Raw genomic sequence first — 57,671 nt, 5'->3', positions numbered from 1 at the left:
ATATGGATCAGTTTACCTATGCCGAGCGCGCCACCGACTGGCGCGGTAATAACAACATTGCGGATAGCATTTTTCGCCAGATGAAAAACGAGCCGCATCCGGTGCCGGACTATATCGTCATGAGCGCAGGTACGGGCGGCACATCGGCCACTATCGGGCGTTACATTCGCTGTCAGGGCTACAGCACCGAACTGATGGTCGTGGATCCGGAAAACTCGGTGTTTCTCGATTTCTGGCAGACCCGAGACGCCAGGCTGCGTTCCTCGGTGGGTAGCAAAATTGAAGGCATTGGCCGACCACGCGTCGAACCGTCATTTATTCCTGACGTGGTGGACGAGATGTTGCGAGTGCCGGATGCCGCCAGTGTGGCAACGGCGCAATGGCTGGAGACACAATTAGGGCGTCGGGTTGGCGCATCGACCGGCACCAATATGTGGGGAGCCTTACAACTGGCGGCGCGTATGCGCGACGAGGGGCGGAGTGGCTCTATCGTGACCCTGTTGTGCGACAGCGGTGAACGTTATCTTGATACCTACTACAACCCGCAGTGGGTCGAAGCCAATATCGGCGATATTCGCCCGTGGCGGGAAGAAATTAACTCGCTGATAAAATAAAAAAGCCAGGCATTCACACCTGGCCGCTGGAAAAGATCTCATCATTCGGGGGAATAAGGAAGATTAGGTGTATCCAGCCAATGCGTTAAGAAGTGCGACACGGCCTGATCGCGGCAGTGTCCGATAACCGGCAAGTGTGGAAGCGCGGCGCGCAACTGTGGCATGGCATTTCCCATGATCATGCCGCGCCCTACGCTTGCCAGCATCTCTCTATCATTCATGGCGTCGCCGAACGCCATGCAATCCTGCATCGGCACGCCCAGCAGCGAGCTGAGCATGGTCAATGCCGAACCTTTGTTGCAGCCGAGCGGTAATACCTCCAGACAGTAAGAGGCGGAAAAGCATAAATTGGCGCGTCCGCCTAACACTTCATTCATCTGGATCCGCAGACGGCACAGGTCGTCATGTTCACCCACAAAACAGATTTTGGTCACGTCATGGGCAGGCAGTCGCTTGAGATCCACCAACTGGTAAGTGAATCCACTGTAGATATGTTCGTCCAACGCCTCCGGGACAGGTTTATCCGTCATCCAGCCGTCATCGTTAAACGCATGGATGCTGGCCTGCGTATCCCATTTGCTGTGCAGTACGAGTTCAGCCACTTCGGGATCAAGGTCCTGGCGATGTAAAAGCTCCCCCTCCAAAGAGTGGACGCGCGTACCGTTACCGGTTATCAAAAAAGCGTCCAGCGCGAGGATGTCGATGAGCTTGCGCATCTCCAGCGCATGCCTGCCGGTCGCAAAAGTGAGGGTAATGTCGCGTTCACGCAGACGGCGCAGCGTTGCTACAGTTTGCTCACCAAAGCGGTGATCGGGCATCAACAAAGTACCGTCCATATCAAAAGCAGCCAGCCGGGCCATATTTCATCTCCAGATGTGATCGCCGTGTATTGCGCAGAAGTATTGCCTGATATATACGGAAGTAATAGTGAGCAGATAGAGAGAATTGTTCCGGGTTTATGCGACTCCTTAACAGACTCAATCAATACCAGCGCCTCTGGCAGGTCTCATCAGGAGAAGCGCAACAGGTCAGCGTGGCCGAACTTGCCGCACGCTGTTTTTGCAGCGAACGCCATATGCGTACGCTATTACGCCAGATGCAGGAAGCCGGCTGGCTGAACTGGGATTCCCGCTCCGGGCGGGGTAAGCGTGCAGCGTTGCAGTTTTTGCGGACGCCGGAATCCCTGCGCCAGGAGATGATGGAGCAGGCGCTGAATGAGGGCCAGCAGCAAAACGCGCTGGCGCTGGCGCAACTCGCGCCGGAAGATTTGCGCATTTTACTGAACCCCTTCCTTGGCGGGCTCTGGCAAAACGATACCCCGACGTTACGCATTCCTTACTACCGCCCTCTGGAGCCGCTACGGCAGGGTTTTTTACCCGGTCGGGCGGAACAGCATCTTGCCGGGCAAATCTTCTCTGGCCTGACGCGTTTCGTTGACGATAGCTTTTTACCGCAGGGGGATTTAGCGCATCACTGGGATATTAGCGAGGACAAGCTGACCTGGCGGTTTCATATCCGCACGACGTTGCACTGGCATAACGGCGATGTCGTGAATGTTCGCCAGTTACAAACACGTTTCATGCTACTCCTTGAACTGCCCGCCTTACGGACGCTGTTCGCCAGCGTCAAAAGCGTGGAGGCGACCCATTCCCACTGTCTGACATTTACATTGCACCATCCGGATTTCTGGCTGGCGCACCGGCTTGCCAGCTATGCTACCACGCTGGCGCATCCGCAAATGCCACTAATCGGTACCGGGCCGTTCCGTCTGGCCTCATTCAGTAAGGAACTGGTCAGACTGGAAAGTCATGAGCAGTACCACCTCACTCATCCATTATTGAAAGCGGTGGAGTTCTGGATTACACCGCAGCTTTTTGAGCAGAATCTCGGGACCAGTTGTCGCCACCCGGTGCAGATTGCGATTGGCGAGCCTGATGAACTCGTGCATTTGCAGCAAGTGAGTAACAGTGTCAGCCTTGGGTTTTGTTATCTGACACAGCGTATTGGCGCGAATCTCACCCCGGCACAGTCACGACGCCTTGTGCAAATCATCCATCAGACGTCGCTGCTGGAGACACTGCCGCTGGATGAAAACCTCATTACCCCCAGTAAAGAACTTCTCCCTGGCTGGACGATTCCGCAGTGGCCACCGGAAGAGAGCGTTGAGTTACCGCCCACGTTAACTTTGCTTTACCATCTGCCGGTGGAATTACACACTATGGCGCAACAGTTCAAACGTTATCTGGCCGAACTGGGTTGCGATGTCACGCTGATTTTTCATGATGCGAAAACCTGGGATGGGTGCAGTGCGCTGGCGCAGGCAGACTTACTGATGGGCGACAGGCTGATTGGCGAAGCCCCGGAATATGCGCTGGAACAGTGGTTGCGCTGCGACCCGGTCTGGCCCAATGTACTCAACCGTGCGCAATTCTCTCATTTGCAGGCTACGCTCGATGCCGTGCAAAGCGTGGCGGACGAAACTGCGCGTAGCGAGGCGTTGCAGGCGGTATTCAGCCATCTGATGGATGAGGCAATACTGACACCGCTGTTTAATTATCAGTATCGGATTAGCGCGCCACCAGGCGTAGAAGGCATTCGCCTGAACACCCGTGGCTGGTTTGATTTTACCCAGGCCTGGCTACCGGCACCGGCGCGGTGAAGAAGCTGGTCGGGGCAATCCGCACGCGCTACCATATCGCCTTTATGAATGAATACCGGGAATAATTATGAAACGTGCCGTAGTCGTGTTTAGTGGCGGGCAGGATTCCACAACCTGTCTGGTTCAGGCGTTGCAACAATACGATGAAGTGCATTGTGTCACCTTCGATTATGGTCAGCGTCATCGTGCGGAAATCGATGTGGCGCGTGAACTGGCATTACAGTTAGGCGCACGTGCGCACAAAGTGTTGGACGTAACGTTACTGAATGAACTGGCCGTCAGCAGCCTGACGCGCGACAGCATCCCGGTACCGGATTATCAGCCTGATGCCAGTGGTATCCCGAATACGTTCGTACCCGGGCGCAATATTCTGTTTTTGACCCTGGCGGCCATTTACGCATATCAGGTGCAGGCCGAAGCGGTGATCACCGGCGTTTGCGAAACCGATTTTTCCGGTTATCCGGACTGCCGAGACGAGTTTGTCAAAGCCCTGAACCATGCGGTTACTCTGGGCATGGCGAAAGACATTCGCTTTGAAACGCCATTGATGTGGATAGACAAAGCCGAAACCTGGGCGCTGGCAGATTACTGGGGCAAACTGGAACTGGTGCGCAATGAGACGTTAACCTGCTATAACGGCATCAAAGGCGATGGCTGCGGACAGTGCGCCGCCTGTAACCTGCGGGCGAATGGCCTGAGCCATTACCTGGCCGATAAGACCGCGGTGATGGCTGCCATGAAAAAGAAAACCGGGTTGAAGTAACGTACCCTTCTGGGTTCCCGGGTGCGCTGCGGTATGAACCGGGAACATGGCTTCCCCGGGCTACAATTTGTATCCACTGCGATAATCGTGTAGATACTGTGAACGTCTTCAACCTTGTTAACCATGGCTGACTCGTTTTCCCGCATGACAACCACAGCGACATCTTTGTGTCCCCCTGGCGCAGGGCGTGCAGCGAGGGGGTTGAGTCCCCGCTGAAATCGGTGAGACGAAGACCCGATGGCAAGGTCAGGCCGCCAGGGATGGCGGACTGAGGTTTGTCGAGACAGGAGGTCGAGTCAAACCGACCGCAGGCAGCGGGGCGGGAGGCGAACGCAGTGCGAAGCACCGATTTTTTGCGGGGCCGCGGGGATTGTAAAGGGGAACGCGGTGTTCCCCTTTACCCGTTCACGTGTCCGGAGGTGACATTTCGCCATGAACATAAGGTGAACGGAACCCACCTCCCGGGCCGCATATTCCCCTCACCCCAACCCTCTCCCGGGGGGAGAGGGAGAAAACCGGTGGTAGCCCGGATAAGGCATTTATGCCGCATCCGGGAGATTTTTGCGACTGTCACGCCTCTTCGCGGATCATCTCTTCCAGCCTTTCACGTAACTCCCCTTCCAGCGCCAGCGCCTTTTGCGTTTTAAGATCAATACACACAAAGGTCACTAACGCATCGGCCACCACTTCACCTCCCGGTTCCAGCGTCACGACCTGGCTGAGCACGCCGCTTCGTCCGTTAATCTGTTTAACGTGGCTGGTCACCGTCAGGCGGTCGCCCAGCACGGCAGGACGACGGTAATTGATATTGATGTTGACGACCACGAATGCGATGTTATTCGTCGTCATCCACTTAAAGTTTTCATTGTTTTCCAGCCCATCCCAACGCGCTTCTTCCAGGAATTCCAGATAACGGGCATTGTTCACATGCTGATAGACATCGAGGTGATAACCACGAACTTTGATCTGAGTCTGCATAGCGCTTTAACCTTTACTTTTGTTATAGGAACAGAGGTCATAACTGGTATGACCTCTTTAGTCTGGCAAAATTTCGCCACTACGCAAGCATCATCTTTTATAGGGTCAGATTTCCGAGGTTGCGTTCAACAAGCGCGCTCCCCATACCAGGCACCTGTTTCAGATCGTCCAGAGTCTTAAAGGGACCGTACTCTTGCCGGTAGCTCACAATCGCCTGCGCTTTTTTCATGCCCACGCCATTCATCACCCGCGCCAGATCCTCAGCGCTGGCGGTATTAATGCTAACCCTTGTACCGTCATCATCAGTGCTTTTTGCCGTGTCGGGGGTTTTAGCACCCGGCGTCGCACCGTTATCGGCTTTGGTTTGTACCGCTGGCGCTTTCGCACCACCACCATTGGGGGCTGCCAGCGTACTATGGCTGATGCCAGCACAGGCAAAAGAAAGGGTCAGTAAAAGTACTTTGATTCCATGTTTCATGCTGTTTCTCCTTGGTGTTTAACAACGAGGCTACGATAAACAACCGGGAAAAACGGGACAAATGGCGAAGTGCAAATGTGGAAAAGGCCGCGAAAGCGGCCTTTTGAATTGCAAAGCGTTGCAATATTTGTGGGAAGCGTCTCGCTATTCCTGCTGTTCCATAATCGCGCCAAGTTTGATTTTGGCCTCTTTACGCAGGTTGGTCATCAGCGCCTCGAAAGCGATCTGTGCATTGTTCTGGGTAATACCCTGAACCATCGCTTTCTTCTGGTCGTCCGGCATGGTGCCAGCTTTCACTTCATCTAACGCCAGAATCGCGACATTGCCCTGGGCATCGTTCGCTACGCCATAACCCGGTTTGTCTTTCTCCGGCAACGGCAGGCTGAATGCCGCCTGGCTAATCGGATCCTGACCGGTACGAGTCAAGGTTTTCGCCGCGCCAAAGCTTAACCCTGCGGCTTTCAGCGCATCATCGCCTTTACCCGCTTTCAGTTCAGCGATCAGCTTGTCAGCATCCAGTTTGGCCTGCTGCTCCGCTTTGTTATGTTTAACGATCTCACTGACCTGAGCTTTAACCTCTTCCAGTGGCTTAACCGCCTCTGCTTTATGCTCACTCACACGCAACACGAAGGCGCGGTCGCCATCGACAGTAATAATGTCAGAGTTACTGCCCGGCGCACCGTTCACACCCACCAGACCACCGTCAAAAATAGCATTGGCAACCGGTTTAAAATTAAGTTCTTGCGGCAGGCTGTCACGGCTAAACCAGCCCGTTTCAACGGCTTTTGTCCCGGCGACTTGCTCAGCACCCGCCAGAGATTCATTATCGTTACTTGCGGCTTCGCTCACCTTCTGTTGCAGGGCATACCAGGCATCCAGTGCCTTATCCTGCTTCACTTTCGCGGCGATCTCGTCATGAACGTCGCTCAGCGGTTTAGCTTTTGCAGGCTGAATGTCATCAAGACGAACAACCAGGAAGCCAACGGAAGATTTGATCACGCCTGACAGTTGGCCTTTGTCTTTCAGACCTGAATTTTTCAGTTCGTCAGGTGTGGTGGCCGGCTCCAGCCACCCCATATCACCGCCGTTACGGGCAGAGATAATGTCGGTGGATTTTTCTTTCGCCAGTGCGGCAAAATCTGCCCCTTTGCTTAGTGCGTCCAGCACGGCTTTCGCGTCATCTTCTGTTTTGGTCTGAATAACGCTATAGCGATTACGCTGCGGCTGCGTGAACTGATCCATGTGCTGATCATAGTAAGACTGAATATCCGCATCGCTGACGTCCTGCTGCATGTTGGCCGCATCCAACTTGATATAGCTGACACGGAACTGCTCCGGGGAGACAAAGCGGGTTTTATTCTGCTCATAGAAGCCGGCGATCTCCTGATCGCTTACGGTCTGTTTTGCCGCCAGCGCATTCACGTCGATCAGCGCCTGACGCACAACGCGCTGCTGGGAAACCAGCGCCGCCAGTTCATCCGTCTCACCTTTGAGCATGAAGTCCGTACCCGCAATCGCGTTGATCAGTTGCTGAGAGGTCAGTTGGTTGCGCAGCGCCTGTGCATACTGATCTGCATTCATACCCATCTGGTTGACGATGCCGTTGAAACGGTCGTTATCGAATTTACCGTTGGTCTGGAAAGCCTGGGTGGAGAAAATCGCTTTCTTAACCTGCTCATCGCTGATGCCCAGGTGCAGGTTATGTGCGTACTGGTCCAGCAGTGCTTCGTCGATAAGGCGGTTCAGCACCTGCTGACGCATGGATTTGATATAGTTTTCATTCGCGGCCAGCTCTGAGAACTGATCACCCAGTTGCTGCTGCATACGATTACGTTCACTGGCAACCGCATTTTCGAATTGTGCGCGACCAATCTCCTGGTCATTTACCTTTGCGGCATAATTATTGTTACCGCCAATAAGGTAGCTACTGACGCCGGTCAAAATGAACGACACGATAATGACGCCGAAAATGATCTTGAGCACGATGCTGTTTGCTGCCGTGCGTAAATTGTCCATCATGGTGTAACAACACTCCGCTGTAGGTGACTGTAGACCTCTCGCAGTCACTCAGTTTCCCGACGCTGCGTATAGGGTCGTATTTTGACAAGAAAAGGGGGCAATTGTCAGCCCACAACTCGCAGAAACTCAGATAAGAGTGACTGAATAAATAAAAAAGGCACATCTCTCGATGCGCCCTTGTACTTTTCACCTCCCACAGGGAAGCGATCAGTTAACCGCGTCTTTCAGTGCCTTGCCAGCGCGGAAGCCCGGAACCTTAGCTGCGGCGATAGTGATTTCTTTGCCGGTCTGAGGGTTGCGACCTGTACGCGCAGCACGCTCTTTAACAGCAAAAGTACCAAAACCTACCAGCGCTACATCGTCCCCTTCTTTCAGAGATTCAGTAACAGAAGCAATTAAAGCATCTAACGCACGTCCAGCAGCCGCTTTAGAGATGTCAGCCCCCGCGGCAATCTTGTCTATCAGTTGAGATTTATTCACTCTTCTCTTCCTCTCTTTATAATTTATATCGCGCCTGAGTCCTTCACAGCGCGACCGCGCAGCAGTTATATCAGGCCTGTCATGCCCTTACAACACCAGTTGATGATGACACACCCAACCAGCAATCTAAATTAGCTATACAAAAAAAGGCTGGCAAGTCCGAAATGCCTTACCAGCCTTGTTTTTATCAACGCTCTTTGCGCGCGGTCACTATTTTGCGGTCGCGACCTGCATACCAAACGGTTCGTTTTGCAATGCCAGCGCCAGAACCTCGTCAATGCGCTTAACCGGATGGATGTCCAGGTCGGCAATGACGTTTTCCGGAATTTCCTCAAGATCGCGTTTGTTCTCGTAAGGAATTAGCACGGTTTTGATCCCGCCACGGTGCGCCGCCAGCAGTTTTTCTTTCAGGCCACCAATCGGCAGAACCTGACCACGCAGGGTAATTTCACCCGTCATCGCCACATCAGCACGTACCGGGTTGCCAGTCAGGCAAGAAACCAGCGCGGTACACATCGCGATACCGGCGCTCGGGCCGTCTTTCGGCGTAGCCCCTTCCGGTACGTGAACGTGAATATCGCGTTTTTCGTAGAAATCCCCGTTAATACCGAGTTTTTCCGCCCGTGCACGCACCACGGTCAGCGCAGCCTGGATAGATTCCTGCATAACTTCACCGAGCGAACCGGTATAAGTCAGCTTGCCTTTGCCCGGTACGCACGCGGTTTCGATGGTCAGCAGGTCGCCGCCGACTTCGGTCCACGCCAGCCCGGTTACCTGACCTACACGGTTTTCGTCATCCGCGCGGCCATAGTCAAAGCGCTGAACGCCCAGGTAATCGTGCAGATTGTCCCCGTTAATCTCGATGTGTTTCAGTGTCGGATCCATCAGTAGCTGTTTCACCGCTTTACGGCACAATTTCGAGATTTCACGCTCAAGGCTACGCACGCCCGCTTCACGGGTATAATAACGGATGATGCCGACAATGGCGCTGTCATCCACGGTCAGTTCCGTCGGTTTGAGCGCATTACGTTCGATCTGTTTCGTCAGCAGATGCTGTTTAGCAATATTCAGCTTCTCATCTTCCGTGTAACCGGAAAGACGGATGACTTCCATACGATCGAGCAGCGGTGCCGGAATGTTCATGGAGTTAGACGTCGCGACAAACATGACATCGCTGAGATCGTAATCCACTTCCAGATAGTGATCGCTAAATGCAACGTTCTGTTCCGGATCAAGCACTTCCAGCAGAGCAGATGCTGGATCGCCACGCATGTCCGAAGACATTTTGTCGATCTCATCGAGCAGGAACAGCGGGTTTTTCACGCCCACTTTGGCCATCTTCTGGATCAGTTTGCCTGGCATGGAGCCAATGTAGGTACGACGGTGACCGCGAATTTCCGCTTCGTCACGCACGCCGCCCAGCGCCATACGGATGTACTTACGTCCTGTCGCTTTGGCGATGGACTGACCCAGAGAGGTTTTACCCACCCCCGGCGGTCCAACCAGACACAGGATTGGGCCTTTGAGTTTGTTCATACGGCTTTGTACCGCGAGATACTCAAGGATGCGGTCTTTGACACGCTCAAGGCCATAGTGGTCGGTATCGAGCACTTCCTGCGCCTGACGCAGATCTTTTTTCACTTTGCTGCGCGCATACCACGGAACCTGAATCATCCACTCGATATAACCGCGGACCACGGTGGCTTCCGCAGACATCGGGGACATCATTTTTAGTTTCTGCAGTTCGGCTTCGGCCTTCTCTTTTGCCTCTTTTGGCATTTTGGCCGCGTCGATTTTGCGTTTCAGCGCTTCGTTCTCATCCGGCGCGTCATCCATCTCGCCGAGTTCTTTCTGAATAGCCTTCATCTGCTCGTTCAGGTAGTACTCGCGCTGAGATTTCTCCATCTGTTTTTTGACGCGATTACGGATGCGCTTCTCGACCTGCAGCAGGTCGATTTCCGATTCCATCATCGCCATCAGATATTCCAGACGTTCATTAACGTCGGACATCTCCAGAACGGACTGTTTGTCGGCCAGTTTCAATGGCATATGCGCGGCAATGGTATCGGCCAGACGCGCAGGGTCGTCAATGCTGTTCAGCGAAGTCAGCACTTCCGGTGGGATTTTTTTGTTGAGCTTGATATAGCCTTCAAACTGGCTGATGGCAGTGCGTACCAGCACTTCCTGCTCGCGCTCATCAATGGCCGGGGAATCGAGATATTCCGCTTTAGCCGTGAAATGTTCGCCATTATCCGACAGCGTGGTAATGCGCGCGCGCTGCAGACCTTCCACCAGCACTTTGACAGTGCCGTCAGGCAGTTTCAGCATCTGCAGAATAGAGGCCACGGTCCCGACGGTGAAAAGATCGTTTACACCCGGCTCATCCGTTGAGGCTTCTTTCTGTGCAACCAACATGATTTTTTTATCATGGTCCATGGCCGCTTCAAGACAACGGATAGATTTTTCCCGCCCTACAAACAGGGGTATGACCATGTGCGGATAAACCACCACATCGCGCAACGGCAATACGGGGATTTCAATGCGTTCAGAACGCTCAGGATTCATAGAGCTCTCTCTTAGTTTAATGTCCGCCAGGTAATCCGGTGACGTGACTGTGCAACACGCACCATTAACATGTAAAGCAGTATATGGGGATGTTTCCCACACATTCAACGGCGAGAATCAGGAAAAATAAAAGGGGAGATAAAATCCCCCCTTTTTCATTAACTGTATGTATGGATTGGTGAATTATTCACCAGATGCCTGTTGCGCTTCGTGCTTACCGTAGATCAACAGCGGTTTGCTTTGCCCGGCGATGACGGACTCATCAATAACCACTTTGTCGACCTCTTCCAGAGACGGCAGATCATACATGGTGTCCAGTAACGCCGCTTCGACGATGGAACGCAGACCACGCGCACCCGTTTTACGCACCATCGCTTTCTTCGCGATAGCGGTCAAGGCTTCGTCACGGAACTCCAAATCCACACCTTCAAGATTGAACAGCGCCTGATACTGTTTAGTCAGGGCATTTTTCGGCTCTTTCAGGATCTGAATCAGCGCTTCTTCGCTCAGCTCGTTGAGGGTTGCCACCACCGGCAGACGACCAATAAATTCCGGGATCAGACCAAATTTGATCAGATCTTCCGGCTCAACCTGGGCCAGCAGTTCGCCTTCATTCGCTTTTTCGGATTTCGCTTTTACCGTCGCGCCAAAGCCGATACCAGAACCGGTTTCAACACGATGGGAAATCACTTTATCCAGACCGGCGAATGCGCCACCACAAATGAACAGGATCTTGGAGGTATCAACCTGTAAGAATTCCTGTTGCGGGTGTTTACGACCACCCTGCGGCGGCACGGCTGCCACGGTACCTTCGATCAGTTTCAGCAACGCCTGCTGTACGCCTTCACCGGATACGTCACGGGTGATAGACGGATTATCAGACTTACGCGAGATCTTATCGATCTCATCAATGTAGACGATGCCGCGCTGCGCTTTTTGTACGTCGTAATCGCACTTCTGCAACAGTTTCTGGATGATGTTTTCAACGTCTTCACCCACATAACCCGCTTCGGTCAGTGTGGTGGCATCCGCCATGGTAAACGGAACATCCAGCAGGCGCGCCAGTGTTTCAGCCAGCAGCGTTTTACCGGAACCGGTTGGCCCGATCAGCAGAATGTTACTTTTGCCCAGCTCAACACCATTGCTGGTGTCGCCGTTGCGCAGACGTTTGTAGTGGTTGTATACCGCGACGGCCAACACTTTTTTCGCCTGTTCCTGACCGATAACATAATCGTCCAGGTGATGGCGAATCTCGTGCGGGGTCGGCAGTGCACTGCGCTCGCGATGCGGCGCAACTTCTTTAATCTCTTCGCGAATAATGTCGTTACACAGATCAACACATTCGTCGCAGATATACACGGACGGCCCGGCAATGAGCTTGCGCACTTCATGCTGGCTTTTGCCGCAAAAAGAGCAGTACAACAGTTTGCCCGAACCATCTTTGCGTTTATCTGTCATGAGTCAAAACCTCTTTTCTGTTCTTTGTGCCGCACATGACGACGCAAATGCCATTCCAGGCGCAAAACGCTTGCCAGCGTAGTGCCGCTCGATATTCATTATAGCGGCACTACTCCGGCCTGAGCATTAATTACGATGGGTCAAAATTGAATCAACCAGACCGTATTCGACGGCTTCGTTCGCAGAGAGGAAACGGTCACGTTCTGTATCTCGTTCAATTTGCTCTAAAGATTGACCCGTATGGTGCGCCATGAGTTCGTTCATACGCCCTTTCACTTTCAGGATTTCACGGGCGTGGATCTCAATATCCGTCGCCTGCCCCTGGTAACCACCCAGCGGCTGGTGAATCATCACGCGTGAGTTTGGCAGGCAGAAACGCTTGCCTTTTGCTCCCGCCGTCAGCAGGAATGCGCCCATGGACGCGGCCTGGCCCATACAAATGGTGCTGACGTCAGGCTTAATAAATTGCATGGTGTCGTAAATTGACATTCCGGCGGTGATAACGCCACCCGGAGAGTTAATATACAGGTAAATATCTTTTTCCGGATTCTCCGCTTCCAGGAACAACATCTGCGCCACGATCAGGTTTGCCATGTGGTCTTCAACCTGACCCGTCATGAAAATGACACGTTCCTTAAGAAGACGGGAGTAGATATCAAAAGAGCGCTCACCGCGTGAGGTCTGTTCAATAACCATTGGCACCAGGGCCATATGGGGTGCAAAGGTATCTCGTTCGCCGCTGTATGACATGTCCGTCTCCTGGATCTAAAAATAAATAACCTGCTGTACTGATTGTACTTGAGTGAGCCAGGTCTGACTACGACCCCTCACGGACGGATTATCAGCCAGAGTGTTCACAGTCGATAGTCCCTTAATGGGGATGACCACACCTTATTTCAAGCATAACAACCTTTTGCTGTTACGCTAACACTGAAACGCCCTTTTAGCACACTTCTGATAACATCAATGCGATAAAAAAAGCCCGTCACCAGAAGGTGACGGGCTTATTGTTTACTCTTTATACCGGATGAGTAAATTAAGCCTGCTGGTTCATCAGTTCCTGGAAGCTGGTTGCTTTCTCAGTCACTTTTGCTTTTGCCAGTACAGCTTCAACAGCCTGTTCTTCCAGAGCGACGTTACGCATGTTATCGGTCAGCTCTTTGTTTTTGCTGTAGAATTGGATAACTTCGGTCGGATCTTCGTAAGCAGAAGCCATCTCTTCGATCAGACCTTTCACGCGTTCTTCGTCAGCTTTCAGCTCGTTGGTGCGAATCACTTCGCCCAGCAGCAGACCAACGATCACGCGGCGTTTAGCCTGCTCTTCAAACAGCTCACGCGGCAGTTCCAGCGCTTGTTTCTCGTTACCACCGAAGCGCTGAGCAGCCTGACGACGCAGAACGTCGATTTCGCTGTCGATCAGGGCTGACGGGATTTCGATCTCGTTCGCTTTCACCAGACCTTCGATTGCCTGAGACTTGATGCGGTTACGCACAGCGCCTTTCAGCTCACGGTCCATGTTCTTACGTACTTCTGCACGCAGACCAGCAACAGAACCATCTTCAACGCCGAAACGTTTGATGAACTCTTCGGTCAGTTCCGGCAGCTCACGTTCTTCAACTTTTTTCAGGTTGATAACGAATTTCGCCGCTTTACCTTTCAGGTTTTCAGCGTGGTAGTCTTCCGGGAAGGTCACGTCGATGGTGAACTCGTCACCCGCTTTGTGGCCTTTAATGCCGTCTTCAAAGCCTGGGATCATACGACCCTGGCCCATCGCCAGCACGAAATCAGTGGCTTTGCCGCCTTCGAACTCTTCACCGTCTACAGAGCCAGTGAAATCAACAGTCACACGGTCTTCCGCGTCAACAGCACCATCTTTATCTTTCCAGGTTGCTTGTTGTTTACGCAGGGTGTCCAGCATAGTGTCGACGTCAGCGTCGGTCACTTCTACAACCGGTTTTTCAACTTCGATAGTTTCCAGGCCTTTCAGCTCAACTTCCGGATAAACTTCAAATTCTACGGAGTAGGTAAAGTCTTCGCCCAGTTTGTATTCGCCCGGAACATAGTTCGGTGCGCCAGCCGGGTTGATTTTTTCCTGAATGATCGCGTCAATAAAGTTGCGGCTCATCAGTTCGCCCAGTACGTCCTGACGTACGGAGGCGCCATAACGCTGAGCAACGACATTCATCGGTACTTTGCCTTTACGGAAGCCGTCAATACGTACTTTCTTCGCTACGTTAACCAGCTCGCTCTTCACAGCGGTCTCGATGCTGTCAGCAGCGATAGTAATCGTTACACGGCGCCCAAGGCCCTGAGTGGTTTCAACTGAAACTTGCATCTTGTTACCTCAAAAAATCACAGTGCTCGGTCAACTCTACTCTGGAAGCTGTCATAGGGCTTCGCAGAACCGGGATGCTCTCTCAAATCAGATATACATTCCCTGTCACCAGAATCATCCCGAAGACGTTCATATATAAAGACGCGGCATTATAGCGGCATCACTTTAGTGAGTCGAGAACGGGAACGCCGCATTGTTGCGCCATTTTTCACAATTCCGAGGTAATTTTGACCTAAAAATTGCGCTTCTCGCTCAAAACTCAGACAAAACAAAACGGCCCGCAGGCCGTTTTTACTTAAACTGTACGCAACATACTGGAAAAGCTCAGGCAGTTGCAAATGCGTTTTACGCGATGCTGCCTGCTCCCCTGCATGGCGGCGAGGCGAAAACGGTGTCCTGCAGACCTTCCCACTCCTTAATCGTGTAGGTATGCAGAGCCAGTGCATGAACGGTGGACGAGAGTTCCGCCGCAAGGGTGCCGTAGATCATACGGTGACGGTTGAGGAAACGCTCCCCGGAAAAGCGGTCACTGACCAGCACAACTTTGAAATGGCTTTCGGAACCGGCCGGTACATTGTGACGATAGCTTTCATCAACAACTTCGAGGAACACGGGTTCAAACGCTGCCCTTAATTTATCTTCTATCTGCTCACGTATCATCATGAAAGGACTCCTCCGACAACGCTGAGATGCGACCCATCCCTTTAAATGTTAGCCGCTTTTATCGTGTTCATAACAAGAAAACAACAAAAATTTAGCTTTCGTCCTATTTTCTCAGTCAAAGGTATGAACTCTACTGAAAAGGTCAAAAATGACGTCATGTTCGACAGAGCAAATCGTTCGTGCGGTTAAAAAAAGCACAAGGCGATGAATTTACATGCATTGAGGACTTCCCCTTGTTGACGGCGATGTTATGATGGCAAGAATTTTCCCTATCTAAGCTTAAGATCCACTGAGAGCCTGAACATGTTAAAAAAACTTCTCTTCCCATTGGTCGCTTTATTTATGCTGGCCGGGTGCGCCACCCCGCCAACCACTCTTGAAGTGTCACCGAAGATTACGCTGCCACAGCAGGATCCTAGCCTGATGGGCGTTACAGTGAGCATCACTGGCGCAGACCAGCGTCCTGACCAGGCACTGGCAAAAGTCACCCGCGATAACCAACTGGTTACCCTAACGGCATCCCGCGACCTGCGCTTCTTGCTACAAGAAGTGTTGGAAAAACAAATGACTGCACGCGGTTATATGATCGGCCCAAGCGGTGCGGCTAACCTGCAAATCATTGTTAACCAGCTGTATGCCGATGTTTCTCAGGGCAACCTGCGTTACAGCATTGCCACGAAAGCGGATATTGCGATCATCGCAACCGCAGCTAACGGCAATAAAATGACGAAAAACTACCGCGCCAGCTATAACGTTGAAGGCGCACTCCAGGCGACTAACGACAAGATCACGAATGCCGTTAACAGCGTGTTGACCGACACCATCGCGGATATGTCTCAGGACACCACAATTCATCAGTTCATCAAGCAGAACACGCGTTAAGTTCCGCACGCTGGCCCGGTTCGCCGGGCCAGTACTCAACCATGTCCAGTCATTACCTTCGTATATTTCAGCAACCCAAATCAGCCATTCTGCTGATGCTGGGCTTCGCCTCAGGTTTACCACTGGCGCTGACATCCGGTACGCTCCAGGCGTGGATGACAGTAGCTAACGTCGATCTGAAAACCATCGGTTTCTTCTCGCTTGTCGGCCAGGCCTATGTTTTTAAATTTCTCTGGTCGCCAATGATGGACCGCTATACCCCGCCCTTCCTTGGCCGACGCCGCGGTTGGCTACTCCTGACACAACTGGGTTTACTTGTCGCGGTCGCTGCGATGGGCTTTCTTGAGCCAGGCAGTCATTTGCGATGGATGGCAGGTCTGGCCGTCGTTATCGCTTTTTGTTCTGCTTCACAGGACATTGTTTTCGATGCGTGGAAAACGGATGTGCTACCAGCAGAGGAGCGCGGAACCGGAGCGGCAATCAGCGTTCTGGGTTATCGCTTAGGCATGTTAGTGTCTGGCGGTCTGGCGCTGTGGCTGGCGGACCGCTGGCTCGGCTGGCAAGGCATGTACTGGCTGATGGCCGGACTGTTGATCCCGTGTATTATCGCAACGTTGCTGGCCCCTGAACCGACCGACGCTATCCCGGCACCGCGTTCACTGGAACAAGCCGTTGTCGAACCGCTGCGTGATTTCTTCGGTCGCAATAATGCCTGGCTTATCTTGCTATTGATTGTCCTTTATAAGCTTGGTGACGCGTTCGCGATGAGCCTGACCACCACCTTTCTGATTCGCGGCGTCGGGTTTGATGCCGGTGAAGTGGGCGTAGTCAACAAAACCCTTGGGCTTATCGCCACTATTATTGGCGCACTCTGGGGCGGTGTATTAATGCAACGCTTATCGCTGTTTCGCGCGTTGCTGATTTTCGGTCTGCTGCAAGGCATTTCGAATGCGGGATACTGGCTGCTTGCCGTGACGCCGAAAGATATGATCAGCATGGCTTCAGCGGTTTTTCTGGAAAATCTCTGCGGCGGTATGGGCACGTCTGCCTTCGTTGCGCTGCTGATGACACTGTGCAACAAGTCCTTTTCTGCCACCCAGTTTGCCCTGCTTTCCGCGTTATCTGCTGTTGGTCGGGTTTACGTTGGGCCGCTGGCAGGCTGGTTTGTTGAAGCCCATGGCTGGTCGATGTTTTACCTGTTCTCTATCGCGGCTGCCCTGCCAGGTCTGTTGATGCTGCTGCTCTGTAAAGAGACGCTTGAATTCACGCAGCGCACAGAACGTTTTATGCCACGCACTGAGTTTGCCAAAGCCTACCGCCTGGCATTACGTCTGCTTTCTACTGGCTGTCTGTTACTGGGTTTCTGGCTGGTCATCCTGATAGTGAACGCCAGCGGATGGGTCCATATCGACATTGGCAGTACGTTGCTGGAATTCGGCGCATTACTGGCGCTGGTGGGTATTGTCTATGGCGGATTATTAGATTTTCTGGCGCTACGCAAAACACGTGTTTTCTGAAAGCGCCAGTATCGCTGGCGCTCGCACAGTGATTAATTGAAAAAATAGAGCCACTTAATCACGTAACTGTATAACGGTGGCAGGATGATAAGCCCGACGACATTGACCATCGGCGGCAACTGCTTGAGAAACAAGATAGGCAACATGATCAGTTTCACGACGCCATTAAAGGGTATTGCGTACCACTGATGTAAATTACTGCGCACCAGCCACCAGACAGGGTAAGCAATCACCGCAGTAAACATACAGACCCGCGCAACGCCCGCACTCGCTGGCGGATAGTGATACAGTAGCCCGTAGATGTGGAACAACGGGACCGCCATAATGGCCCATGAAAGTAGCCAGAAGAAAATATGGCTTATGCGTGCGAGAAGTGCCTTACGTTCGTAGCCCGCCAGCAACACAGGCGCCCCCCATAAGTACAGGATCACAATCCCCACCATGGTTACCGCCTGCCAGACCAAATGTTCATCAGCCCGCACCTGGATATAAAGAGCGAATCCCCAGAACCAGATAGCGATCAGCGCCCCCCAGGAGACGGCTGGCGTGGGAGTCGAAAGGAGCCGGAGCAGCGCCGGGTTAACCCGTTCCAGCAACTGTGGATAAGCATTTTTGATCTCAGCCACCTGATTCAACAACCCCTGAACAAAATCCGGAATGAGTCGCGCCCACCAGGGTAAATGTGCTATTTCGCCACTGAGGATTCGCCAGGCCAGACGGCTCTGTCGATCCAGGCTAGCCTGTCGGCGTAAATAGTCCCAATGATGGTCCGCAGCAGTCGCCTCAATTTGCGTTTCCAGGGCGTGAACGATCCAATAAGGCAGTTGGGAATCGCGATACCCACCCAGATCCCATCCCATAATGTCCGACACATTGTTCACCAGACTCCGGGAAATGCCCGGTCGTTGACTCAACGCCTGGGCCAGCTCAAGGCTAAACACCCGTCGGGCTTCCAGGGCATCAGGCAGGTGGTGATCAAGATAGAATCGCAGCGCATTTAGCGCGTCACTTTCATCAGCAAGGAACTGAACGGAAAAGCGCTCGGCATCCTCCTCAAGGGTTTCTCGCTGCCAGTCAGGCTGCGGTGGGAGCGCTGGCTGCACGGCCTCTTGCGATTCAGCTTGCGGTAACTCAGACAACGCCCGGTCCAGATTGATGACCGCTTTCACATTGTCCTCGTCCAGCCAGTTTATTTCGCCTTTTGCGAATGCTTTCGCCGCATCGAACGCTTCACGCAGTAGCTGGTAGCCTTGCGGATCCTGATCGGGACGATGCATCTTAAGCTCTCGCGCGTATGCCCGGCGAATGGTGGATTCATCGGTTGTTGGTTCGATGCCCAGTGTTTCCCACATTGTCGACATCACTTACATCCCATCATCAAATTGGTTGAGCACCTGACGCAATTCATCCCGCGCGGCGGCAATCATACGTACATCCTGGCGATCAAGTGACTGTTCAAACAGGCTGGTATAGTGATCGATAATTTGTCGCCGCTCCCCAAGATGCCGTTCGTAACAACGAGAAGCCTCTGCCAGTAAATGACGATTTTCTGGCACATCACGGGGATGCATTTTCAGGCCATCAAGCTGACGAAGACGTTCACGTATCTCCTCTTCGCTGAGCTGGCCGGGCACTTTTTCAATGACCAGGGTTGATGCGGTCTCTTCACCCTGAACTTTACATTCAACCTCAAGAATGCCGTCCAGCGTATAGGTGAAGCGGATGTCAGCGCTCACGTCACCGGCTTTACGACGCGGGACGTTAATCTTCATTTTGTCCAGCAACAGATTGTCGCTGACCCGACGGGCTTCCCCCTGGTAAACTTCTATCTCCAGATACTGTTGATTATCAAACAGCGTGCTCACGGTTTTCATCACGCTCACCGGTACAAAGGCGTTGCGTTCAATAATCGGCAGGAAATGGCCGGTATCGATTTTGTCGCCAGTTCTGCGTGAAACCTCGATCCCCAGGGAATAGGGCATGACATCGGTCAGGACAATATCATCCAGCGCGCATGCCTGGGCAATCAGTCCGGCCTGAACACCAGCACCAAGGGCCACCACTTCATCGGGGTTTAATTCGCTACGCGGGAAGCGTCCGAACATGCGGGTCGCCATCTGACGAACAATCGGCATCCGGGTGGCGCCCCCCACCAGAATGACATGGTCGAGGTGTTCGGGGTCGAAATGCGCATCCTGCAAAGCCTGTACAACCGGTTTTTTTAGCCGCGTGAGAAGTGAGGCGGCACAACCAGCAAAGGTCTCAGCCGTTAATGTCCAACAGTACTCTTCACCGTTATAACTCAGCGTCGCGCTGGTCTCATCCTGCTGGCTCAGTGCGCATTTGAACGCTTCGGCAATCCGGGTTAACTCCGCCGCACACTCTGTATTCGGATGAGCTAGCGCAGGGTAACGCTCCTGCATCCATTGACGAATAGCCTGGGTAAAATCATCGCCACCAAGCCAGGCATCGCCGCTGCTGGCGCGAACTTCAATCACCCCTTCAAACATATCGACGATGGAGACATCGAAGGTGCCGCCGCCGAGATCGAAAATCAGGAATTTTTGCTCGCGATTATCCGCAAGCCCATATGCCAACGATGCCGCGGTGGGTTCATTCAGCAAGCGCTCAACCTCAAGCCCGGCCAGTCTTCCAGCCGCTTTAACCGCTTTACGCTGAACGTCATTAAAATAAGCCGGTACGGTGATGACGGCGCGAGAAACAGTGCCACCCAGCGCAACTTCCGCGTCAGTCTTCAGTTTACGTAGCACCAATGCCGACAGCTCTTCTGCCCGGAACCGGCGTGACCCCAGACTCCACGTCTTATCTGTTCCCATGTAGCGTTTGAAACTGGCAATGGTCAGGTGAGGATGACTGACCAGTCGCGCTTTCGCCGCTTCACCCACCAGCAGACTACCGTCATCGTCCAGTCCAACCACTGAGGGGGTCAATCGTTCGCCCAGCGCGCCCGTGAGCAACTGTGGGTTTTCACCGTCAAACCACGCGACTGCACTGTTCGATGTTCCCAGATCTATCCCAATAATTGGCGAGTCGTTTCCTGTTATGGCCATTTCCATCCCTTAGTCACTGATAAAAAAGCAAAAACGAATCGCAATATAATAATCAGCAAGTTATGCGGATTCGCTTTAGATATTACCTTTCAGTTATTATTTCGTTCAATAAACGAGCAAGAATAAAATATTCAACATACGAATATTTATCGAGAGGGTAAGAAAATTTCTTTAATTATTTTGTGCGGTATTAATTAAGGGTTACTCTTGAACGATTCAGCACGGTTATTAATTATATGTTTCCAGTAATGTTCAATAAATGCTGAAATATTGTTAAGCAATTGTTTATGATTTTGATTGGTTATACCAATTTACCCGCCCCCTTATTGTATTCCTGGGATTTCGTTATAACCTTAATGGCAGGCTGTGCGAACACCCGATTTTACAGGTTGTTGCATTTTGTGTGACATAATCGGCAGAACCCAGTAACACCATACTGACACTACGCCATTCATGTTTACAGTAATGTAACCTTCCCGTAAAATGCCCGCACACTTTAAACGCCACCAGATCCCCGTGGAATTGAGGTCGGTAAATGAGACTCAGGAAATACAATAAAAGTTTGGGATGGTTGTCATTATTTGCAGGCACGATTTTACTCAGTGGCTGTGATTCTGCACTACTTGACCCCAAAGGACAGATTGGACTGGAGCAACGTTCGCTGATACTGACGGCATTTGGCCTGATGTTGATTGTCGTTATTCCCGCCATCTTGATGGCCGTTGGTTTCGCCTGGAAGTACCGTGCGAGCAATAAAGATGCGAAGTATAGCCCTAACTGGTCACACTCCAACAAAGTTGAAGCTGTGGTTTGGACGGTGCCGATTCTGATCATCCTGTTCCTTGCTGTACTCACCTGGAAAACTACCCACTCGCTCGAACCGAGCAAACCGCTGGCGCATGACGAAACACCTGTCACCATTGAAGTTGTCGCCATGGACTGGAAATGGTTCTTCATCTACCCGGAACAAGGCATTGCTACTGTGAATGAAATCGCCTTCCCGGCGAACACTCCGGTGGAATTCAAGGTGACCTCCAACTCCGTGATGAACTCGTTCTTTATCCCGCGTCTGGGCAGCCAGATCTACGCGATGGCGGGTATGCAGACCAAACTGCATCTTATCGCCAATGAAGCCGGTACCTACGACGGTATCTCCGCCAGCTATAGCGGACCAGGCTTCTCCGGTATGAAGTTCAAAGCTATCGCCACGCCGGACCGCGCAGCGTTCGACCAATGGGTCGCTAAAGTGAAACAATCTCAGAACACCATGGCTGACATGGATGCTTACGAGAAAGTTGCCGCACCAAGCGAATACAATAAGGTTGAATACTTCTCCAGCGTGAAACCCGATTTGTTTAAAGACGTTATCAACAAATTTATGGGCCACGGCAAGAGCATGGACATGACCCAGCCAGAAGGTGAGCACGCCTCGCATGAAGGTATGGAAGGCATGGACATGAGCCACGCGGAAGCCTCTCACTAAAGGGGTCGAGGAAGAATACGATGTTCGGAAAACTTACACTGGATGCAGTGCCGTACCATGAACCCATTATTATGGTCACGGTTGCTGCGATTATCGTCGGGGGACTGGCGGTAGTCGGTCTGCTCACTTACTTCAAAAAGTGGGCATGGCTGTGGAATGAATGGTTTACCTCTGTAGACCACAAACGTCTTGGCATTATGTATGTTGCGGTTGCAGTCGTTATGCTGCTGCGTGGCTTTGCAGACGCCGTGATGATGCGTAGTCAGCAGGCGCTGGCTTCTGCCGGGGAAGCAGGTTTCCTGCCACCTCACCACTACGATCAGATTTTCACCGCTCACGGTGTGATCATGATCTTCTTCGTGGCGATGCCATTCGTTATCGGTCTGATGAACCTCGTGGTTCCGCTACAGATCGGCGCGCGTGACGTGGCGTTCCCGTTCCTGAACAACCTGAGCTTCTGGTTCACGGTTGTCGGTGTGATTCTGGTTAACATCTCTCTGGGCGTCGGTGAGTTCGCGCAGACGGGTTGGCTGGCTTATCCGCCGCTGTCGGGAATTGAATACAGCCCTGGTGTCGGGGTCGATTACTGGATCTGGGCACTCCAGCTCTCTGGTATCGGTACGACGCTGACCGGTATCAACTTCTTCGTAACGATTCTGAAGATGCGTGCGCCGGGCATGGGTATGTTCAAGATGCCAGTCTTTACTTGGGCATCTCTGTGCGCCAACGTACTGATTATCGTCTCGTTCCCCATTCTGACCGTGACCATCGCGCTGTTGACCCTCGACCGTTATATCGGTACCCATTTCTTTACCAACGATATGGGCGGCAACATGATGATGTACATCAACCTGATTTGGGCCTGGGGCCATCCGGAAGTGTACATCCTGGTTCTGCCGGTATTCGGGGTATTCTCCGAAATCGCAGCGACCTTCTCGCGTAAACGTCTGTTTGGTTACACTTCGCTGGTATGGGCGACCATCTGTATTACCATCCTGTCGTTCATCGTCTGGCTGCACCACTTCTTTACGATGGGTGCAGGCGCGAACGTAAACGCCTTCTTTGGTATTACGACGATGATCATCGCTATCCCGACCGGGGTGAAGATCTTCAACTGGCTGTTCACCATGTACCAGGGTCGCATCGTGTTCCACTCTGCGATGCTGTGGACCATCGGCTTTATCGTCACCTTCTCGGTGGGCGGTATGACCGGCGTTCTGCTGGCGGTGCCGGGTGCGGACTTCGTCCTGCACAACAGTCTGTTCCTGATTGCCCACTTCCATAACGTGATTATCGGCGGTGTGGTGTTCGGTTGCTTCGCAGGCCTGACCTACTGGTGGCCGAAGGCATTTGGCTTCACGCTGAATGAAACCTGGGGCAAACGCGCATTCTGGTTCTGGATCATTGGCTTCTTCGTGGCATTTATGCCGCTGTACGTGCTGGGCTTTATGGGTATGACCCGTCGCCTGAGCCAGCAGATTGATCCGCAGTTCCACTCTATGCTGGTGATTGCAGCCTGCGGTGCGGCACTGATTGCTATTGGTATCCTCTGCCTGCTGATTCAGATTTACGTGTCTATTCGCGACCGCGACCAGAACCGTGACCTGACCGGTGACCCGTGGGGTGGCCGTACGCTGGAATGGGCGACTTCTTCTCCGCCGCCGTTCTATAACTTCGCTGTGGTTCCTGAGATTCACGAACGTGATTCCTTCTGGGAAATGAAAGAAAAAGGCGAAGCGTACAAGCAACCGGCGCATTATGAAGAAATTCATATGCCGAAAAACAGCGGTGCGGGCGTTGTGATTGCCGCCTTCGCAACGGTGTTTGGTTTCGCGATGATCTGGCACATCTGGTGGATGGCGATTGTTGGCTTCGCCGGCATGATCATTACCTGGATTGTGAAAAGCTTCGACGAGGACGTGGATTACTACGTACCGGTTGCAGAAATCGAAAAACTGGAAAAACAGCATTTCGATGAGATTTCTAAGGCAGGGCTGAAAAATGGCAACTGATACTTTAACGCATGCGAATGCCCACGCGCACGAACATGGGCACCACGATGCAGGCCCGACTAAGGTATTTGGGTTCTGGATCTACCTGATGAGCGACTGCATTTTGTTCTCATGCCTGTTTGCTACCTATGCCGTTCTGGTGAACGGCACGGCGGGTGGCCCGACTGGCAAGGACATCTTCGAGCTGCCGTTCGTCCTGGTAGAAACCGCACTGCTGTTATTCAGCTCCATCACCTACGGCATGGCGGCGATCGCCATGTACAAAAACAACAAAAGCCAGGTTATTTCCTGGCTGGCACTGACCTTCTTGTTCGGTGCCGGGTTCGTAGGCATGGAGATTTATGAATTCCATCACCTGATCGCAGAAGGTATGGGTCCGGACCGCAGTGGCTTCCTCTCCGCGTTCTTCGCGCTGGTCGGCACCCACGGTCTGCACGTAACCTCGGGTCTGGTATGGATGGCAGTGCTGATGTTCCAGGTTTCGCGTCGCGGCCTGACCAGCACTAACCGTACCCGTATCATGTGCCTGAGCCTGTTCTGGCACTTCCTGGACGTGGTGTGGATCTGTGTGTTCTCTGTAGTCTATCTGATGGGGGCGATGTAATGAGTCATTCAACGGAACATGGCGCTTCCCACGGTAGCGTAAAAACCTACATGACAGGTTTTATCCTGTCGGTCATCCTGACGGTTATTCCGTTCTGGATGGTGATGAGCGGCACGGCATCTCATGCTGCGATTCTGGGCACCGTACTGGTTACCGCGGTTGTGCAGATTCTGGTGCATCTGGTTTGCTTCCTGCACATGAACACGAAGTCCGATGAAGGCTGGAATATGACAGCTTTCGTCTTTACCGTGATTATCATAGCAATCCTGGTAGTCGGCTCCATCTGGATCATGTGGAACCTCAACTACAACATGATGGTTCACTAAGAGCGGCGAGTATGTTGAAGCAATACCTGCAAGTAACGAAACCTGGCATTATTTTTGGCAACCTGATCTCGGTGATCGGTGGGTTCCTGCTGGCCTCTAAAGGCCATATTGATTACCCGCTGTTCGTCTACACGCTGGTTGGCGTGTCGCTGGTTGTCGCCTCCGGTTGTGTATTTAACAACTACATTGACCGTGACATCGATAAGAAGATGGAGCGGACGAAAAACCGCGTGCTGGTCCGGGGCCTGATTTCGCCGAAAGTCTCGCTGGTTTACGCTGCCTTGTTGGGTATTGCTGGCTTCATGCTGCTGTGGTTTGGCGCGAATCCTCTGGCCTGCTGGCTGGGGGTGATGGGCTTTGTGGTGTATGTGGGCGTCTATAGCCTGTATATGAAACGCCACTCGGTCTACGGCACGCTGATCGGCTCGCTTTCCGGCGCAGCGCCTCCGGTGATTGGCTACTGTGCCGTCACCGGCGGGTTTGACAGCGGTGCGGCTATTCTGCTGGCGATTTTCAGCCTCTGGCAAATGCCTCATTCGTACGCCATCGCCATTTTCCGCTTTAAAGATTACCAGGCGGCAAACATCCCGGTACTGCCGGTGGTGAAAGGCATTTCGGTCGCCAAAAACCATATCACGCTCTATATCATCGCTTTTGCGGTCGCAACACTGATGCTCTCCCTTGGCGGTTACGCCGGGTACAAATATCTGGTGGTTGCCGCGGCCGTAAGCGTATGGTGGCTGGGTATGGCGCTGCGTGGCTACAAAGTGGAAGATGACAAAGTCTGGGCGCGTAAGTTGTTCGGCTTTTCCATCATCGCGATTACCGCGTTAAGCGTGATGATGTCAGTGGATTTTATGGTCCCTGACTCTCACAATCTGCTCGCGGCTGTCTGGTAACGGATAACACCTTTTAAAAGCCGGGGATAACCCGGCTTTTTTATGTCTGTCAGTTGGCTACAGCGTTCCACCTCCCCATAGCCCCCTCCCCTCGTCTCTTTACCGCGATATGGCCTTTATAATTCTTTCGCGGCACGTTTCCAGAGTCGGTCCGTTTCGGCTGGGTAGTTAATGTGTGCTGGCAGCGAAATAAATACCGTTCACAGCCTCGTAATATCTATTAAACAATCACCTATTTACCGCGCCTGGCGCCCCGCCTAAACTATGGCCTGTTTTTCGATTGAGGTGGTAATGAACGATTATAAAATGACGCCAGGCGAGTTGCGCGCAACCTGGGGTTTAGGGACTGTTTTTTCCCTGCGCATGCTTGGCATGTTTATGGTCCTGCCCGTTCTGACCACGTATGGCATGGCATTACAGGGTGCCAGCGAGGCGCTGATTGGTCTGGCGATTGGCATTTACGGCCTGGCACAGGCGGTGTTTCAAATTCCTTTTGGTCTGCTTTCAGACCGCGTTGGTCGCAAACCGCTTATCGTCGGTGGCCTCGCCATCTTTGTGATCGGCAGCATTATTGCGGCCCTCTCAGATTCCATCTGGGGCATTATTCTTGGGCGCGCGCTCCAGGGCTCCGGCGCCATTGCCGCCGCGGTGATGGCTCTGCTTTCTGATTTAACCCGTGAACAAAATCGCACGAAAGCCATGGCGTTTATTGGCGTCAGTTTCGGCGTGACCTTTGCTATCGCGATGGTGCTTGGCCCGATCATCACCCACACACTGGGTCTGCACGCCCTCTTCTGGCTGATTGCCGCGCTGGCGACCCTGGGTATTGCGTTAACATTGTGGGTGGTGCCAAACAGCCACAACCACGTGCTTAACCGGGACTCCGGGATGGTAAAAGGCTGCTTTAGTCAGGTCATCGCCAGTCCGAAACTGCTGAAACTGAACTTCGGCATTATGTGTCTGCATATCCTGCTAATGTCCACCTTCGTCGCCCTGCCGGGCATGCTTGAAGCCGCCGGATTTGCCGCCCGCGATCACTGGAAAATCTATCTTGTTACGATGCTGGTGTCGTTTGTTTCCGTGGTGCCTTTTATTATTTATGCGGAAGTGAAGCGCCGCATGAAGCGCGTGTTTGTATTTTGCGTCGCGCTGCTGCTTATTGCGGAGATCGTGCTCTGGGGGGCGGGTCCCCATTTCTGGGAACTGGTGCTGGGGGTTCAGATTTTCTTCCTCGCCTTTAACCTGATGGAAGCCTTGCTACCGTCGCTTATTAGCAAAGAAGCCCCTGCCGGATACAAAGGCACAGCGATGGGGATTTACTCCACCAGCCAGTTCCTTGGGGTGGCGATTGGCGGCGCGCTCGGTGGCTGGGTCGACGGCCTGTTCGACTCACAGACGGTCTTTCTGGCAGGCGCGCTGCTGTCCATGATCTGGCTGCTGGTCGCCGGAAGTATGCAGGAGCCGCCCTATGTCAGTAGCCTGCGCATTGCGATACCGGAAGGTGTCACGCCAGATGCCTCACTGCAGGCGCGGCTGCTGGCAACTAGCGGGGTAAGCGAAGTGCTGGTCGTCGCGGAGGAACGCAGCGCCTACGTCAAAATAGACAGCAAAGTCACCAACCGTTTCGAGGTTGAGCAAGCCATCAAAGGGGCATAAAAAAAGCGGGGAAATCCCGCTTTTTTATTAATCGCGGAAGTTTTTGAACTGGAAAGGCTGTCCCAGATTACCGCCGCGTACCAGCGCCATTGTCGACTGCAGATCGTCGCGGGATTTCCCGGTGACACGAATCTCTTCGCCCTGAATTTGCGTCTGCACTTTCAGTTTGCTGTCTTTAATCAGCTTAACGATTTTTTTGGCAACGGCGCTCTCAATGCCCTGCTTGAGTTTGGTTTCAACGAACCAGGTTTTGCCGCTGTGGACAAACTCTTCCGGAACATCAATTGATGTGCCTTCGATACCGCGTTTTAACAGCTTTGCGCGCAGGATATCCAGCAATTGATTGACCTGAAAATCGGACTCACTGAGAACTTTGATCGTCTTATTCTGTTCATTCAGCTCAAAAGTGGCTTCAACGTTACGAAAATCGAAGCGTGTTTCGACTTCACGGGTCGCATTTTCAACGGCATTGCGGACTTCCTGAAGATCAACCTCAGAAACAATATCGAAAGATGGCATCTTTTCTTCTCCCTCAGTGTTTATTGCGATGCATAATACCCGCAACCAAGCATAACTCAACTTGTAATAGCCGAATGCAGTGCTGACGGCGCTATACTGTAAGCAGTGACACCTGGCGCAGTTGCAGGTGAGGAGGAACAATGAAAATTACCGTACTCGGATGCGGTGCTTTAGGGCAATTGTGGTTAACTGCTCTGTGCAAGCATGGACACGAAGTACAGGGTTGGTTGCGCGTACCGCAACCCTTTTGCAGTGTGAACCTGGTTGATGAAGACGGCTCCATTTTTAACGAATCCCTGACCGCGAACGATCCCGAATTTCTGGCGAGCAGCGACTTATTGCTGGTCACGCTTAAAGCCTGGCAGGTTTCTGACGCGGTAAGAGGTTTAGCGGCGATGTTGCCAGCCACCACACCCATTTTGCTGATTCATAACGGCATGGGAACGGTAGAAGAGCTGAAATCACTGTCGCAGCCTTTACTGATTGGCACCACGACGCACGCGGCGCGCCGCGACGGCAATGTCATTGTGCATGTTGCCAGCGGCACGACGCATATTGGCCCGGCGAGGCAGCAGGACGGCGACTTTAGCTATCTGGCTGATAGTCTGCAGGAGGTGCTTCCGGACGTCGCCTGGCACAACAACATTCGCCCGGCCCTCTGGCGCAAACTGGCGGTTAATTGCGTGGTGAATCCGCTGAGCGCGCTGGAAAATTGCCGAAACGGCGATTTACGTAACTTTCCCGATGAAATCAAGAAAATCACCCACGAGGTCGCTGCCGTTATCGAACGTGAAGGCCACCATATCTCGGCTGATGAGTTACTCAGCTATGTATACCAGGTGATCGATAACACGGCGGATAATATTTCCTCAATGCTGCAGGACATTCGCGCCATGCGTCATACCGAGTGCGATTACATCACAGGCTACCTGCTCAAACGCGCCCGTGCCCACGGTATCGCGGTGCCGGAAAACGCCCGCCTGTATGACTTAGTGAAACGTAAGGAGAGTGAGTATGAGCGCATCAGCTCTGGTATGTCTCGCCCCTGGTAGTGAAGAGACCGAAGCGGTCACCACTATCGACCTGCTTGTTCGTGGCGGCATCAGCGTGACCACCGCCAGCGTTGCCAGTGACGGTAATCTTGCGATCACCTGCTCGCGTGGGGTCAAGCTGCTGGCAGATGCGCCGCTGGTTTCTGTGGCAGACGGTGATTACGACATTATCGTCTTACCGGGGGGAATTAAGGGGGCAGAATGTTTCCGTGACAGCCCACTGCTGGTAGAGACCGTACGGCAATTCCATGCCTCCGGACGTATCGTCGCGGCCATATGCGCAGCGGCAGCTACCGTATTGGTGCCTCACAACCTGTTCCCACTAGGCAATATGACCGGCTTCCCGGCGCTGAAAGAGAAAATACCGGCGGAGCAGTGGCAGGACAAACGCGTTGTCTGGGATCCACGCGTAAAATTGCTCACCAGCCAGGGGCCAGGCACGAGCATTGATTTTGGCTTAAAGATTATTGATCTGCTGGTCGGGCGGGAAAAGGCCTATGAAGTGGCATCGCAGTTGGTGATGGCGGCGGGGATTTATAATTACTACGAAGCCTGAACAGGCGGCGGGAGTAGTTTCCGCCGCTAAACGGATTACAGATGTTGTTTAATAAACGCGATTACCTTTTCTTGTGGGTAATCCGGTAAATGAATGGGGATCCATAAAAACCCTGCCGGCCCCATGACGATATAATCAAGCGTACCATCACTCATTACTGATGTGACTTTACTCCACGCCATAAAGGCGTGAGAAGCGTGATTATCAGCATGCGTCCACTGTATCCCTTCATTTGTCAGCTCAAGCGAGTAGCCATAACGGTTGGCATCATTGACTTCATAATATCTGCGTGACCATTGCCTGTAACGCCGGGTCATCGTTATCTTTACAGTCAATACACCTGCGATATAGCACAGCACCAATAGCGACAGGGCCGCACCATCGCGAAAATAAAAGAGATAATCATCTGTTGTATCGTCTGCAACCCAGCCCATAAAACGGAAATGAAAATTGCCGTTAAACAGTGAAACCGCAAGGGCTATTACCAGCCACATAAAGAATGCCGTAATGATAAACAAGGGCAATCTGCCAAAGCGGCGACGAGTTTCAGGTAATGTCGCACGGCAAAAACCTAAGCCTCGTAAATAATGTTCAAAAGATAAAGACTGCGCGGGTACGTTAATTGAAAAGCGCACGTCATCCTGACGTGCGGATACAGATTCATAATCCATTATGGGTAAACATCCTTGTTTTACTGAATTTAAGGTCGGTACACCTTCACATTCTCAAAACCCTGCTCACGCAGATAGAGCGCCTGCAGGCGGCTCATCACCCCACGCTCACACCACAGTAACCAGGTTTTGCTCTGATCGAGGTCGCCGAATTTGGTGCTCAGCTTATAGAACGGCAGCGACACCACGTCGATACCTTCCACCGCCAGCGGTTTATCGTCCTGCTCGTCAATAGAACGGATATCGAGAATCACATCGTTCGGGCCAAATCCGCTGACCGTTTCGACCTCAACAACCGTTTCGCTGGTCTGCGCGGCGATATCACGAATATCGATATTCGAGGCTTCCGCAACCACACGATCCAGGATCTCGAAATCGAAATGTGCTTCTTCCGCTTCGATTTTGGCCTTCACGGCTTTCACCGTCGGGCTTTTCGAAATAACACCGCAATATTCCGGCATCGTACGGGCAAAATCTTCGGTACCGATTTCACGCGCCAGATCGATGATGTGCTCTTTATCGTAAGAGATCAGCGGACGCAGGATCAGGGTATCGGAGACATTATCAATCAGGCGCAGGTTGGTCAGCGTCTGGCTGGAGACCTGACCGAGCGCTTCACCCGTTACCAGCGCCTGCACACCATAGCGCTCGGCAACTTTGGATGCCGCACGCACCATCATGCGTTTGAGTACTACGCCCATCTGGCCGTCATCGACTTTTTCGAGGATCTCGCCAACCACTGGTTCAAAATTGATCGCCACAAAACGTACCCGGTGGGAGCTGCCAAAGCGGTTCCACAGGTAATGCGCAACCTGACGCACGCCAATCTCATGCGCCGCGCCGCCCAGGTTAAAGAAGCAATAATGTACGCGACAGCCACGACGCATCAGCATGTAGCTGGAGACGCCGGAGTCGAAACCGCCGGAAATCAGCGACAGAACATCTTCCTGCGTACCAATCGGGAAACCACCGATGCCTTCGTAACGGCCTTTTACCAACAACAGGCGATCATCTTCGATCTCGAGATTCACGGTGACATCCGGGTGCGTCAGCTTCACGCGGGCGGACTCTACGTGCTGATTCAAACCGCCGCCGACATAGCGTTCCACTTCAATAGAACTAAACTCGTGCTTGCCACGACGTTTTACACGCACGCAGAACGTTTTGCCTTCGATCTGGTCGCGGTATTGCACCAGCGCTTTTTCGAAAATATCGTGCAAAGAGGTGAACGGGACATCCTCCACCTCCAGAATATGGTGAATACCCGGGATACGGGTCAGCGCGTCACGAATCACCAGACGTTGGTTTTCATCTTTGGCGCGCACTTCGATATTATCCCAGTGACGGACAACGGCGAGGGTCTCATCATACTGCTTAAGAACGTTACGAATGTTCCCGGTGAGAATTTTAATAAAGCGCAAACGCACAGATTGGCTTTTGATGGTGATTTCCGGGAACAATTTAATGATAAACTTCATGGCGGCAATGGTTCGTTGGTAAGCCCGACGGGGCTAGAAATGGAAAATAGTACAGCAGCCCTTATACACAAAATCATTCAAAATGCTTCGCGGCGGCAACTGAGTGAACCCAGAAGCTTACTCATGTAAGTGACTGGGGTGAACAAAGGCAGCCAACAAAGAAGCAGTTTGAAGGATGAAGTGTATACCGCGGCTGCCATCCAGGCGCGGAAGTATACCACCATCGCGAAGCTCCTGCGCATTTTGCATGACCATTGCGCGTTATTTGCTAAGCCTCACGACTTCGCTACCATATCGTAGTCGGTATCAATAAGAGTCAGACATTCACTATGCCAAAGAAAAACGACGCACCCGCCACATTTGAAACGGCGTTGAGCGAGCTGGAACAGATTGTTACCCGTCTTGAAAGCGGCGATCTTCCGCTGGAAGAGGCCCTTAATGAATTCGAACGCGGCGTACAGCTTGCCCGTCAGGGGCAAGTGAAACTCCAGCAGGCGGAACAGCGCGTACAGATTTTGCTGTCCGACAATGAAGAGGCACCTCTCACGCCGTTCACACCGGATAACGAGTAAATGGACTTTAGCCAACAATTACAGGCCTGTGTCGAACATGCCAACGATGCACTGCGGCGGTTTATTGCCCCTCTTCCCTTTCAGAACACTCCTCTGGTTGAGGCCATGCAGTATGGCGCATTATTAGGCGGTAAGCGCCTGCGTCCGTTCCTGGTCTATGCGACCGGCGGTATGTTCGGCGTCAGCCGGGAAACCCTGGATGCCCCTGCTGCAGCGGTTGAGTGTATTCACGCCTATTCGCTGATTCACGATGACTTGCCTGCCATGGACGACGATGATTTACGTCGTGGCCTGCCCACCTGCCACATCAAATTCGGCGAAGCCAATGCGATACTGGCCGGAGACGCGCTGCAAACGCTGGCGTTTACTATCCTCAGTGATGCGCCCATGCCAGAAGTGGCAACGCAGGACCGCCTTGCCATGGTACGCGAACTGGCGATTGCCAGCGGTGCTGCCGGCATGTGCGGAGGTCAGGCTCTGGATCTCGCCGCAGAAGGTCAGCAGGTCGATTTAGCCGCGCTGGAGCGCATTCATCGCCATAAAACGGGCGCATTGATTCGCGCGGCGGTAAGAATGGGTGCACTCAGTGCGGGTAATTCAGGACATCAATGGCTGCCGGTGCTGGATAAGTATGCCGAAAGCATCGGTCTGGCCTTCCAGGTTCAGGATGACATCCTGGATGTTGTCGGCGATACTGCGACACTTGGTAAACGCCAGGGTGCCGATCAGCAGCTCGGCAAAAGCACCTATCCTGCGTTACTGGGCCTTGAGCAAGCCCGGATTAAAGCCCGCGATCTGATTGCCGACGCTCGCCAGTCTCTGGATCTCCTGGCGGCGCAATCACTGGATACAACGGCACTGGAAGCACTGGCGAATTACATAATCCAGCGTGATAAATAAACAATACGCTCCGAATCGTCCGGGTTGCCGAAAGGCAAAAACATCGCCCAATGGATGACGAGCAACACGATGAGTCTCTGATGAGTTTTGATATAGCCAAATACCCGACCCTGGCACTTGTCGATTCCACTGCGGAATTGCGTTCGCTGCCAAAAGAGAGCCTGCCGAAGCTGTGCGATGAACTGCGTCGCTACCTGCTCGACAGCGTGAGCCGCTCCAGCGGACACTTCGCCTCCGGGCTTGGCACGGTTGAACTGACCGTGGCGCTTCATTATGTCTATAACACGCCATTTGATCAGTTAATCTGGGACGTTGGCCACCAGGCTTATCCGCACAAAATTCTTACAGGCCGACGCGACCGCATCGGTACTATCCGGCAGAAAGACGGCCTGCATCCTTTCCCGTGGCGAGGTGAGAGCGAATACGATGTGTTAAGCGTCGGTCACTCCTCCACATCCATCAGCGCGGGCATTGGTGTTGCCGTTGCCGCCGCGAAAGAGGGTAAACAGCGCCGTACCGTTTGCGTGATTGGCGATGGCGCGATTACCGCCGGGATGGCATTCGAAGCCATGAACCATGCGGGCGATATCCGCCCGGATATGCTGGTTGTGCTGAACGACAATGAGATGTCGATTTCTGAAAATGTCGGCGCGCTGAATAACCATCTGGCGCAGTTACTTTCCGGTAAGCTCTATTCCACGCTGCGCGAAGGCGGCAAAAAGGTGCTTTCCGGCGTGCCGCCAATCAAAGAGCTCATCAAGCGTACCGAAGAACACATCAAAGGCATGGTAGTGCCCGGCACCCTGTTTGAAGAGTTGGGCTTTAACTACATTGGCCCGGTTGACGGCCATGATGTTATGGGGCTTATCAATACGCTTAAGAATATGCGTGGTCTGAAAGGCCCGCAGTTCCTGCATATCATGACCAAGAAAGGCCGTGGTTATGAGCCCGCCGAGAAAGACCCAATCACTTTCCATGCGGTACCGAAATTCGACCCGACCAGCGGTACCCTGCCGAAAAGCAGTGGCGGCATGCCGAGCTATTCGAAGATTTTCGGTGACTGGCTGTGCGAAATGGCGGCAAAAGACAGCAAGTTGATGGCGATTACCCCCGCGATGCGTGAAGGTTCAGGCATGGTGGAGTTTTCCCGTAAATTCCCGGATCGCTATTTCGATGTTGCGATCGCTGAACAGCACGCGGTGACCTTTGCCGCCGGGCTGGCGATTGGCGGCTATAAGCCAGTGGTCGCCATCTACTCCACTTTTTTGCAGCGTGCCTATGATCAGGTTATCCATGACGTCGCTATCCAGAAACTGCCGGTGCTGTTCGCCATTGATCGTGCAGGGATCGTCGGTGCTGATGGCCAGACTCACCAGGGGGCGTTTGATATTTCCTATCTGCGCTGTATCCCGGACATGATTATCATGACGCCAAGCGACGAGAACGAATGCCGCCAGATGCTGTTTACCGGATATCACCACAACGCAGGCCCGAGCGCCGTGCGTTACCCACGTGGTAACGCGGTTGGTGTGACGCTCGAACCGCTGGAAAAACTGCCGTTAGGTAAAGGCCTGGTGAAGCGCGAAGGTGAGAAAATCGCCATCCTTAACTTCGGCACCTTATTGCCGGAAGCCGCAAAAGCCGCGGAAACACTCAACGCCACACTGGTCGATATGCGTTTCGTTAAACCGCTTGATAACGCGCTGATTCTGGAGATGGCGGCACGGCATGAGGCGTTGGTTACGCTGGAAGAAAACGCCATCATCGGTGGTGCGGGCAGCGGCGTGAACGAGCTATTGATGTCGCAGCGTAAGCCGATTCCTGTCCTGAACCTCGGCCTGCCGGACTTCTTCATTCCGCAGGGAACCCAGGATGAAGCGCGTGCCGAACTGGGGCTGGATGCTGCGGGTATTCAAGCACGTATCACAAGCTGGCTCGCATAACCTCCCCTGTCGCTCCTGCTATGCTTAACGGTAATGTTTGTAATCCTACTCTAAATAGTTCGGGTTGCAGGAAGGCGGCAAGTCAGTAAGTCCCCAGGAGCATAGACACCTATGTGACTGGGGCGCGCTGACGCAGGCAACGCACCTGTCACTCGAAATATAACGAGTATAAGCAGGAGTGGACCCATGCAATACAACACGTTAGGAAAAACAGATCTTAAAGTTTCCCGCCTTTGCCTTGGCTGCATGACCTTTGGCGAGCCAGATCGTGGCAACCACGCCTGGACGCTGCCGGAAGAGAGCAGTCGTCTGATTATCCAGCACGCCCTGAATGGCGGCATTAACTTCTTCGATACCGCAAACAGCTATTCCGATGGCAGCAGTGAAGAGATCGTGGGCCGTGCGCTACGTGACTTCGCCCGCCGTGAAGACGTGGTGGTAGCCACCAAGGTCTATCATGCATCCGGCACGCTCAAAGAAGGCCTCTCACGTGCGCAAATTCTGCGCTCCATTGATGACAGCCTGCAACGCCTGGGGATGGACTATGTCGATTTACTGCAAATCCACCGCTGGGACTACAACACGCCGATTGAAGAGACGCTGGAAGCGCTCAATGATGTCGTAAAAGCCGGGAAAGCGCGTTACATCGGCGCGTCTTCCATGCACGCTCACCAGTTCGCACAGGCGCTGGAATTGCAAAAACAGCACGGCTGGGCGCCCTTTGTCACCATGCAGGATCACTACAACCTCATCTACCGTGAAGAAGAGCGTGAAATGCTGCCGCTCTGCTATAAAGAGGGGGTGGCGGTGATCCCGTGGAGTCCGCTGGCGCGCGGTCGCCTGACTCGTCCCTGGGGTGAAACCACCGCGCGAATCGTATCAGACGAAGTGGGGAAAAAACTCTACAACGAAAGCGATGAGAACGACGCGCAGATTGCTGAGCGTCTGGGCTCCATTGCCGAAGAAACGGGTGCTACGCGCGCGCAGGTCGCGCTGGCATGGCTGCTGAGCAAACCCGGTATTGCCGCCCCGATTATCGGCGCATCACGCGAAGAGCAACTCGAAGAGCTATTACAGGCGGTAGATTTAACGCTAAAACCAGAGCAGATCGCCGAAATGGAAACACCGTACAAACAGCATCCGGTGGTCGGGTTTAAGTGATTCGTTAGTGATTATTTGAACGGTCTGAAATGTCCCGGATGCGGCGTTAAACGCCTTACCATCCGGGCAACCTCTGATAAAAGCAACGGTTAGAGAATACCAATAGGCCAGTAGTGACCGACCGCATACAAAATACCTGCGGAGATAATCCCGGCCACGATATCGTCAACCATGATCCCCATGCCCCCATGCACATTCAGATCAAACCAGCGAATCGGCCACGGTTTCCACATGTCGAAAATACGGAAGATCACAAAACCGGCGGCGACCCACTGCCAGTCATTCGTCGGGAGTGCCATCAGGGTGATCCACATCCCGATAAATTCATCCCAGACGATGCTGCCATGATCGTGCACGCCCATATCTTTCGCCGTACGATGGCAGAGATAAACGCCCACGCTAATCCCCAGCATCACTAGCAATGAATAGAGCTGCCACGGCAGAAAGGTCATCAGATACCAGAACGGGATAGAGGCCAAAGAGCCCATTGTGCCTGGCACGACAGGGCTTAATCCGCTGCCAAAACCCGTAGCCAGCAAATGCCACGGGTTGCTCATTTTCAAACGGCTTTTGGCAATGTCTTTAAAGCGCGGCAAAATGGTCATATCCTTTCCAGTCAAGCGTCACAGTTTTACCTTCACGGGTAAAATTCAGTCCTTCCACATCCGCGCTCATCTGCCCAATACAGGTCACAGGCACACCCAGATGGCCCACGGCTACCTCCAGCGCGCCCCGGTTAATTTCCGGTACGGTAAAGCACAACTCGTAATCTTCTCCGCCTGACAACGCCCAGCGCAGAGCCTGTTCCGCATCCACATGACGCAACATCGCCTGCGAATAAGGTAACGCATTGAGATCGACCCGCGCACCGCAACCGCTGGCCTTGAGAATATGTCCAAGATCCGAGATCAGCCCATCGGAGAGATCGATAGCCGAGCTTGCCAGATTGCGCATCGCTTGCCCGTGTAAAACGCGCGGTACAGGGCGCAGGTGGCGCTGCAACAGATATTTGGCATCTTGTGCGTCGGCAACCTGCAACTGCTTTTGCAAAATAGCCAGCCCGGCTGCGCTATCGCCCGGTGTGCCTGTGACATAAATCCAGTCACCAGGCTTAGCGCCGCTACGTTTTAAAGCGCGCCCGGCGGGAACATAGCCATGAATACCCAACGTCATCGACAACGGGCCACGGGTTGTGTCACCGCCAATGAGTTGCATATCGTAGTAATTGAGTTGCTCGAACAGGCTATCGCTAAACGCTTTAAGCCAGTCTTCATCGACATTCGGCAGGGTCAGCGCCAGCGTTAGCCATGCCGGATCAGCCCCCATGGCCGCCAGATCGCTAATGTTCACCGCCAGGGCTTTATATGCCAGGTCAGCCGGTTCGATATCAGGAAGAAAATGGATGCCTGACACCAGCGTGTCAGTGCTGATTGCCAGCGTCTGCTTTTCGGGTACGTTGAGCAGTGCACAGTCGTCGCCAATGCCGGTATCGACGTCACGGCGCGAGCTTGTTACACGGTCAAAATAACGGGCAATCAGGGAAAATTCGCCGCATGCCATACGTTATGCCTCAGCAAAGAAAAGAAAAAGCCGGATCGGGCGTATCAAAACAACGCCCGGCTCCGGCTTACGGATCATTTTTTGTGGGGACGGATCGCGGGGGCTGCTTTGTCGAGCACGCCATTTACAAATTTGTGGCTGTCTTCTGCGCCGAAGGTTTTCGCCAGTTCGATAGCTTCGTTAATCGCAACTTTGTACGGGACATCATCACGTTTAGACAGCTCGAACAGAGCAATGCGCAGCACCGCTTTTTCAACCTGGCCCAGCTCTTCGAGCAGACGGGACAGGTACGGCTTCATCAGGCCGTCGAGATACGCGCTGTTAGTCGCCACCCCGGTCAACAGTTCACGGAAGTACAGAACGTCCACATCTTTTACGTCCTGTTCCGCCAGGAACTGGTATTCAACATCAGCGATGTCGTTTTGGGACAACTGCCAGGAGTAGAGCGCCTGGACGGCACACTCACGGGCGCGGCGACGAGCAGCAGGTTTCACGGAATTCCCCTTACAAAATTCAGGCCTTGATGGCTTTCAATACGTTAATCATTTCAAGCGCGGTCAGTGCAGCTTCTGCACCTTTGTTACCGGCTTTGGTGCCAGCACGTTCGATGGCTTGTTCAATACTTTCAGTGGTCAGAACACCGAAGGCTACCGGGATCCCACTGTCCTGAGCGACATGCGCCAGACCATTGCTTGCACCGCCAGCCACATATTCAAAGTGCGCGGTGCCGCCACGGATAACGGTACCCAGCGCAATCACCGCGTCATATTTACCGGTTTTCGCCAGCGCGTCAGCCGCCAGTGGCAGTTCATACGCGCCTGGCACCCAAACAACGGTAATGTTGTCATCTTTTACCTGACCAATGCGTTTCAGGGCGTCAATCGCACCTTCCAGCAGGCTGTCATTGATAAAGTTGTTGAAACGCGCAATGGTGATGGCGACGCGAGCGTCCGGGGTAGCAACGTTAGCTTCAATAATGTTCATACTCTTCCTTCACAGGTTCAGTTCAGACCCCGCAGGGGGGCGGATTTTATCATAATATTTCACGCGCTGCCTCCCTTTTACAGCAGAGGCTACGCGTGGGTAAGATGCAGGCAGACGTCTGGCCCAACCTGACGTATCTCATTGAATTTAAAAGAGGGTGCATCGGCCAGCGCTTCCAGCCCTGGCAGCACGCACAGCCCCCGAGCATCCGCGCCCAACAGTTTCGGCGCAAGATAGACAATCAGTTCATCGACCAGCCCCGCCTGCAGCAACGCGCCCGCAAGGTTAGCCCCCGCTTCTACCCAAATGCTGTTGATCTGCTGTTTGCCCAGCATCATCATCAGCGTGACCAGGTCTGCATGACCACGGTGTTCCGGCACGAGGATCTCACGTACTGATTCAGGCCAGGCTCGGCTATCGTGGCGTGTCCGCGCAAACCAGGTCTCTCCCGGCTGCTGAACGATGGCATGCTCAGGCGTCACACGATGCTGGCTGTCCACGACAATACGCACCGGCTGGCGCAGGTTTTCCTGCGGATAAAGCTTTTGTATGTCAGGGCTCAGCTCGTCCCAGCGGACGGTCAGTTTGGGGTCATCCGCCAGTACCGTCGCGCTACTGGTTAAAATCGCGTGGCTCTGGGCGCGTAAACGCTGTACGTCGCGTCGCGCCGGCGGCGACGTGATCCACTGGCTCTCGCCGCTGGCCATCGCGGTACGGCCATCAAGGGATGCGCCAAGTTTAAGCTGGATCCAGGGGAAACCGGTACGCATGCGTTTTAAAAAACCTTTATTCAGCGCTTCGGCTTCTGACATCATCAGACCATGACTGACCTCGATGCCCTCCTGCTGCAGGCGGTACAACCCCCGCCCGGCAACCTGCGGATTCGGATCCTGCATGGCCGCCACAACGCGAGCGACACCAGCGGCAATGAGTGCTTCACAGCACGGCGGTGTACGCCCATGATGGCTGCACGGCTCAAGCGTCACATACGCGGTAGCACCCCGTGCGCGCTCACCCGCCATACGCAATGCATGTACCTCAGCGTGCGGTTCACCCGCACGATAGTGGAAGCCTTCGCCGACGATTTCGCCATTATTCACAATCACGCAGCCGACATTCGGGTTCGGATGAGTGGTGAAACGCCCGCGTTGCGCGAGCTTAAGCGCGCGCGCCATGTACATTTCGTCGTGCATGATCAGTCCTGTAAACGGGCGATCTCTTCGCCGAACTCTTTGATATCCTCGAAACTGCGATATACCGACGCAAAACGGATATAGGCAACTTTATCGAGCTTTTTCAATTGTTCCATGACCAGATTGCCGATCATTTTGCTGGGAATTTCTCGCTCACCGGTAGCACGTAATTGTGACTTGATGTGATTTAACGCCATCTCAACGTCATCAGAGCTCACCGGGCGTTTTTCCAGCGCTTTTAACATGCCGCTGCGTAGCTTATCTTCGTTGAACGGTTCGCGAACTTCATTGCTTTTTACAACGCGCGGCATGACAAGCTCAGCCACTTCGAACGTGGTGAAACGTTCATTACATACCAGACACTGGCGGCGGCGGCGAACAGAGGAACCTTCACCGACAAGGCGAGAATCAATTACTTTGGTATCCACGGCGAAACAGAATGGGCAATGCATACGACGTCCTGGCGAGTGAGTTAACTGAAATCTATTTTACCCTGAACTGGCATGACAACAAAGACGAGCCGATTTTGAGACAATGGATCGATGGCAACGTAGCTGTTGCGATCTACCATAAAGAACATCCTCATTTTCAAGGAAACAGACAGAATGACAAGACGTTACCTAAGATCCCTGTTGCTGGGAAGCGTTTTCGCCCTTAGCGCCTGTGCACAGCAAAGCGAGGTCCGCCAATTGCATCAGGATGTCAGCACCCTGAACAATGAAATGGCCAAATTGAACAAAGAGACGGTGAAAATTACCCAGCAAAACGCGCTGAATGCTAAATCCACCAATGGTGTCTACCTGCTACCCGGCTCCAACACCCCTGCCCGGCTGAACAGCCAGATCGGTATGCTGCGTATGACGTTGAAAGACATCACGCCAAATGCGAACGGCACGCGGGCCACGCTGCGAATTCAGGGGGAGTCTAACGATCCACTCCCGGCATTCAGCGGCACCGTTGAGTGGGGACAAATTCAGGGCACCACGCAGAACTTCCAGGAAGTTAACGTGCAAAACCAGCTCATTAGTGCTCCGGCCAGTACGCTCGCGCCAAGTGATGTTGACGTCGCGCTACAACTCAATGGCATCACGCCGGATCAGTTAGGTTTCGTTCGCATCCACGATATTCAGCCCGCCACTCCGCAATAATTTTCCCCGGCGACGCCGTCGCTCTTATTCACACTTTGTTACGTCTGAACACCCGCCGGATGAGAATCTGGTGGGTGTCATTTATTGGCAACAATGATGATCATCAGTACAATCCCCGCTGCTTAATACGCGCAAACGTGAACGCAATCGATTACGTGTGTTTCATTAATGTGAAACAACACATATTTTTGTGAGCAAGGATACTTATAATAAGCCCGCAGAAACATGAAATATTTAGAAACGCAATGCGTGCATTCTTTCATTCCCGTAAGGGATCTCTTATCAGTGGCATAATTATGAAGAAAACATTACTCGCAGCCGGCGCTGCACTGGCTTTTACGACCTCTTTCTCCGTGAATGCAGCGGATAACAGCAAACCGGAATACGTGTCTGACTGGTGGCACCAGAGCGTTAACGTGGTAGGCAGCTATCACACCCGCTTCGGACCGCAGATTCGTAACGATACCTATCTGGAATATGAAGCATTTGCTAAAAAAGACTGGTTCGATTTTTATGGCTATGCCGATGCCCCCGTCTTCTTCGGTGGTAACACCGACGCAAAAGGTATCTGGAACCACGGCTCGCCGTTGTTCATGGAAATCGAACCGCGCTTCTCGATTGATAAGCTGACCGGTACCGACCTGAGCTTTGGCCCGTTCAAAGAGTGGTACTTCGCGAACAACTACATCTACGACATGGGTCGCAACGCATCCGGCCGCCAGAGCACCTGGTACATGGGCTTGGGTACTGACATCGATACCGGTCTGCCGATGAGCCTGTCTCTGAACGTGTACGCGAAATACCAGTGGCAGAACTACGGTGCAGAAAACCAGAACGACTGGGACGGCTACCGTTTCAAAGTGAAATACTTTGTGCCGATCACCTCCCTGTGGGGCGGCAACCTGAGCTATATCGGTTTCACCAACTTTGACTGGGGTTCAGATCTGGGCGATAAGAGTGCGTATGCTGAAAACGGCATCAAGCAGCGCACCAACAACTCTATCGCGTCCAGCCACATCCTGTCTCTGAGCTACGATCACTGGCACTACTCTGCTGTTGCGCGTTACTGGCACAATGGTGGTCAGTGGAATAATGATGCCGACCTGGTCTGGATGAAAGAGAACGTACGCTCTACGGGTTGGGGTGGATACCTGGTTGTGGGTTACAACTTCTAAGCGCTTTTGGGCTTAAAATCAGGCACCGAACGCGATTTGCGTCGGTGCCTTTTTATTTTCAAACAGTAAACGGGCTCAGCCAGTAACCGAGCGCCAACAAAAGCGCCACGCACAGGCAGCGCCGGGGAAAGGTAGCGAACATTACCAAATCTCCTGAATGTAAGGTGGGTGCTGCTGTTCCTGACGCAATTTTTCAAGCCGCCTGCGCAGGCGTAGCCAGTCGCTGACCCGAGATGAGCATAAGCGTGTCAGTTGAATAGCCAGGTCGCTTCCCCCAAGCAGTGCGCCACAGAGGATGCAGAGGACGGAAAACATACTTTTCAGTGCCCCGCAAACTGCATGCCAGCGCCATACATCGCCCGCGCTCAATGCAAAGCCCGCGCTAAAAAGCATCATCATGCATGGGGCAAAGATAAACAACATCCCCCGATAAAATGCCGCCATACTTTGGTCACTACGATACCAGTTGCCGTTGGCGATGTAGCAGCCGCCATCGGTAAAGTTATAGACGCCAATCGCTTTATTTGAATGGTGGTTGAAAATGGTCAGAACATGATCGCCCTGACTGATAAAAGGCGCGTGGGTCCGGTAGAAAAAAGGCAAAATTTTATCGATCTGGCTGCGCAGCGCCGGATCTCCCATCCGCCATGACAGCGATAACCCTCGCCCCTGACATACATATACCAGCGCCGCACCGGAATTGTCGGCAAGATACGATTTCCACTCCCCGCTTCTGACAGCCGAGACCGTCTGTTTTATTTCACTCAACGTTGGGCCAAAGTCAGAGAAGCCTTCCGGCATCGAATCGGGATACGGCGGGTTTAACAGCGCCCGACCAATATCTTCGCAAAAGGAGGTATCACCCCGCTTTGTCTGCTCAAGCTTTGCCAGAAGATCACGAACCCGTGGGGAAAAGCGCAAACAGACCGCATGAAGGTCCGCCAGTCCCCAGGTTAGCAGCATCATCGTGACGGACAGAAACAGCAGCGGCATAAGAAAAGCAAATCCCCAGCTAAACATCATTGAGCCAGAGATAAAAAAAGCCGGAATTCCTGTTAGCAGGCGGCTAAGCGGGAAAAGTAACGCGGGACGTGCGTGAGCGATCTCAAGCGTCGTCGTGCCATCAGTTATCCAGTCAATCCAGTAACTGCCATCTTTTAAACGGTGGGTTCCAAGGTAGATTCGACTGTCTGGCTGAAGCTGGTCAAAGCCTGAATCATCCTTGAAAAAGCGCTTATCGGTATAAAAAGTGTGATGGCGGGTAATGAGGCGCAGATAGCCGCTTTCGGGATCGTTACCCACGGCAAAACCGCGAAAGCGGAATGTAAAATAGTGAGGTTTACTCATAGCAGACATCCTTGTTCGTCAGAAAACCATCCGTGGTTTTCAGTTTTGTTTTATTTTTTCTTGTTGAGCATCGCTTTCAGGTCGGCGAACGGATTATAGGTCGCCTCACCAATATCCTTTTGCGCATCCTCCCCTGCAACAACCGTCGAACCGTACTGGTCCGCTTCGGTATATTTCGAATGCTCATGATCGTGGCAGAACAGGCAAAGCAATTCCCAGTTACTGCCGTCTTCGGGGTTATTGGTATGATCGTGATCGATATGGTGAACGGTGAGTTCACGCAGGTTCGAATAAACAAACTCCCGCGAACAGCGCCCGCACACCCATGGAAACAGTTTTAATGCTTTTTCACGGTAGCCGCTTTCCAGCCGCGTATAGTTTTTAGGGATAATCGCCATATATGTCAGTACCTGGATAAATATTGGATTAGCGTCAGTTTCGCGCGCACCAGCGTTTTTATCAATATTCCCGCATCTGGACGGAGAAAGTCCTCTTTGATGTAACGCAGCCGCATCAGCCATAAAAAAACCGCAGTTTGCGGCTGCGGTTTTTTTAAGCGGGGAGCCGAATTACGGCAGAATTGACGGCTGATCCGCCCCTTCTTTTTCCACTTTCTGCTGAATCAGATGCTCGCGTTTCATGCCCAGTTTCAGCGCCAGCGCAGAGGCCACGTAAATCGAGGACGCCGTACCAATGGTGACACCAATAAGCATGGTCAGGGAGAAGCCCGCCAGAATCGGACCACCAAACAGATACAGCATCAGGATCACGACTAAGGTTGTGCCGGAGGTGATCAACGTACGATGCAGCGTCTGGGTCAGCGACACGTTAAAGATTTCGTAAGAGGTTCCGCGACGGATCTTGCGGAAGTTTTCACGAATACGGTCAGACACCACGATACTGTCATTGAGCGAGTAACCGATAACGGACATCAGCGATGCCACGATAGTCAGGTCAACCTCGATATGGAACAGCGACAGCACGCCCATGGTAATGATGACGTCATGCGCCAGCGCGATAACTACCCCTGCCGCCAGACGCCACTCAAAGCGGAACCCGACGTAAACAAGGATACAAATCAGCGCCACCATCAGCGCCATAGCACCGGTTTGCGCAAGGTCTGCACCCACGCTCGGGCCAACAAACTCAATACGTTTGACCGTTGCATTCTGGCTGCTGGTTTCGTTAATGACTTTAACGACTTTGCTGCCCAGCTCCTGACCACCGGTTTCCCCGTGTACAGGCGGCATACGTACCATGATGTCGCGGCTACTGCCGAAGTTTTGCAGCAGCGGCTCTTCAAAACCCGACTTCTGCAGTGCTTCACGCATCTGGTCCATATCCACTGGTTTTTCCAGCGTGATTTCGATAACCGTACCGCCGGTAAAATCCAGACCCCAGTTAAACCCGCGCACGCCAATGATAGCGATAGAGATGATTAACAGCAGACCTGAGATGCCGAACGCCCAGTAATCCCAGCGCATAAAGTCCCAGACTTTACGGCCGTAGTTCAATTGTTCAACAGTGTATTCCTGTGCCACAACGCACTCCTCAGATAGACAGCTTTTTAACGCGCTTGCCGCCGTACAGCAGGTTCACGATGGCACGGGTGCCGACAATTGCAGTAAACATCGACGTTGCCACACCGATACCGGTTGTAATGGCAAAGCCTTTGATGGCGCCCGTACCCACTGCGTACAGGATCAGGACTTTAATCAGCGTGGTGACGTTCGCATCGAAGATGGAACTGAACGCGCCTTTATAACCTTCATCAATGGCTTGCTGCACCGAACGACCGTTACTCAACTCTTCTTTGATACGTTCGTTTATCAGTACGTTAGCATCGACCGCGACCGCAAGGGTTAACACAATACCCGCAATACCCGGCATGGTGAGCGTCGCCCCTGGCAGCAGGGACATAATGCCGACAATCAGTACCAGGTTGGCAATCAGTGCGCTCGTCGCGATCAGACCAAACTTCTTATAGAAGAAGATCATGAAGATGATGGAGACCACCAGACCTGCCAGACAGGCTTCCAGCCCCTGAGTGATGTTCTGCATCCCCAGTGTTGGACCAATGGTACGTTCTTCAACAATCTGAATCGGCGCAATCAGCGCACCGGCACGCAGCAGCAGAGAGAGCTGACGCGCTTCGGTCGGGTTACTGATACCAGTGATACGGAAGCTGTTACCCAGACGAGACTGGATATTGGCGATGTTAATCACCTCTTCCTCTTTCACCAGAATAGCGCGGCCATTGGCGTCTTTCTTACCGCTGTCTTTGTACTCCACGAACAGGGTCGCCATCGGTTTGCCGATGTTATCCTTAGTGAAGTTAGACATGATGTTACCGCCAGCGCTATCCAGGGAAATGTTCACCTGTGGCTGGTTGTACTCATCCTGGCTGGACGTGGAGTCCGTGATATGGTCACCGGTCAGAATCACCCGTTTGTACAACACAACCGGGTTGCCTTCGCGGGTCTGCTTCACTTCGGAATCGCCCGGAACGCGGCCCGCGGCGGCGGCGGCCTGATCAACATTGCTGTTTACCAGACGGAATTCCAGCGTCGCCGTTGCACCCAGAATCTCTTTTGCACGCGCCGTATCCTGAATACCCGGCAACTCAACCACAATACGGTCTGAACCCTGACGCTGTACCAGCGGCTCAGCGACGCCGAGTTGGTTCACACGGTTACGCAGGATATTAATGTTTTGCTGCACCGCGTATTCGCGGGCTTCGCTCAGACGCGCGTCGGACATCACCGCACGCAGCGCATTGTCGCCCTGGCTGGTGATAACAAGATCACGGTGACGTTGGGTCAGATAAGTGACCGCCTGGTCACGTGCGCTGGCATCGCGGAAGAGAATGCTCAGGCCATAGTTATCTTCCTTACGCACAGTGGTGTAAGGAATGCCTTTATCGCGCAGATCGCTACGCAGGCTGTCGATATTCTGTTCCTGGAGTTTGCCAAGCGCGGTGTCCATGTCCACTTCCATCAGGAAGTGCACGCCGCCACGCAGGTCAAGACCCAGTTTCATGGGTTCGGCATTGACTGCGCTCAGCCAGCGCGGGGTGGCCGGAGCAAGGTTAAGCGCCACGACAAACTGGTCACCCAGCTCAGACACCAGCGCTTCACGCGCGCGTAACTGAACGTCAGTGCTGTCAAAGCGAGCGAGAATAGCGCCGTTTTCCAGTGCCACAGACTTCGCGTCGATTTTTTCTTCTTGTAGAGTTTTCTGGACCTGGATCAGCGTTTGCTCACTGGCGGCGACACCGCGCGCACCAGTGATCTGAACAGCCGGATCCTCACCATACAGGTTGGGAAGTGCGTAGAGCAGGCCGACGGCAATGACGACGACCAGCATAATGTACTTCCACAAAGGATAACGGTTTAACACGGCAGTTCCCTTTGGGAAAACAAGAAATTACAGCGCCTTCATGGTGCCTTTCGGCAGAACGGCAGCTACGAAGTCACGTTTGATAACCACTTCGGTGGTATCGTTCAGCGCGATAGCAATGTAGCCAGTTTCCGCTACTTTGGTTACGCGACCAACCAGACCACCGTTGGTCAGCACTTCATCACCTTTCGCGATGGAGTTCATCAGATTTTTATGTTCTTTGGTGCGTTTCTGCTGTGGGCGAAGGATCATGAAGTAAAAAATCAGACCAAACACCGCCAACATCAGGATCAGAGACATCGGGCTCTGGCTGCCACCTGCCGCGCCGCCTGTTGCTGCTACCGCATCAGAAATAAAAAAGCTCATTCAAATTCCCTCATTATTAAAATTAAGCAACATTCAAAGGCGGAACATCTCGCCCCTGACGTTGGTAAAAATCGGTCACGAAGCTCTCTAATTTACCCTCTTCAATAGCCTTACGTAAACCCGCCATCAAGCGCTGGTAGTAACGCAGGTTATGAATGGTATTGAGTCGCGCGCCCAATATTTCGTTGCAACGATCGAGATGATGCAAGTAAGCGAGGGAATAATTGCGACAGGTGTAGCAATCACACTCAGGGTCGAGTGAACCCGTATCGCTCTTATATTTCGCGTTACGGATTTTCACCACGCCGTTGGTCACAAACAAATGACCATTGCGGGCATTACGTGTTGGCATAACACAGTCAAACATATCGATGCCGCGACGAACGCCTTCTACCAAATCTTCTGGTTTACCCACGCCCATCAGATAACGTGGTTTATCCGCCGGTATTTGCGGGCAAACATGTTCCAGAATACGGTGCATGTCCGCTTTTGGTTCACCCACAGCGAGACCGCCGACAGCGTAGCCATCAAAGCCAATCTCTACCAGACCTTTCACAGAGATATCGCGTAAATCTTCGTAAACGCTCCCCTGAATGATGCCAAACAGCGCATTCGGGTTTTCCAGCGAGTCGAAACGGTCACGGCTGCGTTTTGCCCAGCGCAGCGACATCTCCATTGAACGTTTAGCGTAGTCCCAGTCTGCCGGGTACGGCGTACATTCATCGAAAATCATGACGATATCGGAGCCGAGATCGTACTGAATTTCCATGGATTTTTCAGGATCGAGGAAGATCGGATCGCCGTTAATTGGGTTACGGAAGTGCACGCCTTTCTCGGTGATCTTACGAATGTCACCCAGGCTAAAAACCTGGAAGCCGCCGGAATCGGTCAGGATCGGCCCTTTCCACTGCATAAAGTCATGCAGGTCGCCGTGCAATTTCATAATTTCCTGACCCGGACGCAACCACAGGTGGAAGGTATTGCCGAGGATAATCTGCGCGCCAGTGGCTTCCACTTCTTCCGGCGTCATCCCCTTAACAGTGCCGTAGGTGCCGACAGGCATAAAAGCAGGCGTTTCCACTACGCCACGATCAAACACCAGACGGCCACGGCGTGCGCGACCATCGGTGGTATCCAGCTCAAATTTCACTTCATTTCTCCTGCATCAGAGAGACAGTCTGATGGTTAACAATTCACCCCGGCATCACGCCAGGGTGCTAATAGTGCCCCGGCTGGCGCTATCGCTTAGCCGGGCTACGACGGTCAGGGGAGATCACTCACCCGGACGTTCATTAATTGCCTGCGGATTGTACGTGATAAACATCGCATCACCGTAACTAAAAAAGCGATATTTGTGCGCAACCGCTTCCTGGTAGGCGTGCATGGTGTGCTTATAACCAGCGAAAGCCGAAACGAGCATAATCAGGGTCGATTCCGGCAGGTGGAAATTGGTCACCAGCGCATCGATAACCTGATATTGATAGCCCGGAAAAATAAAGATTTGCGTATCGCCAAAGAAGGGCGCGATCAATGCATTTTTCGCCGCCTGCGCCGCGCTCTCCAGCGAACGCACGGAGGTGGTCCCCACGGCGATAACACGATTGCCACGCGCTTTGGCCGCCAGCACCGCATCGACAACCTCCTGCGGCACTTCGGCGTACTCAGAGTGCATAATATGGTCTTCGATGCTGTCCACGCGCACCGGCTGGAAGGTTCCCGCCCCGACGTGCAGCGTGACGAATGCCATCTCAATCCCCTTCTCGCGCAAACGCGCCAGCAGCGGTTCATCAAAATGCAGACCGGCGGTGGGCGCCGCAACCGCACCCGGCTTCTGGCTATAGACCGTCTGGTAAAGCTCACGGTCGGCGTCTTCGTCAGGACGGTCAATATAAGGCGGCAGCGGCATATGGCCGATGGCGTTAAGAATATCAAGCACCGGACGTTCGTCGTTAAATTCCACTTCGAACAGCGCATCATGACGGGCCACCATGGTGGCATGGATGCTCTCGTCATCGCCCAGCAACAGTTCCGCGCCCGGTTTCGGTGCTTTAGAGGCACGGATGTGCGCCAGAATGCGCTTATCATCAAGCATACGCTCAACCAGCACTTCAATCTTACCGCCGCTGGCTTTGCGCCCGAACAGGCGCGCCGGGATCACGCGGGTATTATTGAAGACCAATAGGTCGCCAGGATTCAGTTTGTCGAGTAAATCCGTGAACGTACCGTGCGCAAGCGCGCCTGTCGGCCCGTCCAGCGACAGCAAGCGGCAACTGCTGCGCTCAGGCTGCGGATAATGGGCAATCAGGGATTCAGGTAATTCAAAGGAAAAATCGGCAACGCGCATGACACTAACTCGAGACGTAAATAAGAGGCGGGTAGTCTAGTGCCGGGGCGTTCTCCCTGCAACCTTTACCCCTCCGGAGAGTTCATATACTCTAAATAATTCGCATTACAAATGGCGGCAGCACAGGAAATTCCCAATCATCGCTGGTGAATGACCCACGCCGCTATGATATGCGACCTGAACAAAAACGAGTATAACGATGAATTTTCTCGCACACCTGCACCTGGCTCACCTCGCCAATAGTTCGCTTTCCGGTAATTTGCTGGCGGATTTTGTTCGCGGCAACCCGGATGAACGCTACGCGCCCGACGTGGTTTCCGGCATCCATATGCACCGCCGTATCGACGTACTGACCGACAACCTGCCGGAAGTCAAAGAAGCGCGCGGCTGGTTTCGTCCTGAAACACGCCGTGTCGCGCCAATCACGCTTGATGTGATGTGGGATCATTTCGTCTCGCGCCACTGGGAGCAGATCTCGCCCTCAATGCCGCTTAGCGAATTTGTCGGCTACGCGCATGCACAAGTCAGTGTGATCCTGCCGGAGGCGCCGCCACGTTTCGTCAATTTAAATGACTATTTATGGTCGGAGCGCTGGCTGGAGCGCTACCGGGAGATGGATTTTATCCAACGGGTGCTAAACGGCATGGCCAGCCGCCGACCGCGACTCGATGCCCTGCGTGACTCGTGGCAGGACCTGGATAACCACTACGAGGCGCTGGAAGAGAAGTTCTGGCAATTCTACCCACGCATGATGGCGCAGGCAGAAGCCAGAACGCTATAATTACGCCTTCTCTTTCACCTCGCGCCAGATGCGCAGCGCCATCCATGCCAGCGCCACTACCCCCAGCACCAGCGCGGCCCAGACCAGGCCGGTAAGCCACTGGCTACGCTGCTCAATCGGTGAGATGGCGCTCAGACGCGCTTCGCCGCCCAGTTTTACCTCGTCGCCGACCCACGCCTCTGGCAGGCTTTCCGGCGCATGCTTCTGGCGTAAAGCCGCAGGAATCAACGCATCGAGATCCGTTGCCACGCTTTGCGCCGCTTTATTCCCCCACGCAAGAATGTACGGGCCGCTCCCCTGGGCATTAAAGATAAGCGTCTGGCCTGGTCGTAGCCCTGTCAATTGCGGCACGACTTTCGGCAGGTGAGCGTTGACCGTTGTCACCTGAATCTCCTGCACGTTACCCACCGTGACGGGGATTGGCTCTGATATCTGGTTATTTAAATTCCACAGCACTGTTTTCGCAAGCGGTCGCCACGCCTCATCGGCGCCGGAGCGCCAGGCGATCTCTACCGGCAGCGTACCCTCCTCTTCCAGACTCAGGGAAATGGAGGTCACAGGCTGCGGGCTGGCCCAATGGTAAAGCGCCTTATCCTGCGAGAGCGCACGCCCGGCGGCGGGCAGGGCCACATTCGTTATCTCCGTCGATTGCGGGTTTTCTATCACCACTGCGCGGGTAAGCGTGACAGGCAACTGCGGCTTATCAAACACCAGCAGTAAATAGCGCGGGGTATTGGTAACCATCGAAAGAGTAATGTTGATGGTATTCAGCGTCAGGCGATCGCTGCCGCTCGCGACGTCCATCAGCGGCGCATCCGCCTGCATTAAATCCCACTCTTTCATATCATTGCTGTAGTAGAGCGATGCTTTCCCCTGCCAGTTCACCGCCGGTTTATCCCAGCTAAGCTGAAGCTGTGTGACGTTCTGTCTTTGCACGTTATCCGGCAGCGCCAGCAGATAGCTCTCGCCCATCGTGTTAATGCGTTCCCCTTCAAGCTTGATTTCATAACCCTCCGGGGAGCGCAGCCAGACCCGTTCCCCGGAATCTGACAGCTTTTCAACAGGTGAAGCTGCAAGAGGGAAAAGGCGTAAAGCCTGCTCCTTCGGCGCGGGCTGCGCCTCCTGCTGCACCTGGAGCGTAAAGGGCACACGCTCACCCTGATGGTTAAACACCCGGACATCGCGCAGATCGGGCCAGACGCTTTGCTGGTAGACATCGTCGGGTAACGCAACCCGATACCAGGGCGATGAGGCCGTTGTTGTAAGCGACCTGCCCCAGGCATAATCCTGCGGCGACTCCGGGGCGGTTTCCTGGGCAAGCCCCGGTAACGCCGCGCACCATAACGCGCCGGTAAAAATCGCTATCTTCCATTTCATGATTTTTCTTCCTCGCTGAACGCCTTCGCCCCTTTAGGCGGTAAGGGAGAGAAATACCCCACGATTAACACCAGCACCGCCACGCCAATAAAGGCGATAGCCCGCGCCAGGCCGCCACCGCCCGCGCTGTCTACCAGCATTAATTTCACGATGACAACCCCCAGCAACGCCGCGCCGCCGAGCCACTGGTGCCGCGACCCTCGCCGGGTAGCCAGCAGCATCACCACCAGCGCACCCAACATCCAGAACAGCGCGAAACTGGTCTGAATCAGACGCGAATTCCACAGGCTTTCGCTATCCCAGTCCACACCGCCATAGTGCGCAAGCAGGCGCAGCAATAGTCCGTTAATCCACCAGAAAGCCAGCGCCAGCAGCGCAGGTGCAACCAATGGCGTAACGGTCGCAGGCAGACGCGGCCGCGCATAACGACACCAGAACCATACGCCGAGCAGCGCGAAGGCTGCCCCTTCTTCCAGCGGGTTAACCAGCGGCAGATAAAGAGAGTGAATAACGCGCCCGTCATGCATATTGCCAGCCACCAGCAGAACAACTAACAGCGGGATAAGCGGTAGCGGTCCCAATTGACCATAGAGTGCAGGCCAGACGCGTAGCGGCCAAATGTTGCGACGAATGCCGCCGTGAAGCAGCAGAATGACAATGCCGCCAGCCGCCATCGGCAAGCCGATACGCCAGGCGTCCATTCCCCAGGGCAGTGCATCAACAAACCAGAAAAGCTCGGTTCCCGCCGCCAGTAAAATCATCCACAGCAGCGAAATATGAAGCCCTTGCGACAACCGGGCAGGAACTCTGCGCTCCCGCGATAACAGTAAGTACGCCGAGGGCAGCGCCACGCACCAGGCGAGGTTTTGCCAGCCCGCCCCCAACAATTGCCGCTCGATAGTCAACTGCCAGAGCAAAACCACCAGCATCACGGGCCAAAGCAGCCATACAGCATAGTGTAACGCCCGCCAGTGAAGCCGCCGTGCCATATAGCGCCAGCCCCAAACCGACAGCGCCAGCAGTCCCAGTACCGCCGCCGGAATGCCTTTATTGAGTATCCAGTCAGACGCGCCCCAGAGCGCCACCAGCCAGAAGGCGATACCGCCCGCCAACAGCACCAGGCCGCCTGGTGCCGGCAGGCGACGCCACAATCTGGCGGCAACCAGCCAGGTCGCGCTCAATACCGCAAAAATCACCATCACCGAGAACGCCGTTGTGCCGTCGGTCATCGCCCATAGCGCACTGCCGAGCGCCAGTACCAACAAACCCGTACCGCTATAGCTCATGCGACGCTGCCCTTGCATCACGCCAAGCCACAGTACGCCCAACCCTTCCAGCGCCCAGGCCATCGCAGTCCAGCGGGCTGAAAGCGCCAGCGGAATAGCAAGCGTGGTGAATGCGCCGCCAAGTGCCAGCGCCGCCAGAACAAGCGGTTTTCCCGCCGCAGGAAAGCGTTTTACGGCGCTCCAGGCCAGCAGCATATAAAACGCGCCGTACCCCAGCGCACTGAGTGCCGGGCCATATGTCAGATGCTGTGTGATGGCATATTGCATGCCAAACCCTATCAGCGGCGGGGCAAAGAGCAGCACGCCATCGATAATGCGCTTGCCTTTCTTTTGCGCGCGCAATGACAGCGCCACGCTCAATACGCCGAAGATCAACAGATTAGCAATCAGGAAGAGCTGGCAGCTCAGGTAGTACTGAGGCCGGTAGTCGGCGATACCCCACACTCCCCCCACCCCGAAGGTGAAGAACATCCCCAACAGGTTGAGTTCGCGCCAGTGCTGCCAGACGCTGATCGCCAGGATGCCGACAGACAGTAATAAATAGAAAGAGAATAACGTGACATGACTGCCGCCGCCCGAAGACAGCAGCAGCGGCGCGGCGTAACCGCCCAGACTCGCCAGCATGGCCAGACTCAACGCGCGCTGTAGCACCGCCAGCCCGACGCTGGCCGCGCAAATTAGCAATAACAGCGCAAACGCCAGCGACATGGGGAGCATCTGCCACAGTCGAAACGCGCCAAAGACCGTTAAATAGAGCGCACCTGTTGCACCACCTTGTAGAATTAAGGCAAAAACAGGCTGCTTGTGTCGCAAACGCCAGCCGAGGAATAACAGCGCCATCGCACCCAGCGCGGCAACGGCCAGACGCAGCTCCAACGGGAAGAGCGAGCGTTCAACGCTATAACGAAAGAGAAAGGCCAGCCCAAGAAACAGCAGGATGATACCCAGCTTTGCCAGCGGGTTTCCTTGCATAAACCAGCGCAACAGCGCGGTGACCATACCACCAGCCTGGCTGCCAGACGCGGGCTCCTCGCGTTCCGGTAGGGGAATGGAACCTCTGGCCGACACGGTTGCCGCTGGTGTCCCTCGCGCCCAGACATTCACCGGAGCCGGTTCGATAGGAACCGGTTCGGGCTCAGGCGTTGGCTGCGGTTCCGGAACTGAAACCTCAGGTACGACAACATCAGGTACGATAACCTCAGGCGAGTCAACAGGAGAAGCGGTCTCCTGCGCTGCAGGCGCATGTCCCGGCGCATAACCACTCATCTGCTGTTCAAGCAGAGCCACGCGCTGGCGCAGGCGCGACAGCTCATCTCTGGCCGCATTACTACGCCGGTAAGCCAGAATCGACATTACCGGGATAACCACCAGCAATAGAAACAACACAGTACAGGCTATCAGTACCAGTCCATCCATGATTTCACCTTCATTCCGGAGCGTGCATATACTTTGGCACAAAGTATCGGAATTGCGCTATTCCCGCTGCGCTTTCTGGTAGGTGTTAGTTCCCCTGCCACACAGAGGCAGAGATTGCCGGTAAGGACAGCACCCCATCCTGCAATGTGCCCTTGCCCTCTTTACCGTGCCAGACTTTGACATCCAGTAGCGGCGATTCCGGCAGGACAACTTCGCAGGGCTCGCCACGGTTAATCGCCACCAGCACCCTTTCTTGCTGATACAAACGCAAAAAGATCACCACGTTCCCTTCGGCGTAGATAACCTGACAGCCGCCGTAACAGAGCGCCTGGCTACGTTTGCGCAGACGGGCCAGCCGCTGATAGAGCGCCAGCAGTTCCGTGTCCTGTTTCGCTTTGTCCCACGGGAAGGGTTTGCGGCAGAAGGGATCGTTGGCACCGTCCAGCCCAACCTCATCACCATAGTAAATGCAGGGCACGCCGGGCCAGGTAAACAGCCAAACCACCGCCAGCGGCAACCGGGCCACATCTTTCCCCAACACCGTTTTAAAACGCGGTGTGTCGTGGCTATCCAGTTGGTTGAACATGCGTAACTGTTGCTGATGCGAAAGCCCGGCGCGGTAGTTATCCATCCACACCATGCAGGTGTGCGCATCAATACGCTGGGGATCCATCGAAATATCGGTATTCGCCAGAAACGCCCATACCGGAAAGGTAAAACCGCGGTAGTTCATGGCGGCGTCTTCCACGTCCGCCTGTAGCCACTGGCGCGCATCGCCGAAATGCTCGCCGACGATATAGGCCTCAGGCAGTGTCTCTTTGGCGGCTTTGGTTATCCCGGCGACATGTTGCAGGTTATTGCGCGCACCGCCCCCCTCACCCAGCATGTGCACCACATCCAGCCGCCAGCCATCCATATTCCAGGGCGCTTTCAGCCAGTGACGTACCACGCTGTCTTCGCCCTGGTACATCTCGTCCACCAGAGTTTGCGCCTGGTAGTCCAGCTTTGGCAGGCTGGAATAGCCCAGCCAGTCACGCGCGCGGCCATCCTCATCAAAACTGTACCATTCACGCCATTCGGAAGCGGGGTTATGACAGGCACCAGTGGTGCCGCGGTTGTGTCGGTCAAACCAGGCATGTGAATCACCGCTGTGATTAAAGACCCCGTCCAGTACCAGACGGATCCCCAGACGATGGGTACTCCGACGCAGGCGAAGCAGTGCCTGATCGCCGCCGAAACGTGCGTCCACGTGACGATAATCTTCCGTATCGTATTTATGCACGCTAGGGGCGACAAAGACCGGGTTCAGATAGAGCGCAGTTACACCCAGTTCATGCAGATAAGGCAGCTTTTCACTGATACCGTCCAGCGTGCCGCCATAAAAGGTCGAGCCGCCGGCCTCGCCGCTCAACGGTTCATCCCAGTCGCGCAGCACGATCTCCTGGCCTGCGGCGTGGTGATAGTAAACGTTGTTCTGTTGATCTTGATGCTGTTCACTACGAGCAAAACGATCGGGGAAGATCTGATAGAACACCTGTTCTGCTACCCACTGCGGCCCACTGTCAGGGGAATCGACGGCGAATTGCTCCAGCCGTGCAGGGGGAAACGGGCTGAACCCCTGCGGGGTAAACCAGAGCTGGCGGTCGTCCCACAGTAGCTTAAAGCTGTAACGACGCCGCGGCTGGCCACTTTGCAGTGAGATGGCTGCACGCCAGGCCGTCACGCCAGGTTTTGGCGTCAGGCGGACCCGCCGCATCGGTATCGAGGTCTCTTCATTATCTATCTCGGCCCGTAACGTGACGCGAGACGGAGGCTTACTTCCGGTTAGCCAGAGTGTCATCACCAGTTGGTCTTTGTTCTGTTTTACAAATGGCGCGACAGGCAGATGCCAGGCTTGCAACATCGACTTTCCCCTATGTCAAAAATGACCTCACTCTTGCACAAATCTCGTCTCGACAGCTCATCTTTTCTGCGTTTTTATGGGGTTGAGAACCAGGGCGCAGAAAACTCGCTGCGCATATTTTTCGCAAAGCCAAATATGATCCGCCGGGTTTCACGCCGGGTACCGTCGATGAGGATGGCGCTCTCGCTGGCTTTTGTTACCAGCCTGCTGTGCGGCCTTTCGCATTATGGCAATGGTCCGGGGTGTATTTCGGGCATCAAGCTTCTGACCGCATGCAAAAGCGCTTTACCTTATCTGAAAAATTGAGAGGGATGTAAACGGACGTAGCGCATTCCGTTTACCATTACCAGCGAATCAGGGTGATTTTGCTGTTTGTTTTTTAATATTTGATAAAGGATGATCAATGAAGTTAACTATTTTCACGTTTACCTTGCTGGCGACTCTAAGCGGTTCCGTCTTCGCTGAGGATAATATTCAATTCGTTTCGCAAATTGACAACATAAAAATGACCAGCGGCGCATTAGACAGAAAAGGTGGTCTTATAAGTGCTGCAAGAATTTACCTCAGTAGCGATTCACCCTGTCATAAAGATACGATCTATATGACTGCCGATTCATTAAAACTGTCGCAGGATGATTATAAAAAGCGACTTAACGAAATCTGGCAGAAAGCGGACAATGATTACTATTTCCGTTTTACCGCATCATCTTGTGATAGCGAAGGCTCGCAGATGGCGAGTAATATTGAAGTCTGTAATAAAGATATATGTGACAGCAAATTCGTGGTTGACGACACGATACTGTGGGTTGGCGGCGATCTCTCACAGTTCTATCTCGTCAACCGCAATCAAGCCGTTGATGATGCTAATTTCTTTATCCGGCTTCCCTTGACCGAAGGTAAAAATAAAAATACCTGGAAAGTCACTGGCTGGTATCTTGGTGATAATCTTGATACCTCTGGCGAAGGTAAAACAAAAGCCTTTGAAGGCTATACGGATACACCTGATTTCAGCTCACAGAAATTTATCGGCCCCTTTACCGCCTGGCATCGTTCAGGCCAAAAATCGGCACAGTTTACC

General features: G+C 53.5%; 52 protein-coding genes (2 of these 52 only partly in view). 21 read left to right on the top strand and 31 right to left on the bottom strand.

Going from position 1 to position 57,671, the window contains the following annotated elements:
• Positions 1–614, top strand: the 3' portion of a protein-coding gene (locus tag ABIB59_RS09360) for a PLP-dependent cysteine synthase family protein (RefSeq protein WP_041852491.1). Its footprint begins 433 nt before the window's first position; 614 of the gene's 1,047 nt are visible here — the last part of the coding sequence; its start codon lies beyond the left edge, outside the window; its stop codon occupies positions 612–614.
• A gap of 41 nt (positions 615–655) precedes the next feature.
• Here ABIB59_RS09360 and cof read toward each other — a convergent pair whose 3' ends face one another.
• Positions 656–1,474 carry an HMP-PP phosphatase gene (gene cof / locus ABIB59_RS09355; protein ID WP_354035125.1) on the bottom strand — a complete coding sequence of 273 codons (819 nt, stop codon included), beginning with the start codon at positions 1,472–1,474 and terminating at the stop codon, positions 656–658.
• Between the two features lie 98 nt (positions 1,475–1,572).
• Here cof and ABIB59_RS09350 point away from each other — a divergent pair, with 98 nt between their 5' ends.
• Both ABIB59_RS09350 and queC read left to right on the top strand, forming a co-directional pair.
• The gene (locus tag ABIB59_RS09350) at positions 1,573–3,273 is read left to right on the top strand and encodes an SgrR family transcriptional regulator (RefSeq protein ID WP_354035123.1); all 1,701 of its coding nucleotides are present in this window, start codon (positions 1,573–1,575) and stop codon (positions 3,271–3,273) included.
• A gap of 67 nt (positions 3,274–3,340) precedes the next feature.
• The gene (gene queC, locus ABIB59_RS09345) at positions 3,341–4,036 is read left to right on the top strand and encodes a 7-cyano-7-deazaguanine synthase QueC (RefSeq protein ID WP_041852494.1); all 696 of its coding nucleotides are present in this window, start codon (positions 3,341–3,343) and stop codon (positions 4,034–4,036) included.
• Positions 4,037–4,606: 570 nt separating this feature from the next.
• Here the strand turns inward: queC and ABIB59_RS09340 are convergent.
• The 9 genes from ABIB59_RS09340 to bolA form a co-directional block, all read right to left on the bottom strand.
• A complete protein-coding gene (locus ABIB59_RS09340; protein ID WP_041852495.1) occupies positions 4,607–5,014 on the bottom strand; it encodes a YbgC/FadM family acyl-CoA thioesterase in 408 nt (135 codons plus the stop codon).
• Positions 5,015–5,111: 97 nt separating this feature from the next.
• Entirely contained in the window at positions 5,112–5,492 is a 381-nt protein-coding gene (locus ABIB59_RS09335) for a helix-hairpin-helix domain-containing protein (RefSeq protein ID WP_041852496.1), read from the bottom strand.
• Positions 5,493–5,636: 144 nt separating this feature from the next.
• Positions 5,637–7,511, bottom strand: a complete 1,875-nt coding sequence (ppiD, locus tag ABIB59_RS09330) for a peptidylprolyl isomerase (RefSeq protein ID WP_071195831.1) — start codon at positions 7,509–7,511, stop codon at positions 5,637–5,639.
• A gap of 207 nt (positions 7,512–7,718) precedes the next feature.
• A complete protein-coding gene (gene hupB / locus ABIB59_RS09325; RefSeq protein ID WP_041852498.1) occupies positions 7,719–7,991 on the bottom strand; it encodes a nucleoid-associated protein HU-beta in 273 nt (90 codons plus the stop codon).
• 210 nt (positions 7,992–8,201) lie between these two features.
• Positions 8,202–10,556 (bottom strand): endopeptidase La, encoded by a 2,355-nt coding sequence (gene lon, locus ABIB59_RS09320; RefSeq protein ID WP_079497563.1) that lies wholly within the window; start codon positions 10,554–10,556, stop codon positions 8,202–8,204.
• A gap of 183 nt (positions 10,557–10,739) precedes the next feature.
• Entirely contained in the window at positions 10,740–12,014 is a 1,275-nt protein-coding gene (gene clpX / locus ABIB59_RS09315; RefSeq protein ID WP_041852500.1) for an ATP-dependent protease ATP-binding subunit ClpX, read from the bottom strand.
• 126 nt (positions 12,015–12,140) lie between these two features.
• Positions 12,141–12,764, bottom strand: a complete 624-nt coding sequence (clpP, locus tag ABIB59_RS09310; protein WP_041852501.1) for an ATP-dependent Clp endopeptidase proteolytic subunit ClpP — start codon at positions 12,762–12,764, stop codon at positions 12,141–12,143.
• Positions 12,765–13,050: 286 nt separating this feature from the next.
• The gene (gene tig / locus ABIB59_RS09305) at positions 13,051–14,349 is read right to left on the bottom strand and encodes a trigger factor (RefSeq protein ID WP_354035119.1); all 1,299 of its coding nucleotides are present in this window, start codon (positions 14,347–14,349) and stop codon (positions 13,051–13,053) included.
• A 345-nt stretch (positions 14,350–14,694) separates the two neighbouring features.
• The gene (gene bolA, locus ABIB59_RS09300) at positions 14,695–15,012 is read right to left on the bottom strand and encodes a transcriptional regulator BolA (protein WP_041852503.1); all 318 of its coding nucleotides are present in this window, start codon (positions 15,010–15,012) and stop codon (positions 14,695–14,697) included.
• 303 nt (positions 15,013–15,315) lie between these two features.
• Here bolA and ABIB59_RS09295 point away from each other — a divergent pair, with 303 nt between their 5' ends.
• Together ABIB59_RS09295 and ampG are read left to right on the top strand one after the other, a co-directional pair.
• The gene (locus tag ABIB59_RS09295; protein WP_041852504.1) at positions 15,316–15,894 is read left to right on the top strand and encodes a lipoprotein; all 579 of its coding nucleotides are present in this window, start codon (positions 15,316–15,318) and stop codon (positions 15,892–15,894) included.
• A 41-nt stretch (positions 15,895–15,935) separates the two neighbouring features.
• Positions 15,936–17,411: a muropeptide MFS transporter AmpG gene (gene ampG, locus ABIB59_RS09290; protein WP_354035116.1), complete on the top strand. Its 1,476-nt coding sequence runs from the start codon at positions 15,936–15,938 to the stop codon at positions 17,409–17,411.
• Positions 17,412–17,443: 32 nt separating this feature from the next.
• Here ampG and ABIB59_RS09285 read toward each other — a convergent pair whose 3' ends face one another.
• Both ABIB59_RS09285 and ABIB59_RS09280 read right to left on the bottom strand, forming a co-directional pair.
• A complete protein-coding gene (locus ABIB59_RS09285) occupies positions 17,444–18,772 on the bottom strand; it encodes a J domain-containing protein (protein WP_354035114.1) in 1,329 nt (442 codons plus the stop codon).
• 3 nt (positions 18,773–18,775) lie between these two features.
• A complete protein-coding gene (locus ABIB59_RS09280; protein ID WP_317086143.1) occupies positions 18,776–20,482 on the bottom strand; it encodes an Hsp70 family protein in 1,707 nt (568 codons plus the stop codon).
• A gap of 535 nt (positions 20,483–21,017) precedes the next feature.
• Between ABIB59_RS09280 and cyoA the strand changes: the two genes are divergently transcribed.
• The 6 genes from cyoA to ABIB59_RS09250 all read left to right on the top strand — a co-directional run bounded on the left by cyoA (position 21,018) and on the right by ABIB59_RS09250 (position 27,462).
• Positions 21,018–21,965: a cytochrome o ubiquinol oxidase subunit II gene (cyoA, locus tag ABIB59_RS09275; RefSeq protein WP_041852508.1), complete on the top strand. Its 948-nt coding sequence runs from the start codon at positions 21,018–21,020 to the stop codon at positions 21,963–21,965.
• Positions 21,966–21,985: 20 nt separating this feature from the next.
• Positions 21,986–23,977: a cytochrome o ubiquinol oxidase subunit I gene (gene cyoB, locus ABIB59_RS09270; protein WP_071195838.1), complete on the top strand. Its 1,992-nt coding sequence runs from the start codon at positions 21,986–21,988 to the stop codon at positions 23,975–23,977.
• Positions 23,967–24,581: a cytochrome o ubiquinol oxidase subunit III gene (locus ABIB59_RS09265; protein ID WP_041852510.1), complete on the top strand. Its 615-nt coding sequence runs from the start codon at positions 23,967–23,969 to the stop codon at positions 24,579–24,581. The genes cyoB and ABIB59_RS09265 overlap by 11 nt, the downstream gene beginning before the upstream one ends.
• Positions 24,581–24,907, top strand: coding sequence for a cytochrome o ubiquinol oxidase subunit IV (locus tag ABIB59_RS09260; RefSeq protein ID WP_041852511.1), 327 nt, complete (start codon positions 24,581–24,583; stop codon positions 24,905–24,907). Before ABIB59_RS09265 ends, ABIB59_RS09260 begins: the two co-directional genes overlap by 1 nt.
• An 11-nt stretch (positions 24,908–24,918) precedes the next feature.
• Positions 24,919–25,806: a heme o synthase gene (cyoE, locus tag ABIB59_RS09255; RefSeq protein ID WP_071195839.1), complete on the top strand. Its 888-nt coding sequence runs from the start codon at positions 24,919–24,921 to the stop codon at positions 25,804–25,806.
• 291 nt (positions 25,807–26,097) lie between these two features.
• Positions 26,098–27,462, top strand: a complete 1,365-nt coding sequence (locus ABIB59_RS09250; protein ID WP_041852685.1) for an MFS transporter — start codon at positions 26,098–26,100, stop codon at positions 27,460–27,462.
• Between the two features lie 27 nt (positions 27,463–27,489).
• On the opposite strand, the gene ABIB59_RS09245 is transcribed toward ABIB59_RS09250, so the two are convergent.
• Positions 27,490–27,981: a YajQ family cyclic di-GMP-binding protein gene (locus tag ABIB59_RS09245; RefSeq protein WP_041852513.1), complete on the bottom strand. Its 492-nt coding sequence runs from the start codon at positions 27,979–27,981 to the stop codon at positions 27,490–27,492.
• Positions 27,982–28,121: 140 nt separating this feature from the next.
• On the opposite strand from ABIB59_RS09245, the gene panE reads away from it, so the two are divergent.
• Positions 28,122–29,033 carry a 2-dehydropantoate 2-reductase gene (gene panE / locus ABIB59_RS09240; RefSeq protein WP_041852514.1) on the top strand — a complete coding sequence of 304 codons (912 nt, stop codon included), beginning with the start codon at positions 28,122–28,124 and terminating at the stop codon, positions 29,031–29,033.
• The gene (gene yajL / locus ABIB59_RS09235; protein WP_041852515.1) at positions 28,996–29,589 is read left to right on the top strand and encodes a protein deglycase YajL; all 594 of its coding nucleotides are present in this window, start codon (positions 28,996–28,998) and stop codon (positions 29,587–29,589) included. Before panE ends, yajL begins: the two co-directional genes overlap by 38 nt.
• A gap of 35 nt (positions 29,590–29,624) precedes the next feature.
• On the opposite strand, the gene ABIB59_RS09230 is transcribed toward yajL, so the two are convergent.
• Positions 29,625–30,260 carry a hypothetical protein gene (locus tag ABIB59_RS09230; protein ID WP_071195840.1) on the bottom strand — a complete coding sequence of 212 codons (636 nt, stop codon included), beginning with the start codon at positions 30,258–30,260 and terminating at the stop codon, positions 29,625–29,627.
• 29 nt (positions 30,261–30,289) lie between these two features.
• Complete coding sequence (gene thiI, locus ABIB59_RS09225; protein ID WP_041852517.1) at positions 30,290–31,738, bottom strand: tRNA uracil 4-sulfurtransferase ThiI; 1,449 nt, start codon at positions 31,736–31,738, stop codon at positions 30,290–30,292.
• 329 nt (positions 31,739–32,067) lie between these two features.
• Here thiI and xseB point away from each other — a divergent pair, with 329 nt between their 5' ends.
• The 4 genes from xseB (at position 32,068) to ABIB59_RS09205 (ending at position 36,314) form a co-directional block, all read left to right on the top strand.
• Complete coding sequence (gene xseB, locus ABIB59_RS09220) at positions 32,068–32,310, top strand: exodeoxyribonuclease VII small subunit (RefSeq protein ID WP_041852518.1); 243 nt, start codon at positions 32,068–32,070, stop codon at positions 32,308–32,310.
• Positions 32,311–33,210, top strand: coding sequence for a (2E,6E)-farnesyl diphosphate synthase (ispA, locus tag ABIB59_RS09215; protein ID WP_041852519.1), 900 nt, complete (start codon positions 32,311–32,313; stop codon positions 33,208–33,210).
• Positions 33,211–33,290: 80 nt separating this feature from the next.
• On the top strand, positions 33,291–35,153 hold the full coding sequence (gene dxs / locus ABIB59_RS09210; RefSeq protein ID WP_354035111.1) for a 1-deoxy-D-xylulose-5-phosphate synthase: 1,863 nt from the start codon (positions 33,291–33,293) through the stop codon (positions 35,151–35,153).
• A 186-nt stretch (positions 35,154–35,339) separates the two neighbouring features.
• Positions 35,340–36,314, top strand: a complete 975-nt coding sequence (locus tag ABIB59_RS09205) for an aldo/keto reductase (RefSeq protein WP_041852520.1) — start codon at positions 35,340–35,342, stop codon at positions 36,312–36,314.
• 89 nt (positions 36,315–36,403) lie between these two features.
• On the opposite strand, the gene pgpA is transcribed toward ABIB59_RS09205, so the two are convergent.
• The 6 genes from pgpA to nrdR form a co-directional block, all read right to left on the bottom strand.
• Positions 36,404–36,919 (bottom strand): phosphatidylglycerophosphatase A, encoded by a 516-nt coding sequence (gene pgpA / locus ABIB59_RS09200; protein WP_354035108.1) that lies wholly within the window; start codon positions 36,917–36,919, stop codon positions 36,404–36,406.
• A complete protein-coding gene (thiL, locus tag ABIB59_RS09195) occupies positions 36,897–37,874 on the bottom strand; it encodes a thiamine-phosphate kinase (RefSeq protein ID WP_041852522.1) in 978 nt (325 codons plus the stop codon). Before thiL ends, pgpA begins: the two co-directional genes overlap by 23 nt.
• Positions 37,875–37,948: 74 nt before the next feature.
• On the bottom strand, positions 37,949–38,368 hold the full coding sequence (gene nusB / locus ABIB59_RS09190; protein ID WP_041852523.1) for a transcription antitermination factor NusB: 420 nt from the start codon (positions 38,366–38,368) through the stop codon (positions 37,949–37,951).
• Positions 38,369–38,387: 19 nt separating this feature from the next.
• Complete coding sequence (gene ribH / locus ABIB59_RS09185; RefSeq protein WP_041852524.1) at positions 38,388–38,858, bottom strand: 6,7-dimethyl-8-ribityllumazine synthase; 471 nt, start codon at positions 38,856–38,858, stop codon at positions 38,388–38,390.
• Between the two features lie 89 nt (positions 38,859–38,947).
• Positions 38,948–40,051: a bifunctional diaminohydroxyphosphoribosylaminopyrimidine deaminase/5-amino-6-(5-phosphoribosylamino)uracil reductase RibD gene (gene ribD / locus ABIB59_RS09180; RefSeq protein WP_354035090.1), complete on the bottom strand. Its 1,104-nt coding sequence runs from the start codon at positions 40,049–40,051 to the stop codon at positions 38,948–38,950.
• Positions 40,052–40,053: 2 nt separating this feature from the next.
• Positions 40,054–40,503, bottom strand: coding sequence for a transcriptional regulator NrdR (gene nrdR / locus ABIB59_RS09175; protein WP_041852526.1), 450 nt, complete (start codon positions 40,501–40,503; stop codon positions 40,054–40,056).
• Between the two features lie 153 nt (positions 40,504–40,656).
• Here nrdR and ABIB59_RS09170 point away from each other — a divergent pair, with 153 nt between their 5' ends.
• Entirely contained in the window at positions 40,657–41,199 is a 543-nt protein-coding gene (locus tag ABIB59_RS09170) for a SadB/YajI family lipoprotein (RefSeq protein ID WP_041852527.1), read from the top strand.
• A 296-nt stretch (positions 41,200–41,495) separates the two neighbouring features.
• Positions 41,496–42,374: a nucleoside-specific channel-forming protein Tsx gene (locus ABIB59_RS09165; protein ID WP_041852528.1), complete on the top strand. Its 879-nt coding sequence runs from the start codon at positions 41,496–41,498 to the stop codon at positions 42,372–42,374.
• Between the two features lie 141 nt (positions 42,375–42,515).
• Here ABIB59_RS09165 and ABIB59_RS09160 read toward each other — a convergent pair whose 3' ends face one another.
• From ABIB59_RS09160 to queA, 7 genes are all read right to left on the bottom strand, one after another.
• Positions 42,516–43,721, bottom strand: coding sequence for a hypothetical protein (locus ABIB59_RS09160; RefSeq protein WP_354035087.1), 1,206 nt, complete (start codon positions 43,719–43,721; stop codon positions 42,516–42,518).
• A gap of 50 nt (positions 43,722–43,771) precedes the next feature.
• Positions 43,772–44,119, bottom strand: a complete 348-nt coding sequence (yajD, locus tag ABIB59_RS09155) for an HNH nuclease YajD (protein WP_041852530.1) — start codon at positions 44,117–44,119, stop codon at positions 43,772–43,774.
• 171 nt (positions 44,120–44,290) lie between these two features.
• Entirely contained in the window at positions 44,291–45,262 is a 972-nt protein-coding gene (gene secF / locus ABIB59_RS09150; RefSeq protein WP_041852531.1) for a protein translocase subunit SecF, read from the bottom strand.
• A gap of 10 nt (positions 45,263–45,272) precedes the next feature.
• Entirely contained in the window at positions 45,273–47,120 is a 1,848-nt protein-coding gene (secD, locus tag ABIB59_RS09145) for a protein translocase subunit SecD (RefSeq protein WP_072039800.1), read from the bottom strand.
• Positions 47,121–47,147: 27 nt separating this feature from the next.
• A complete protein-coding gene (gene yajC, locus ABIB59_RS09140; protein ID WP_041852533.1) occupies positions 47,148–47,486 on the bottom strand; it encodes a preprotein translocase subunit YajC in 339 nt (112 codons plus the stop codon).
• A 22-nt stretch (positions 47,487–47,508) separates the two neighbouring features.
• Positions 47,509–48,636, bottom strand: coding sequence for a tRNA guanosine(34) transglycosylase Tgt (tgt, locus tag ABIB59_RS09135; protein WP_041852534.1), 1,128 nt, complete (start codon positions 48,634–48,636; stop codon positions 47,509–47,511).
• A gap of 123 nt (positions 48,637–48,759) precedes the next feature.
• Positions 48,760–49,830, bottom strand: a complete 1,071-nt coding sequence (queA, locus tag ABIB59_RS09130; RefSeq protein ID WP_041852535.1) for a tRNA preQ1(34) S-adenosylmethionine ribosyltransferase-isomerase QueA — start codon at positions 49,828–49,830, stop codon at positions 48,760–48,762.
• Positions 49,831–50,029: 199 nt separating this feature from the next.
• Between queA and acpH the strand changes: the two genes are divergently transcribed.
• Complete coding sequence (gene acpH, locus ABIB59_RS09125) at positions 50,030–50,611, top strand: ACP phosphodiesterase (RefSeq protein WP_107223662.1); 582 nt, start codon at positions 50,030–50,032, stop codon at positions 50,609–50,611.
• On the opposite strand, the gene ABIB59_RS09120 is transcribed toward acpH, so the two are convergent.
• The 3 genes from ABIB59_RS09120 to malZ all read right to left on the bottom strand — a co-directional run bounded on the left by ABIB59_RS09120 (position 50,612) and on the right by malZ (position 56,593).
• Complete coding sequence (locus ABIB59_RS09120) at positions 50,612–51,988, bottom strand: DUF3999 family protein (protein WP_354035083.1); 1,377 nt, start codon at positions 51,986–51,988, stop codon at positions 50,612–50,614. It lies immediately after the preceding gene.
• Positions 51,985–54,690 (bottom strand): DUF2339 domain-containing protein, encoded by a 2,706-nt coding sequence (locus ABIB59_RS09115; RefSeq protein WP_354035081.1) that lies wholly within the window; start codon positions 54,688–54,690, stop codon positions 51,985–51,987. Before ABIB59_RS09115 ends, ABIB59_RS09120 begins: the two co-directional genes overlap by 4 nt.
• An 85-nt stretch (positions 54,691–54,775) precedes the next feature.
• Positions 54,776–56,593, bottom strand: a complete 1,818-nt coding sequence (malZ, locus tag ABIB59_RS09110; RefSeq protein WP_354035079.1) for a maltodextrin glucosidase — start codon at positions 56,591–56,593, stop codon at positions 54,776–54,778.
• A 403-nt stretch (positions 56,594–56,996) separates the two neighbouring features.
• Between malZ and ABIB59_RS09105 the strand changes: the two genes are divergently transcribed.
• Positions 56,997–57,671: the start of a hypothetical protein gene (locus tag ABIB59_RS09105; protein ID WP_354035077.1), read on the top strand. The gene runs 1,566 nt beyond the window's last position; only the first 675 of its 2,241 coding nucleotides appear in the window; it begins with the start codon at positions 56,997–56,999; its stop codon lies off the right edge, out of view.

The sequence above is a fragment of the Citrobacter sp. UYEF32 genome, assembly GCF_040546205.1.
GTDB classification, from domain to species: Bacteria; Pseudomonadota; Gammaproteobacteria; order Enterobacterales; family Enterobacteriaceae; genus Phytobacter; species Phytobacter diazotrophicus.
The sequence above is the reverse complement of the archived record's forward strand: the minus strand, read 5'-3'. Positions and strand labels throughout refer to the sequence as shown.

Bases quoted from the DNA above. Each gene is read 5' to 3' on its own strand.
- yajL (WP_041852515.1), top strand. From the start codon at position 28,996: ATGAGCGCATCAGCTCTGGTATGTCTCGCCCCTGGTAGTGAAGAGACC.
- ppiD (WP_071195831.1), bottom strand. From the start codon at position 7,511: ATGATGGACAATTTACGCACGGCAGCAAACAGCATCGTGCTCAAGATC.
- ABIB59_RS09115 (WP_354035081.1), bottom strand. From the start codon at position 54,690: ATGGATGGACTGGTACTGATAGCCTGTACTGTGTTGTTTCTATTGCTG.
- ABIB59_RS09165 (WP_041852528.1), top strand. From the start codon at position 41,496: ATGAAGAAAACATTACTCGCAGCCGGCGCTGCACTGGCTTTTACGACC.
- ABIB59_RS09295 (WP_041852504.1), top strand. From the start codon at position 15,316: ATGTTAAAAAAACTTCTCTTCCCATTGGTCGCTTTATTTATGCTGGCC.
- ABIB59_RS09120 (WP_354035083.1), bottom strand. From the start codon at position 51,988: ATGAAATGGAAGATAGCGATTTTTACCGGCGCGTTATGGTGCGCGGCG.
- acpH (WP_107223662.1), top strand. From the start codon at position 50,030: ATGAATTTTCTCGCACACCTGCACCTGGCTCACCTCGCCAATAGTTCG.
- tig (WP_354035119.1), bottom strand. From the start codon at position 14,349: ATGCAAGTTTCAGTTGAAACCACTCAGGGCCTTGGGCGCCGTGTAACG.
- ribH (WP_041852524.1), bottom strand. From the start codon at position 38,858: ATGAACATTATTGAAGCTAACGTTGCTACCCCGGACGCTCGCGTCGCC.
- ABIB59_RS09230 (WP_071195840.1), bottom strand. From the start codon at position 30,260: ATGGATTATGAATCTGTATCCGCACGTCAGGATGACGTGCGCTTTTCA.
- ABIB59_RS09335 (WP_041852496.1), bottom strand. From the start codon at position 5,492: ATGAAACATGGAATCAAAGTACTTTTACTGACCCTTTCTTTTGCCTGT.
- thiI (WP_041852517.1), bottom strand. From the start codon at position 31,738: ATGAAGTTTATCATTAAATTGTTCCCGGAAATCACCATCAAAAGCCAA.
- ABIB59_RS09160 (WP_354035087.1), bottom strand. From the start codon at position 43,721: ATGAGTAAACCTCACTATTTTACATTCCGCTTTCGCGGTTTTGCCGTG.
- ampG (WP_354035116.1), top strand. From the start codon at position 15,936: ATGTCCAGTCATTACCTTCGTATATTTCAGCAACCCAAATCAGCCATT.
- nrdR (WP_041852526.1), bottom strand. From the start codon at position 40,503: ATGCATTGCCCATTCTGTTTCGCCGTGGATACCAAAGTAATTGATTCT.
- ABIB59_RS09205 (WP_041852520.1), top strand. From the start codon at position 35,340: ATGCAATACAACACGTTAGGAAAAACAGATCTTAAAGTTTCCCGCCTT.
- ribD (WP_354035090.1), bottom strand. From the start codon at position 40,051: ATGCACGACGAAATGTACATGGCGCGCGCGCTTAAGCTCGCGCAACGC.
- bolA (WP_041852503.1), bottom strand. From the start codon at position 15,012: ATGATGATACGTGAGCAGATAGAAGATAAATTAAGGGCAGCGTTTGAA.
- ABIB59_RS09245 (WP_041852513.1), bottom strand. From the start codon at position 27,981: ATGCCATCTTTCGATATTGTTTCTGAGGTTGATCTTCAGGAAGTCCGC.
- yajC (WP_041852533.1), bottom strand. From the start codon at position 47,486: ATGAGCTTTTTTATTTCTGATGCGGTAGCAGCAACAGGCGGCGCGGCA.
- cof (WP_354035125.1), bottom strand. From the start codon at position 1,474: ATGGCCCGGCTGGCTGCTTTTGATATGGACGGTACTTTGTTGATGCCC.
- ispA (WP_041852519.1), top strand. From the start codon at position 32,311: ATGGACTTTAGCCAACAATTACAGGCCTGTGTCGAACATGCCAACGAT.
- clpP (WP_041852501.1), bottom strand. From the start codon at position 12,764: ATGTCATACAGCGGCGAACGAGATACCTTTGCACCCCATATGGCCCTG.
- ABIB59_RS09350 (WP_354035123.1), top strand. From the start codon at position 1,573: ATGCGACTCCTTAACAGACTCAATCAATACCAGCGCCTCTGGCAGGTC.
- dxs (WP_354035111.1), top strand. From the start codon at position 33,291: ATGAGTTTTGATATAGCCAAATACCCGACCCTGGCACTTGTCGATTCC.
- cyoE (WP_071195839.1), top strand. From the start codon at position 24,919: ATGTTGAAGCAATACCTGCAAGTAACGAAACCTGGCATTATTTTTGGC.
- ABIB59_RS09280 (WP_317086143.1), bottom strand. From the start codon at position 20,482: ATGGCCATAACAGGAAACGACTCGCCAATTATTGGGATAGATCTGGGA.
- ABIB59_RS09265 (WP_041852510.1), top strand. From the start codon at position 23,967: ATGGCAACTGATACTTTAACGCATGCGAATGCCCACGCGCACGAACAT.
- pgpA (WP_354035108.1), bottom strand. From the start codon at position 36,919: ATGACCATTTTGCCGCGCTTTAAAGACATTGCCAAAAGCCGTTTGAAA.
- yajD (WP_041852530.1), bottom strand. From the start codon at position 44,119: ATGGCGATTATCCCTAAAAACTATACGCGGCTGGAAAGCGGCTACCGT.
- lon (WP_079497563.1), bottom strand. From the start codon at position 10,556: ATGAATCCTGAGCGTTCTGAACGCATTGAAATCCCCGTATTGCCGTTG.
- queA (WP_041852535.1), bottom strand. From the start codon at position 49,830: ATGCGCGTTGCCGATTTTTCCTTTGAATTACCTGAATCCCTGATTGCC.
- thiL (WP_041852522.1), bottom strand. From the start codon at position 37,874: ATGGCATGCGGCGAATTTTCCCTGATTGCCCGTTATTTTGACCGTGTA.
- queC (WP_041852494.1), top strand. From the start codon at position 3,341: ATGAAACGTGCCGTAGTCGTGTTTAGTGGCGGGCAGGATTCCACAACC.
- ABIB59_RS09340 (WP_041852495.1), bottom strand. From the start codon at position 5,014: ATGCAGACTCAGATCAAAGTTCGTGGTTATCACCTCGATGTCTATCAG.
- malZ (WP_354035079.1), bottom strand. From the start codon at position 56,593: ATGTTGCAAGCCTGGCATCTGCCTGTCGCGCCATTTGTAAAACAGAAC.
- clpX (WP_041852500.1), bottom strand. From the start codon at position 12,014: ATGACAGATAAACGCAAAGATGGTTCGGGCAAACTGTTGTACTGCTCT.
- panE (WP_041852514.1), top strand. From the start codon at position 28,122: ATGAAAATTACCGTACTCGGATGCGGTGCTTTAGGGCAATTGTGGTTA.
- ABIB59_RS09250 (WP_041852685.1), top strand. From the start codon at position 26,098: ATGAACGATTATAAAATGACGCCAGGCGAGTTGCGCGCAACCTGGGGT.
- ABIB59_RS09285 (WP_354035114.1), bottom strand. From the start codon at position 18,772: ATGTCGACAATGTGGGAAACACTGGGCATCGAACCAACAACCGATGAA.
- cyoA (WP_041852508.1), top strand. From the start codon at position 21,018: ATGAGACTCAGGAAATACAATAAAAGTTTGGGATGGTTGTCATTATTT.
- cyoB (WP_071195838.1), top strand. From the start codon at position 21,986: ATGTTCGGAAAACTTACACTGGATGCAGTGCCGTACCATGAACCCATT.
- ABIB59_RS09170 (WP_041852527.1), top strand. From the start codon at position 40,657: ATGACAAGACGTTACCTAAGATCCCTGTTGCTGGGAAGCGTTTTCGCC.
- xseB (WP_041852518.1), top strand. From the start codon at position 32,068: ATGCCAAAGAAAAACGACGCACCCGCCACATTTGAAACGGCGTTGAGC.
- ABIB59_RS09260 (WP_041852511.1), top strand. From the start codon at position 24,581: ATGAGTCATTCAACGGAACATGGCGCTTCCCACGGTAGCGTAAAAACC.